The following is a 57671-nucleotide window of genomic DNA, read 5'->3' as shown; positions in this document are numbered from 1 at the left end:
GCCTCAGCTGCCGCCGGTGTGCACCTGGAAGGCGGCCCTGCGGACCGCCTTGGCGAGGGCCGGGTCGGGGTGTGCGGCGGCGAGGGCCACCAGCACCTGCACGGTGCGCGGGTGCCCCACGGCGCGTACCTCGTCCAGGAGCCTCGGGACGGTCGGCTGCACCGCCGACTCCAGGTGGCGCACCAGCAGCGGCGCCTCACCGTGGTCGGCGACGGCGGCGGCGGTGTCCACCCACAGCCAGGTCGCCTCCTCGCGGGTGAGGACCTCGTGGGCGTCCTCGGGGTCGGCGCCGTCGTGCTCGGCCAGCCACAGCAGCGCGTACGGCCTGAGCGTGGGCTCGTCCAGCACGCCGCGGACGTCCGGCTCGGCGGGGGCGCCGACCACGCGCAGCGCCTCGAAGGCGAGGCCGCGCAGCAGGGCGTCCTCGCCGCGGGCGGCGCCGAGCAGTTCGGTGACGGCGCTGCCGACCGGGCGGGCGGCGAGCCAGGCGCGGTACTCGGCGCGGGCCGCGTTCGGGCGCAGCTGGGCGCAGCCGCGGAGCATGTCGTCGGCGGCCTGCTCGATGTTCCCGGCGGGGCTCTGCGCGGCGACGCAGATCTGCTCCAGCTTGACCCAGACGGCCCAGCTGCCGAGAGGGGTGAGGGTGGCCTGGCCGTCGCCGTAGGTGAGGGCGCCGACGGAGGCGAGGGCGCGCAGGGCCCAGTCGAGCAGCGGGGCGAGCGGGGCGTCGGTGGGCTCCGGTTCGGCCGACGGCTCGGGCTGGGGGCCGTAGGGGATCTCGCAGCGTGCGGTGCGCAGCTCGGTGACGCGCTGCTCCAGCAGGTCCAGGAGCTGCTCCACGGGTACGGGCCCGGCGGACAGCTGGAGGAAGGAGAGCGCCTGCGGCATGGCCGAGACGACCTCGGCGACGGCGGCGGGCTCGTGCTCCGCGGGCTCCGGGTGGGCGAGCGACCAGGCGTCGAAGAGTGCGACCCAGCCGCGCAGCACGGCACTGTCGTCGCGGTCCCAGGCGCGCAGCCGCCAGCCGGGGCGGGCGCTGTCGCCGTGCACCTCGACGAGGCCGGCCAGGCGGGCGGTGTCCCAGTCGGCTCTGACCTGAGCCGGGGTCAGGCCCAATTCGCGGGCTGCCCGTTCGGCGGTCGCGTCGGAGAGGGTGGCTTTGCCGTCGTCGGTGGCGCTGTCCCGGCCGGGGCCGAGCGCGGCGTCCGCCCAGCGGGCGACGCGGGCCGCGTCGGCAAGACCTGAGCGAGCCATTCTGGCCAGCTCCGCCGGTGCCGGGGTGCCCTCCGGGGGGCGCGGCGCGGGGCGGCGCGAGCGCCGCTGGTTCATCACGGGAGGGGCGGCGGCCAGGGGTCGCGGGCGGACGAGTCGAAGCCTGGAGTCGCGCGGGATACGGGACGTCACGGGGGCAGTCTTCCGGTTGACGGTCCGAAAACCCAAACGGAATGTCACGGCGGGCGACGGGGATGGCCAACGCACCGGCTCGCGAGAGTGGTCGAGGGCCGTGAACCGGCCAGTGGTACGACGCTAAACGGAATCAGGCCGACCGGTCCGCGAGAAGCGGGAGGAGACGTGGTTGCGGCGGGGCGAAGGGGGCGTGAACGGGGGGTGTGTGAGAGGCCGCCGGAAGACGCGCGGCGGCGGGTGGACCGGAGGGCGCTCACATCAGGGGCGTCAGGAAGCGCCGCAGCGCCTCCTCGTAGCCGTCCGGGTCGGCGTTCCACATGGCGCCGTGGGGAGCGTCGGCGACGGTGCGGAGGGCGACCAGGTCGGGGCGGGCCTCGGCGAGCCGGCGCGACGGCTGCCAGGGGGCGACGGTGTCGCCCGGCCCGTGGACGACGAGCGCCGGGACGCGCAGCCCGTCGGACGGGGCCGTGCCCGCGACGCGGTCGCCGGTCAGGCCGGTGCGGCCCTGGGCGGCGCGGACCGCGAGGGGCAGCAGCGCGCCCGGCGTGCGGCGGGCCGAGGCGAGGGCGCGCAGGGTGGTCTCCCAGCTGAGCACCGGGGAGTCCAGGACGAGCCCGCACACGCGGTCACGCAGCCCCGAGTGCGCGGCGGCGTGCAGGGCCATGGTGGCGCCGGTGGACCAGCCGTGCAGGACGACCTGCCGGGCCCCGTGGCGCACGGCATGGCGGATCGCCGCGTCGACGTCGCGCCACTCGGTCTCACCGAGGTGGTTCAGGCCGTCGGGCGGGCGCGGCGCGCCCAGGTCGCCGCGGTAGGCGAGGGCGAGCACCGGGAAGTGGCCGCGGTGCAGGAATCCCATGATGTTCAGGGCGAGTTCCCGGGTGGTGCCCAGGCCGTGCACGGCGATCACCCAGGTGCTCCGCTTGCCCGGCACGAACCACGCGGGCAGGGCGCCGAGTTCGCCGGGGACGTCGACGTCGGCGTGTGCGAGTCCGAGGGCGGTGCCGGGATCGCCGACGTACACGTTCGGCGTGAGCCACACCTTGTCCCCGGATTTCAGCGTGCCGTGCGTGACGCTCTCCAGGCGGCGCACGACGGTGTCGGCGGGGGTCTGGGCGCCGGTCAGGACGGGGCCGACGACGGCGTGGGAGCCGTCGCCGGAGAGGCCGTAGCGGCCGGGGCGCAGGGCGGCGAGGTCACGGGTGAGGCGGATCTGCCCGGCGGCGGTGCCGTGCACGGTGAGCCGGGGTTCGGTGGGCAGGGGCCTGCCGGGGGGCGCCTTGAGCGCGGCGTCGCTGGCGAGCCGGCCGGCGGCCACCGCGGCGGCACCGGCCCCGATCACGGCGGTGACGGCAGCGGCCGTCGCTCTGGCAGTGCGCACGGCTCCAGTGTCCCGGCGGACGGCGCGGGCGACCAGTGGGAGGGAGCCGGGGAGTGAGGTCCGCGGCGGGCGCGGGAACGGCTCAGCCGCGCTGGCCGTAACCGCGCAGGCGCTCCCCCGCCTCCGTCAGCTGCTCCGGGGACAGCAGGCTCGGGGCCAGGCCGGGCACCGAGGAGGCGGTGAGCCACAGGCGGCACATCCACTCCAGCTGGGCGGTGCGGTCGTAGGCCTGGGCGAGGGTGCCGGCGTGGGTGAGGGTGCCGTGGTTCCGGAGGAGGCACCCGGAACGGCCGGCGAGGGCCCGGAGCATGTTCTCGGCCAACTCGTCGCTGCCGTACGGGGCGTACGGGGCGACCCGGACGGGGCCGCCGAGCGCGGCGGTCATGTAGTGGATCGGCGGAAGCTCGGTCACGAGTGTCGAGACGGCCGTGGCGTGCACGGCGTGGGTGTGGACGACGGCCAGCGCGTCGGTCGTGCGGTAGACGGCGAGGTGCATGGGCAGCTCGCTGGTCGGGACGAGGGTGCCGAGGACCTGCCGGCCGTCGAGGTCGACGCCGGTCACGTCCTCCGGCGTCAGCCGGTCGTAGGGGACGCCGGAGGGCGTGACCAGGACGGTGTCCCCGACGCGCACCGAGACGTTGCCGGACGTACCGACGACGAGTCCGTCCGTGACCGTCCGGCGGGCCGTCGTGACGAGGTCGTCCCAGGCGCGGGCCTCCTCGGGGCGCGCGGCCCCCCGGTGCGGCTCCCCCGCACTCGCCCGCACATCCGCCGCGCTCCCCCGCACGTCCGCCGTGCGCCGTTCGTCGCCTCGCTGCTCAGCCATGCCGCGATCCTGCCAGGCGGCGCTTCGAAGCGCCGCGGAAGCGGGGACTTCGTACACAACGGCGGCGGCACCCCGACGTGTGACCGGAACCTCTCCGACGGGCCACTCGAACGACTGAAGCGGTCCGCCCGCGGTGGCCGGTCCGCGGGGCCCCGGGAGGCCGTTCCGTGGCGGAATGCCGACCCCCTATTGCGGTCACCCCTGCGCCCCTCCCAGTTCATCTTCCGTTCACCCAGGTTCCCTACGTTCATCGAGCCAACAACCTCGAACGATTGCCTGGGTAAATGGAAAGCTTCTCGCTGATCCTCGCGATTGTGGTGGTAACCGCACTCGCGTTCGATTTCACGAACGGTTTCCACGACACCGCGAACGCGATGGCCACCACCATTTCCACGGGCGCCATGCGGCCCAAGGTTGCGGTGGCCATGTCCGCGGTCCTCAACCTGGTCGGCGCCTTCCTGTCCGTCGAAGTCGCCAACACGATCTCCAAAGGCCTCGTCGACGAGGCCGGCATCCGTCCCGAGGTCATCTTCGCCGCCCTGGTCGGCGCGATCCTCTGGAACCTGCTGACCTGGCTGGTCGGTCTGCCCTCCAGCTCCTCCCACGCCCTCATGGGCGGTCTGATCGGCGCCACGATCGCCTCGGCGGGCGTCGGCGCGGTGCACGGGGACGTGCTGGTCACCAAGGTGCTGATCCCGGCGATCGCCGCCCCGCTGGTCGCGGGCATCGCGGCGATGCTCGCCACGCGGCTGACCTACTCCCTCGGCAGCAAGGCCGACGGCAACGCGTCCAAGAAGGGCTACCGGGCCGGCCAGATCGCCTCCGCGGGCCTGGTCTCCCTGGCCCACGGCACCAACGACGCGCAGAAGACGATGGGTGTCATCACCCTCGCCCTGGTCGCCGGCGGCGCCGTCGCCCCCGACTCCGACCCGCCCATGTGGGTCATCCTCTCGGCGGGTCTCGCCATCGCGCTCGGCACCTACCTGGGCGGCTGGCGCATCATCCGCACCATGGGCAAGGGACTGACCGACCTCCAGCCGCAGCAGGGCTTCGCCGCCCAGACCTCCGCGGCCACGGTCATCCTGGCCTCCTCGCACCTCGGTTTCTCCCTCTCCACGACGCACTCCGTGTCCGGCTCGGTGATGGGTGCCGGGCTCGGCCGCAGGGGCGGTGTGGTCCGCTGGTCCACCGCGACGCGGATGTTCGTCGCCTGGGGTCTGACGCTGCCGGCCGCGGCCCTGGTGGGTGCTCTCGCCGAGTACGTCACCGGCTTCGGCAGCTGGGGCACCGCCGTGGTGGCCGTCTTCCTCGTCGCCTCCAGCGCGGCGATCTGGAAGCTCTCGCGGCGTGAGGTCGTCGACCACACCAACGTCTGCGACACCGAGGACACCGTCGAGGCGGAGCCGGCCGGTGTGGTGACCACGGCGATCGCCGCGGTGACGCCGCCGCCGGCGGGTGGCACGGCCGCCGCGCCGGAGGACCCGGTCCCCTCGTTCCCGTCGCAGGCCACCGCCGAGCGCACGCCGACCACGACCACCACGGTCTGACCCGCCACCGGTTACAAGGAAGAGTCTCCGATATGAAGATCGACTGGGCGGCCCTCGGCTCCGTCTTCGGTGTCAGCCTCGTGGTCACCGTGGCCCTCGTCGGCCTGTTCACCCTCGGCATCACCGGCCTGTCGCGCCGCGAGCGGGCGGCGGCGCAGGGCGGCTCCGCGGGGCTCGCCGTCACCGGCGCGTACGCGTGCTTCGCGGCGTGTGCGGCGGCCGTGGGGTACGGGATCTATCTGATCGTGGCCTGAGGGCCCGACCGACCGCACGTCGTGTCCACCGGGCGGCACGGGACTTCGGTCCCGTGCCGCCCGGTCGTCGTGCGAGGGCAGGGGCGATGTGGGGTTCTCCACACTCTCCCCGCGCAGGTCAACGGCAAGTTGACGGCGGTTCCCGGCCATGGTGGACTGCCGAGGCCAGTTACGGCGGCAGGAGAGGAAGCCGGTGCGAGTCCGGCGCGGTCCCGCCACTGTCACCGGGGTAGCAATCCCCGGGAGCCAGGAACTCTCACCGCCGGTCTCGTCGAACCAGGGCGTGGACACCCTGAGTGAGGACACATATCGCCATGCGCGGCTGCCGATCGAGGTTCAGCACCCCACCCCTGCCCGCCCTCCTGGCCGGTTGAGCCCATGGGTGCCGGTCGCGTCTTCGCGTACGGCGCCGCCGCCGGTCTGATCGGTGACCTGCTGCTCGGTGATCCTCGCCGGGGGCATCCGGTCGCCGCGTTCGGACGGGCCGCGGGTGCCGTGGAACGGGTGTTGTGGCGGGACCACCGCGGGTGGGGCGCGCTGCACACCGCCGCGTGTGCCGGAGGGGCCGTCGCCCTCGGGTCCGTCGCCGCGCGTGCCGTGCGGACGTCCCCCGTCGCGTCCGTCGCGCTGACCGCAGCCGCCACCTGGGCCGTCGTCGGGGGGACTTCACTCGCCCGGGAGGCGCGGACCATCGGGCGTGCCCTGGAGGCCGGGGACGTCGAGGCGGCCCGGGCGCGGCTGCCGCACCTGTGCGGCCGGGATCCACAGGCCCTCGACGCCGACGGCATGGCCCGCGCCGTGGTCGAGTCGGTCGCCGAGAACACCTCCGACGCGGTGGTGGGGGCGCTGGTGTGGGGCGCCGTCGGCGGGGTGCCGGGGCTGCTCGGGTTCCGGGCCGTCAACACCCTGGACGCCATGGTCGGGCACAAGTCGGCCCGCTACCGCCGCTACGGGTGGGCCTCCGCGCGTCTGGACGACCTCGCCGGGTGGCCGGGGGCGCGGCTGACCGCCGTGCTCGCCGCCCTGGCCGGGCCGGATCCGCGGGGGGCCGTGCGGGCCTGGCGGGCCGATGCGGCCGAGCATCCGAGTCCCAACGCCGGGCCCGTGGAGGCCTCGTTCGCGGGGGCGCTCCGGGTGCGGCTCGGCGGGACGCTCTCGTACGGCGGACGGGTGGAGCACCGGCCCGTGCTGAACACGCGGGGGCGGGCCGTCGGCACACACGACGTCGAACGGGCCGTGCGGCTGTCGCAGCGCGTCACGTGGCTCGCGCTCGGGGTGTGCGCCGGTGCGCGGTTGCTGATGAGCGCGCGGTCAACGAAAAGGGGGAACTGACATGAGCGGTGGGCTTCTTGTCGCCGGGACGACCAGCGACGCCGGCAAGAGCGTCGTGACCGCCGGGATCTGCCGGTGGCTGGTGCGCCAAGGCGTCAAGGTCGCGCCCTTCAAGGCGCAGAACATGTCCCTGAACTCCTTCGTGACGACGGAGGGGGCCGAGATCGGGCGGGCACAGGCCATGCAGGCGCAGGCCTGCCGCGTCGAGCCGACCGCGCTGATGAACCCCGTCCTGCTCAAGCCCGGTGGCGAGCAGAGCAGCCAGGTCGTGCTGCTGGGCAAGCCGGTCGGGGAGATGAGTGCGCGCGGCTACCACGGCGGCCGGCAACAGCGGCTGCTCGGGACGGTGCTGGACTGCCTGGAGCAGTTGCGGGGCACGTATGACGCGGTGATCTGTGAGGGGGCCGGTTCTCCCGCCGAGATCAATCTGCGGCGGACGGACATCGTGAACATGGGGATCGCCCGTAACGCCGGGCTGCCCGTGCTCGTCGTCGGCGACATCGACCGGGGCGGTGTGTTCGCCTCGTTCTTCGGGACGGTGGCCCTGCTGTCGCCCGAGGACCAGGCCTGTGTCGCCGGGTTCCTCGTCAACAAGTTCCGCGGGGACGTCTCCCTGCTGGAGCCGGGTCTGGAGATGCTGCACGGGCTCACGGGTCGGCGGACCTACGGTGTGCTGCCGTTCCGGCACGGGCTCGGGATCGACGAGGAGGACGGCCTCAGGGTCTCGCTGCGCGGGACCGTGCGGGAGTCCGTCGTCGCCCCGCCCGTGGGCGAGGACGTGCTGCGCGTCGCGGTCTGTGCCGTGCCGCTCATGTCGAACTTCACCGACGTGGACGCGCTGGCCGCCGAACCGGGCGTCGTGGTGCGGTTCGTGGACCGGCCGGAGGAACTGTCCGACGCCGACCTCGTCGTCGTGCCGGGCACCCGCGGGACGGTCCGGGCGCTGGAGTGGCTGCGTGAGCGGGGCCTCGCCGAGGCGCTGGTCCGCAGGGCCGCCGAGCAGCGGCCCGTGCTCGGCATCTGCGGCGGCTTCCAGATCCTCGGCGAGCGCATCGAGGACGACGTGGAGAGCCGCAGGGGTCGCGTCGACGGGCTCGGGATCCTGCCCGTGCGGGTGCGGTTCGCCCGCGAGAAGACCCTCACCCGGCCGCAGGGCGAGGCCCTCGGCGAGCGGGTCGAGGGTTACGAGATCCACCACGGGGTCGCCGACGTCATCGGCGGAGAACCCTTCCTGGACGGCTGCCGGGTCGGCCAGACCTGGGGCACGCACTGGCACGGCTCACTGGAGTCGGACGGCTTCCGGCGGGCCTTTCTGCGCGAGGTGGCGGCCGCCGCGGGCCGCCGTTTCGTGCCCGCGCCGGACACCTCGTTCGCCGCGCTGCGCGAGGAGCAGCTCGACCGGCTCGGCGACCTGATCGAACAGCACGCGGACACCGACGCGCTGTGGCGGCTCATCGAGTCCGGCGCGCCGCAAGGACTGCCCTTCATTCCACCGGGAGCACCCGCATGAGCACTGTGTTGTTGTTGTCGACCGCCGACACGGACCTGCTGGCGGCCCGGGCCGCCTCCGGTGCCGACTACCGGATCGGCAACCCGACCCGCGTGGACGTCCGGGAGGAGCTGCCGGCGCTGCTGGACGGGGCGTCCGTCGCCGTCGTCCGGCTGCTCGGCGGCAAGCGGGCCTGGGAGGACGGTCTCGCCGCGCTGAAGGCCTCCGGCGTCCCCACCGTGCTGCTCGGCGGCGAGGCCGTGCCGGACGCGGAGCTGATGGCCGAGTCGTCCGTCCCGGCCGGTGTCGTGGCCGAGGCGCTGAAGTACCTCGTGGAGGGCGGGCCGGAGAACCTCACCGAACTCGCCCGCTTCCTCTCGGACACCGTGCTGCTGACGGGCGAGGGGTTCGTCGAGCCGCGGAAGATGCCGGAGTACGGAGTCCACGGCGAGCGCGCCCGGGTGGAGGGCCGTCCGACCGTCGGCGTGCTCTTCTACCGGGCCCACGAACTGAGCGGCAACACCGCCTTCGTCGACACCCTGTGCGACGCCATCGAGGCGCGCGGCGCCAACGCGCTGCCCGTGTACTGCGGTTCGCTGCGCGGCGCGGACGCGGGACTGTACGAGATCCTCGGACAGGCGGACGCCCTGGTCGCGACCGTCCTCGCCGCGGGCGGCACCCACGCCTCGCAGGCCTCGGCGGGCGGTGACGAGGAGGCCTGGGACATCGGCGCCCTCGCCGAGCTGGACATCCCCGTGCTGCAGGGCCTGTGCCTGACGTCCTCGCGGCAGGCCTGGGCGGACTCGGACGCCGCCCTCTCCCCCATGGACGCCGCGATGCAGGTGGCGATCCCGGAGTTCGACGGGCGGCTCATCACCGTGCCGTTCTCCTTCAAGGAGCGGGTCGACGACGATATGGCCGACGTGCCCGTCTACGTCGCCGACCCGGAGCGTGCGGGACGCGTCGCCGGCATCGCCGTACGGCACGCGCGGCTGAGGCACAAGGACAACGCCGAGAAGAAGCTCGCGCTGGTCTTCACCGCCTACCCGACCAAGCACTCGCGGGTCGGCAACGCGGTCGGGCTCGACACCCCGGCCTCGGCGGTGCGGGTGCTGGACGCGCTGCGGGACGCCGGGTACGTCGTCGAGGGGCATCCGGACGAGGGTGACGAGCTGATCCACCGGCTCATCAACGCCGGCGGGCACGACGTGGAGTGGCTGACGGAGGAGCAGCTGGCCGCCGCGCCCGCGCGGGTGCCGCTGGCGGACTACCGGGCCTGGTTCGAGAAGCTCGACCCGGAGCTGAAGGACGCCATGACCGAAGCGTGGGGCGAGCCGCCGGGCAGCCTCTACGTCGACGGGGACGACATCGTGCTGGCGTCCCTGCAGTTCGGGAACGTCGTCGTGATGATCCAGCCGCCGCGCGGCTTCGGCGAGAACCCGATCGCGATCTACCACGACCCGGACATGCCGCCGTCCCACCACTACATGGCGGCCTACCGGTGGCTGGAGAACAGTTTCGGCGCCGACGCCATCGTCCACATGGGCAAGCACGGCACGATGGAGTGGCTGCCGGGCAAGGGGCTCGGGCTCGGCGGGGGCTGCGCCCCGGACGCGGTCCTCGGGGACCTGCCGCTGGTCTACCCGTTCATCGTCAACGACCCGGGCGAGGGCACCCAGGCCAAGCGGCGCGGGCACGCCACGGTCGTCGACCACCTCGTGCCGCCGATGGCCCGCGCCGACACCTACGGCGACCTGGCCAAGCTGGAGCAGCTCCTCGACGAGTACGCGCTCGTCTCCGACCTGGACCCGACGAAGGCCCCGACCGTGCGCGCCCAGATCTGGACGCTGGTCAAGGCCGCCGAACTCCACCACGACCTGCACGTCGACGAACAGCCGGACGACGCGGAGTTCGACGAGTTCGTCATGCACATCGACGGCTACCTGTGCGAGATCAAGGACGTGCAGATCCGCGACGGCCTGCACATCCTGGGCGGCGGTCCGGTCGGCGAGCCGCGCGTCAACCTCGTGCTGGCCGTGCTGCGCGCCTCGCAGGTGTGGGGCGGACAGGCCAACGCGCTGCCGGGCCTCAGGGCGTCGCTGGCGCGGCACTTCGGGCTGGTGGAGAAGGAGCTGCTGGCCGAGCCGGGCGCTCCGGTGAAGGTGCCCGTGGAGCTGACGGACCTGGTGGACGGCCCGGCACGCAGCGCCGCCGACGCGATCGACCTGCTGGAGCAGCTGTGCCGGCGGATCGCGGAGGGCATGGAGGAGCGCGGCTGGGCGGTCGCCGAGAGCGCGCCCCTGGTCCGGGAGGTCCTCGGCACCGAACTGCCCGAGGCGGTCGCGGTGCTGGAGTTCGCCTGTTCCGAGGTCGTGCCCCGGCTGGAGAAGACCACCGACGAGATCGGGCACATCCTGCGGGCCCTGAACGGCGGTTACGTCCCGGCCGGTCCGTCCGGCTCGCCGACCCGCGGGCTCGTCAACGTCCTGCCGACGGGCCGCAACTTCTACTCCGTCGACCCCAAGGCCATCCCGTCCCGGCTGAGCTGGGAGGTCGGGCAGTCGCTCGCGAACTCGCTGGTGCAGCGGTATCTGCAGGACACCGGTGAGTACCCGAAGTCCGTCGGCCTGACCGTGTGGGGCACCTCGGCGATGCGCACCCAGGGCGACGACATCGCCGAGATCCTGGCGCTGCTGGGCTGCCGGCCGGTGTGGGACGACGCCTCGCGGCGCGTGACCGGTTTCGAGGTGATCCCCCCGGCGGAGCTCGGCCGGCCGCGCATCGACGTGACGGTCCGCATCTCGGGCTTCTTCCGGGACGCGTTCCCGCACGTGGTGGGACTGATCGACGACGCGGTCCGCACGGTCGCCGAACTGGACGAGCCGGCCGAGTCCAACTACGTCCGGGCCCACGCCGACCAGGACACCGCCGAGCACGGCGACCGCCGCCGGGCCACGGCCCGCATCTTCGGCTCCAAGCCGGGGGCGTACGGGGCCGGTCTGCTGCCGCTGATCGACGCCCGCAACTGGCGCTCGGACGCGGACCTCGCCGAGGTGTACGCGGTGTGGGGCGGCTACGCCTACGGGCGGGGACTCGACGGGCGAGCCGCGCGCGGGGACATGGAGACGGCGTTCAAGCGGATCGCGGTGGCCGCGAAGAACGTCGACACCCGTGAGCACGACCTGGTCGACGCCGACGACTACTTCCAGTACCACGGCGGCATGGTCGCCATGGTGCGGCACCTGACGGGCGAGAGCCCCGAGGCGTACGTCGGCGACTCGGCCACCCCCGACCAGGTGAAGACCCGCACGCTCGGCGAGGAGACGCACCGCGTGTTCCGCGCCCGGGTGGTCAACCCGCGCTGGATGGCGGCCATGCGGCGGCACGGCTACAAGGGCGCCTTCGAGATGGCGGCGACGGTGGACTACCTGTTCGGGTACGACGCCACGGCCGGGGTCGTGGACGACTGGATGTACGAGAAGCTCAGCGCCGAGTACGTCTTCGACCCGGAGAACCGGGACTTCATGAAGAAGTCCAACCCCTGGGCTCTGCGCGGCATCACCGAGCGGCTGCTGGAGGCCGCAGAGCGCGGACTGTGGGCCGAGCCCGACGCGGAGACGCTGGAACGGCTGCGCGCCACCTATCTGGAACTCGAAGGCGACCTGGAGGGCGACGAGAAGTGAGCACCCCCTTTCCGTTCACGGCCGTCGTCGGCCAGGACGACTTGCGGCTCGCGCTGCTGCTGAACGCGGTGTCACCGGCGGTCGGCGGTGTGCTGGTGCGCGGCGAGAAGGGCACGGCCAAGTCGACGGCGGTGCGAGCGCTGTCGGCGCTCATGCCCACGCTGGACGTCGTCTCCGGCTGCCGGTTCTCCTGCGACCCCGGCTCCCCCGACACCGGCTGCCCCGACGGGCCGCACGAGCCGGGGGCGTTCGAGACCCGGGCCGCGCGCATGGTCGAACTGCCCGTCGGCGCCTCCGAGGACCGGCTGGTCGGCGCACTGGACATCGAGCGGGCGCTCTCCGAGGGCGTGAAGGCCTTCGAGCCGGGCCTGCTGGCCGACGCGCACCGCGGGATCCTCTACGTCGACGAGGTCAACCTGCTCCACGACCACCTGGTCGACCTGCTGCTGGACGCCGCCGCGATGGGCGCCTCGTACGTCGAGCGCGAGGGCGTCTCGGTGCGGCACGCGGCGCGGTTCCTGCTCGTCGGCACCATGAACCCCGAGGAGGGCGAGCTGCGGCCGCAGCTGCTCGACCGGTTCGGGCTGACCGTGGAGGTCGCGGCCTCCCGGGAGCCGGACCAGCGGGTCGAGGTCGTCAGGCGGCGACTGGCCTACGACGACGACCCGGCCGCCTTCGCCGCGCGCTGGGCCGAGGAGGAGGCCGCCGTACGGGCCCGGATCGTCGCCGCCCGGGAGCTGCTGCCGTCCGTGCGGCTGGGCGACGGGGCGCTGCGGCAGATCGCGGCGACCTGCGCGGCCTTCGAGGTGGACGGCATGCGCGCCGACATCGTGATGGCACGGACCGCCACCGCGCTGGCGGCCTGGGCCGGCCGCACGGACGTGCTCGCGGAGGACGTCCGGCAGGCGGCGCTGCTCGCACTGCCGCACCGGCGGCGGCGCAACCCCTTCGACGCGCCGGGTCTCGACGAGGACAAGCTCGACGAGACCCTGGAGGAGTTCGGCGGTTCGGACGACGACGATCCCGACCCGGACCCCGGGCCGGACGGGCCCGGCGGGGGCGGCGGGCAGCCGGACCCCGACGACGCGCCCCAGGGCGACGGCGACACCGCGGCCCGGCCCGAGGCCGGCGAGGGCGGGCAGCCGCAGCCCTCGGGCGCCGGCGAGCAGCCGGCCGCACGCGCCTCCGAGCCGTTCCGCACCAAAGTGCTGAGCGTGCCCGGGATCGGCGAGGGTGCCGCCGGGCGGCGCTCGCGGGCACGGACCGAGCATGGGCGGACGACCGGGGCCCGGCGGCCCCGGGGCGCGCTCACCAAGCTGCACCTGGCGGCGACCGTGCAGGCCGCGGCGCCGCACCAGCGGGCACGGGGGCGGTCCGGACCGGGACTGGTGGTGCGCCGTGACGATCTGCGGCAGGCCACCCGCGAGGGACGCGAGGGCAATCTCGTGCTGTTCGTCGTGGACGCCTCCGGGTCGATGGCGGCCCGGCAGCGGATGAGTGCCGTCAAGGGCGCCGTGCTGTCGCTGCTGCTGGACGCCTACCAGCGGCGCGACAAGGTAGGTCTGGTGACCTTCCGCGGCACGGACGCGGACGTCGCGCTGCCGCCGACCTCGTCGGTGGACGCGGCGGCTGCCCGGCTGGAGACGCTGCCTACCGGCGGGCGCACGCCGCTCGCCACGGGGCTGCTGCGTGCCCACGACGTGCTGCGCGTGGAGCGGCTGCGCGATCCCGTGCGGCGGCCGCTGGTCGTGGTGGTGACGGACGGACGGGCCACCGGTGGCCCCGAGCCGGTCGCCCTGGCCGGGCGTGCGGCCCGGCTGTTCGCGGCCGACGGGGTCGCCTCCGTCGTCGTGGACTGCGAGTCGGGGCCGGTACGGCTCGGGCTCGCCGGGCAGCTCGCGGGTGAACTGGGCGGTACGGCCGTGACATTGGACGAGCTGCGGGCGGACAGCATCGCCGGGCTCGTGAAGGACGTGCAGAGGAGGGCCGCGTAATGCCGCAGGGACAGCCGAGTGTGGTGCCGGACGACGGACTGACGACACGGCAGCGGCGGAACCGGCCGCTGGTCGTGGTGCACACGGGCATCGGCAAGGGCAAGTCCACCGCCGCCTTCGGGCTCGCGCTGCGGGCCTGGAACCAGGGGTGGCCGATCGGGGTGTTCCAGTTCGTCAAGTCGGCGAAGTGGAAGGTCGGCGAGGAGAACGCGCTGCGGGTGCTCGGCGCCTCCGGCGAGGGCGGGTCCGTCGACTGGCACAAGATGGGCGAGGGCTGGTCCTGGGTGCAGCGCGACGCCCAGATGGACAACGAGGAGAAGGCCCGGGAGGGCTGGGAGCAGGTCAAGCGGGACCTGGCCGCCGAGACGTACAAGCTGTACGTGCTCGACGAGTTCGCCTACCCGATGCACTGGGGGTGGGTGGACACGGACGAGGTGATCTCCGTGCTGCGGGAGCGGCCGGGGACGCAGCACGTCGTCATCACCGGGCGGAACGCGCCGGAGAAGCTCGTGGACTTCGCCGATCTCGTGACCGACATGTCCAAGGTCAAGCACCCCATGGACGCGGGCCAGAAAGGCCAGAGGGGCATCGAGTGGTGAGTGCTTCCGTCCCACGGCTGGTCATCGCCGCGCCCTCGTCGGGCAGCGGCAAGACCACCGTCGCCACGGGGCTGATGGCCGCGTTCGCCGCGCGGGGGCTCGCCGTGTCCCCGCACAAGGTCGGGCCGGATTACATCGACCCCGGGTACCACGCGCTCGCGACCGGGCGAGTGGGACGGAACCTCGACGCGTACCTGTGCGGGCCCGAGCTGGTCGGGCCGCTGTTCCTGCACGGGGCACAGGGGTGTGACATCGCCGTCGTCGAGGGTGTGATGGGGCTGTACGACGGTGCCGCGGGTGAGGGTGAGCTCGCCTCCACGGCGCATGTCGCGAAGCTGCTGGGGGCGCCGGTGGTGTTGGTCGTGGACGCGTCGTCGCAGTCCCGGTCGGTGGCGGCGCTGGTGCACGGGTTCGCCTCCTGGGATCCGGAGGTGCGGGTCGGGGGCGTGATCCTGAACAAGGTCGCCTCGGACCGGCACGAGGAGTTGCTGCGGGAGGCGTTGGAGCAGGCGGGGGTGCCTGTGCTGGGGGTGTTGCGGCGGGCTGCTCAGGTGGCGACGCCGTCACGGCATCTCGGGCTGGTTCCTGTGGCCGAGCGGCAGGGTGCGGCGGTCGAGGCGGTCGCTGCGATGGCTGCGCAGGTCTTGGACGGGTGTGACCTGGGGGCGTTGGAGGCGCTGGCACGTGCTGCCGGTGCCGTACCAGGGGGCTCCGCCCCCTGGACCCCCGCCTCGCCCACCCACCACCCGCCGCGGCCGGATGAGAGACGAGAGTCCCCCGCAGGCCCGCGATCGCCCGTAGTCGCCGTCGCCGGTGGGCCCGCCTTCACCTTCTCCTACGCCGAACACACCGAGCTGCTCACCGCCGCCGGAGCCGAGGTCGTCACCTTCGACCCCCTGCGGGACGAGGAACTGCCCGAGGGGGCCGCCGGGTTGGTGATCGGGGGCGGGTTTCCCGAGGTGTACGCCGCCGAGCTGTCCGCCAACGAACCCCTGCGCAAGGCCGTTGCCGAGCTGGCGGCGGGCGGCGCTCCCGTGGCCGCCGAGTGTGCCGGGCTGCTGTATCTGTGCCGGGAGCTGGACGGGCTGCCGATGTGCGGGGTGCTGGACGCCCGCGCGCGGATGACCGAGCGGCTCACGCTGGGCTACCGGGACGCCGTGGCCGTGGGCGACAGTGCCCTCGCCGTGGCCGGAACGCGGATGCGGGGGCACGAGTTCCACCGGACCGTCGTGGAGCCCGGCGCGGGGGCGGAGCCCGCCTGGGGAGTCCGCAACCCCCGGCCGCGGGTCGAAGGTTTTGTACAGCGCGGTGTGCACGCGAGCTATCTGCACACGCACTGGGCGTCCGAGCCCGGTGTCGCCCATCGGTTCGTGGAGAGGTGCCGGACGTCATGAGCAGCAGGCTGATCGGAGTCGGGGTCGGGCCCGGGGATCCGGAACTGGTGACCGTCAAGGGCGTCAACGCCCTGCGGGAAGCCGAGGTCGTGGTGGTGCCCGTGATGGCCGCGCCCGACGGGACGGACGGCGGGGAGCGCGGCCGGGCCGAGGCGACCGTGCTGCACTACGTGCCCGAGGAGAAGGTCGTCCGGGTCGTGTTCGCGCTGAACGAGCGCAGCGACCGGGAGCGGCGCGAGGCCGCCTGGGACGCGGCCGGCGAGCGGGTCGCCGAGTTGCTGCGGCGGCACCCGTCGGTGGCCTTCGCGACCATCGGGGACCCCAACGTGTACTCGACCTTCACCTACCTCGCGCAGACCATCGCCGAGCTCGTGCCGGGGACCGTCGTCGAGACGGTGCCCGGTATCACCGCCATGCAGGATCTCGCCGCCCGGTCGGGTGCGGTGCTGACCGAGGGGACCGAGCCGCTCACGCTCGTGCCCGTCACCGCCGGGTCGGCCGTGCTGAAGGACGCGCTGGCCGGGCCCGGGACCGTGGTCGCCTACAAGTTCGGGCGGCAGGCGCACGAGGTCGCCGAGGCGCTGCGGGAGACCGGGCGGCTCGGGGACGCCGTGTGGGGCTCGGCGCTCGGCCTGCCGGAGGAGTCCGTGCGCCGGGCCGCCGAGCTCGACGACACGCCCCTGCCCTATCTGTCGACGCTCATCGCACCCGCCCGGCGTGACGGCGGGCGCGGCGGAAAGCTCTGACCCCTCCCGCCCGTCTTCCCCCGTTCCATCCCCTGTACGAGAGGATCCATCCCATGGCCGACGCCCCCGCCGGCAAAGTGACCTTCGTCGGTGCCGGCCCCGGCGCCGCCGACCTGCTGACGTTCCGCGCCGCGCGCGCCATCGCCGAGGCGGACGTCGTGATCTGGGCGGCCAGCCTGGTCCAGGAGGAGGTCCTGGAGCACGCCCGCGAGGACGCGGAGATCCTCGACTCGGCGACCATGTCCCTGGAGGACGTCGTCGCCGTGTACGAGCGGGCACGCGGCGAGGGGCTGAAGGTGGCCAGGATCCATTCCGGCGACCCGGCCCTGTGGGGCGGCACGCAGGAGCAGGTCGACCGTTGCGCCGAGATCGGCATCGCGACCGAGATCGTGCCCGGGGTGTCCTCCTTCTCGGCCGTCGCGGCGCTCGCGCAGCGCGAGCTGACCATCCCGGAGGTCGCGCAGTCGGTCGTGCTGACCCGGCTCGGCGGCGGCAAGACGCCCATGCCGCCCGGCGAGGAGGTCCGGGAGTTCGCCAAGCACGGCACCACCATGGCGGTGTTCCTCTCCGCCGCCCGCAGCGGGCAGCTCGTGCGGGAGCTGCTGGAGGGCGGTTACCCGACGACGACCCCGGTCGTGGTGGCGTACCAGGCGACCTGGCCGGAGGAGCTGGTCGTGAGGTGCACGATCGGCACGCTGGAGGAGACGGTCAAGGAGCACAAGCTCTGGAAGCACACCCTCTTCCTGGTCGGCCCGGCGCTCGACGCGCACGGCACGCGCTCGCACCTGTACCACCCCGGTCACTTCCACGGCTACCGCAAGGCCGACCCGCAGGCGCGCCGGGCGCTGCGCGAGCGGGGGGCGAGTACGTGATCACGGTGGTCGGCACGGGGACGGGGACGGCGCCTTCCGACGACGTCCTCGCCGGTGCCGGGCTGGTGGTGGGCGGGCGGCGGCACCTCGATGCCGTACGGCTGCCGGAGACGGCGGAGCGGGTCGTGCTCGGGCCTCTCACGCCGGCCCTCGACACCATCGGCGCGTACGTCGCGAAGGACCGTCCCGTCGTGGTGCTGGCCTCCGGCGACCCCGGGTTCTTCGGGATCGTGCGGGTGCTGGCGGAGCGGTTCGGGCCGGAGCGGCTGGACGTGCGGCCCGGGGTGTCGTCGGTGGCCGCCGCGTTCGCGCGGATCGGGCTGCCGTGGGACGACGCCGTGGTGGTGAGTGCCCATGGGCGGGAGCTGCGGACGGCCGTCAACGTGTGCCGGACGCAGGCCAAGACGGCAGTGCTGACCGGCCCTGGCGCCGGTCCGGCGGAGCTGGGTGCCGCGTTGCGGGGCGTGGCACGGGTGCTGGTCGTCGCCTCCGGGCTCGGCTCGCGGGCGGAGCGCGTGGAGCGGGTGACGCCCGCCGAGGCCGCCGCCCGGGACTGGGGTACGGCGGTGAACGTGGTGCTGTGCCTGGACGAGGCGCGGGCGCTCGGCCCCGTACGGACGGTCGCGGGCCCGGGTGAGCGGCCCGCCGGCTGGGCTCTGGACGAGGCGGAGTTCGCCCACCGGGACTCGATGATCACCAAGTTCGAGGTGCGGGCGCTGGCCCTGGCCCGGCTGGGGCCGCGCCCGGGCGACCTGGTGTGGGACGTGGGCGCGGGCTCGGGGTCCGTGGCCGTGGAGTGCGCGCGGCTCGGTGCGGCCGTGACCGCCGTGGAGAAGACCGCGGACGGGGTGGAGCGGGTCCGCGCCAACGCCGCCGCGCACGGTGTGGACGTGCGGGTGGTGCGGGGCGCGGCGCCGGAGGCGCTGGCGGAGCTCGCCGAGGAACCCGACGCCGTGTTCGTGGGGGGTGGCGGGCGCGAACTGCCCGTGATCGTCGCCGCGTGCGCGCGACGCGTCCGGCGCACGGTGGTCGTCGCCATGGCGGCGCTCGACCGGGTGCCGGCCGCGCGCGAGGCCCTGACGAGCGCCGGTCTCACCTGCGACGGCGTGCTCCTTCAGGCGTCGCGGCTCGCGCCGCTGCCCGGGGACGTGACCCGGCTCGCGGCGACCAACCCCGTTTTCCTGCTGTGGGGCGTCCGGCCCCCGGCAGCCATCGAAGAAGGAGTCACCCAGTGATCGGCCTCATTTCCGCCACGGCGGCGGGAGCGGCTGCCCGGGACCGGCTGGCCGCCGCGTGGCCGGACCGCACCCGTGTCTACGAAGGTCCCGTCGGGGACGCTGTACGGACCGCGTTCGCGCAGTGCGAGCAGCTCGTGTGCTTCCTGGCGACGGGCGCGGTGGTGCGGCTGGTGGCACCGCTGCTGTCCGGCAAGACCGAGGACCCGGGCGTGGTGTGCGTCGACGAGGGCGGGCGGTTCGCCGTGTCCCTGCTGGGCGGGCACGCGGGCGGCGCCAACGAACTGGCCCGCGAGGTGGGCGAGGTGCTGGGTGCCGAGCCGGTGGTGACGACGGCCACGGACGCCGTGGACCTGCCGGGCCTGGACACCCTCGGCCTGCCCGTGGAGGGCGATGTCGCCGGGGTGTCGCGGGCGCTGCTGGACGGCGAGGCGGTGGCGCTGCGGGCCGAGGTGGCCTGGCCGCTGCCCCCGCTGCCGGTGGCGGAGGAGGGGCCGTACACGATCCGGCTCACCGACCGGCTCGTGGCGGCGGCCGAGCGCGAGGCCGTGCTGCGTCCGCCGACCCTGGTCGTCGGGGTCGGGGCGTCCAAGGGCGCCCCCGTGGCGGAGGTCCTCGGGCTGGTCGAGGAGGCCCTGCGGGAGGCCGGGCTGTCGGTGGCGTCCGTCGCCGGACTCGCCACCGTGGACGCCAAGGCCGGGGAGGCCGGCATCGTCGAGGCCGCGCGGCGGCTCGGGGTGCCGCTGGTGACGTACTCCGCCGAGGAGCTGGCCGGGGTCGACGTGCCCAACCCGTCCGACGCGCCGCTCGCGGCCGTGGGCACCCCGTCCGTGGCGGAGGCCGCCGCGCTCGTCGGCGGGGGCGAACTCCTCGTCCCCAAGCGGAAGTCGGCCGCGAGCCCGGCGATGGCGACCTGTGCCGTCGTACGGCGGCCGGGGCGCGGGCGGCTCGCGGTGGTGGGGCTCGGGCCCGGCGCGCGGGATCTGCTGACACTGCGTGCGCAGGCCGAACTGCGGCGGGCCTCCGTGCTCGTGGGACTCGACCAGTACGTCGACCAGATCCGTGATCTGCTGCGGCCCGGCACCCGGATCCTGGAGTCGGGGCTGGGGGCCGAGGAGGAGCGGGCGCGCACGGCGGTCGAGGAGGCCCGCAAGGGGCAGGCCGTCGCGCTGATCGGCAGCGGCGACGCGGGCGTCTACGCCATGGCCTCCCCGGCGCTGGCCGAGGCCTCCGACGACATCGACGTGGTGGGTGTGCCCGGCGTGACGGCGGCGCTCGCCGCCGGTGCGATCCTGGGCGCCCCGCTGGGCCACGACCACGTGTCGATCAGCCTGTCCGACCTGCACACGCCGTGGGAGGTCATCGAACGGCGGGTGCGGGCGGCGGCCGAGGCGGACATCGTGGTCACCTTCTACAACCCGCGTTCGCGCGGCCGTGACTGGCAGCTTCCCAAGGCGCTGGGCATCCTCGCCGAGCACCGGACACCGCAGACGCCGGTGGGTGTGGTGCGCAACGCCTCGCGTCCGGACGAGTCCAGCCGGCTCACCACCCTGGGCTCCCTCGACCCGGCGACGGTCGACATGATGACGGTCGTGACCGTGGGCAACACGGCGACCCGGGACATCGCGGGGCGCATGGTGACGCCGCGCGGCTACCGCTGGCAGTCGGCGCAGGAGGGCTCCGAGTGAACCGAGTCGTTCATCCCATCGAGGAAGAGTCCTACCGGCGCATGCGGGCCCGGCTGGACACCTCGCACTTCCCGCCGCTGACCCGGGCGGTCGTGGAGCGGGTCGTCCACTCCGCCGCCGACCTCGACTACGCCACCGACCTCGTCATGGACGAGGCGGACCTCGAGAAGGCGCACGCGGCGCTGCACGCCGGGGCGCCCGTGGTCGTGGACGTGGCGATGGTCGGCGCCGGCATCACCCGGCGCGAGACCGTCTGCCGCCTCGGGGACGCCCAGGCCGGTCCCGGGCTGACCAGGTCCGCGCACGCGATCCGGCTCGCCCACGAGCAGGTCGGGCCCGGCGCCCTCTGGGTGATCGGCAACGCGCCGACCGCGCTGGAGGAGCTGCTGACGCTCGACGCCGACCCCGCGCTCGTCATCGGACTGCCCGTCGGTTTCGTCGGAGCCGTCGAATCGAAGGCCGCGCTGCGCGAGAGCGGGCTGCCCGCCGTGAGCAACGTGTCCGAGAAGGGCGGGTCGGCGGTCGCCGCCGCCGCGCTCAACGCCCTGCTGTACCACCCCACTTCCGCCGAGGAGAAACTGTGACCACCCCGCCCGCCCTGCTCATCGCCGGCCACGGCACCCGGGACGACGCCGGAGCCGAGGCGTTCCGCGACTTCGTACGGCAGCTGGGAGCCCGGCACCCCGAACTGCCCGTAGCCGGCGGCTTCATCGAGCTGTCCCCGCCTCCGCTGGGCGAGGCCGTCACCGAGCTGGTGGAGCAGGGCGTGCGGCGGTTCGCCGCCGTTCCGCTGATGCTGGTGTCCGCCGGGCACGCCAAGGGCGACATCCCGGCGGCCCTGGCCCGCGAGAAGGAGCGGCACCCGGGTATCTCGTACACGTACGGGCGTCCGCTCGGCCCGCACCCGGCGCTGCTGAACGTGCTGGAGCGGCGGCTGGACGAGGCCCTGGGGTCGGCGGGCCGCACGCCCGGCGACCGGGCCGATGTGACGGTCCTGCTGGTGGGGCGCGGGTCCACCGATCCGGACGCCAACGCCGAGGTGCACAAGGCGGCCCGGCTGCTGTGGGAGGGGCGCGGCTACGCGGGCGTCGAGACGGCGTTCGTGTCGCTGGCGGCGCCTGACGTGCCGAGCGGGCTGGACCGCTGTGTGCGGCTGGGCGCGCGCCGGATCGTGGTCCTGCCCTACTTCCTGTTCACGGGCATCCTGCCGGACCGGGTGCGGCACCAGACGGAGGGCTGGGCGGCCGCGCACCCGGAGGTGGAGGTGCTGTCGGCCGACGTCATCGGGCCGGAGCCGGAGCTGCTGGACCTGGTGTGGGAGCGGTACGAGGAGGCCGTCAAGGGCGATCTGCGGATGAACTGCGACTCGTGCGTGTACCGCGTCGCGCTGCCGGGCTTCGAGGACAAGGTGGGCCTGCCGCAGCAGCCGCACTTCCACCCGGACGACGACGACCACCACCACGGGCACGGGCATCACCACGGCGCTCACTCGCATGCGCACTGAGAGCGGGCACGATCTGCGCCACCACGGGGACGCGGAGGTCCGGGACGACGGCGGTTCGCTCGTGGACCTCGCCGTGAACGTCCGCGCCGACACGCCCCCGGTGTGGCTGCGGGAGCACATCGCCGCGTCGCTCGGCGGGCTCGCGGCCTACCCGGACGGGCGGGCCGCGCGGGCGGCGGTGGCCGCGCGGCACGGGCTGCCGGTGGAGCGGGTGCTGCTGACGGCGGGCGCGGCGGAGGCGTTCGTGCTGCTGGCGCGGGCGCTGAAGGTGCGGCGGCCGGTCGTCGTGCATCCCCAGTTCACGGAGCCGGAGGCGGCGCTGCGGGACGCGGGGCACACGGTCGGGCGGGTGCTCCTGCGGGAGACGGCCGGCTTCCGGCTGGACCCGGCGGCCGTCCCCGAGGACGCGGACCTGGTGGTCATCGGCAACCCGACGAACCCGACCTCGGTGCTGCATTCTGCGGACACGATCGCCGGGCTCGCCCGGCCCGGGCGGGTGCTGGTGGTGGACGAGGCGTTCATGGACGCGGTGCCGGGCGAACGTGAGGCCCTGGCCGGGCGGGTCGACGTGCCCGGCCTCGTGGTGCTGCGCAGCCTGACCAAGACGTGGGGGCTGGCCGGGCTGCGGATCGGGTACGTGCTGGCGGCGCCGGAGACCGTCGAGGACCTCCAGCGGGCCCAGCCCCTGTGGCCGGTGTCGACCCCGGCGCTGGCCGCGGCCGAGGCGTGCGTGGGGCCCCGGGCGGTGGCGGAGGCGGCCCACGCGGCGCACCGCATCGCCGCGGACCGCGCCCATCTGCTGACCGGCCTCGCCCGTCTCGCCCCGGCCGGGCTACGGGTGGCCGGGCCCGCCGAGGGCCCCTTCGTGCTGATCCGCCTGCCCCGGGCGTCCACCGTCCGCCGGCGTCTGCGCGACCTCGGCTGGGCCGTGCGCCGCGGGGACACCTTCCCCGGGCTGGACGAGGAGTGGCTGCGACTGGCGGTACGCGACCGCAGGACGACCGACGGGTTCCTGGAGGCACTGGAGCGGGCGCTGGAGGACTGAGGGCACCTCCGGCGCTCCCTGCCTGCGGGGGTCATCCCCGTCGGCGGGCCAGGGCCACTGCTCCCCCGCCCGCCGCGAGCAGGGCGATCGCGGCTGCCATCAGGTACGGCGTGGTCGAGCTGCCGCCCGTCTCGGCCAGGCCCGTTTCGACGGGTTCCCCCTGGGGCTTCAGTTCGGCCGGCGCGGCGGACGGCCCGGACGGGGGCTGTGCGGCGGGCTCGGCCTTTGGTGTCCGGCAGGTCGCCTCGGCCAGGGTGAGCGTTCCGTTCACCTCGGCCACGTTCAGCTTCGACGGGTTGACGGACACCTTCAGGTCGAGGGCGGTGGCGGCGGCCGTCCGGGCCGTGACCCGCGTGCTCGAGAGGTCCAGGCGCACCTCGCCGACGCCCGGCACCTCGACCTCCGTGGGGCCACCGGCGGTCAGGGCCACGCGCTTGCCGAGCACGGTCACCGAGCCGGGGAGGCCGGTCGTGGCGACCGGCTTCTTCCCCACCGCGCAGGTGGCCCTGGCCGTGACCTGCTCGACCTCGATCAGCGACAGCAGCGGCAGGCCGGGGACGTGGAGGCGGGCGTGGGCCAGGGTGGTGCTGCCCTCGGCCTCGGTGGCGGTCGCCGTGGCTCTCGCCTCGGCCACCTCGGCGCTCAGCACGTTGAAGGGCCGGCCGCCGTCCACCGCGTCGAGGGATGCCTTCAGCGTGGTCCTCTCGGCGCTTCGCGGGGCCCGGACGTCGTTGAGGGAGACGGCGAGGGGGACGCTCACCGACTGGTTCAGCAGGGAGACGTCCAGGCCGGTACTCAGCACTACGGCGCTCGCGCCGCCGTGGTCGCCGGTGGCGTGCGCCGGGCTCACGCCGGTCAGTGCCACGGGCCCGGCGGCGAGGGCCGTGGCGGTCGCGACGGTCGCCAGACGGCGGGCGGGCACGCGGAAGGAAGGGCTGTTCACGGTGGGGACTCCAGGGGAGACAGGCTCGGGACCCGGAAAGAATCGCCGCACCGCGCACACGGCGTCAGCGATCTGACGCCGCTTCACTCCAACGTGGCGGGACCGTGGATCCATTCGATTTCCACGGCACAGGCGTTCCCCTCCGCCACCCTCGGGGGTCGGCACCGCGATCGCCGCGCGGGCCCGGCCCTACCCGACCACGCGCCCGTTCAGCACCACCCGGCGCGGCGACGTCAGCACCCGTACGTCGGCCCGCGGGTCCTCGTCGTAGACCACGAGGTCGGCCGGGGCGCCCTCGTCCAGGCCGGGGCGGCCGAGCCAGGTGCGGGCGGTCCAGGTGCCCGCGGCGAGGGCCTCGACGGGCGGGATGCCGGCGGTGACGAGTTCGCCCACCTCGGCCGCGGCCAGACCGTGGGCGAGGCCACCGCCGGCGTCGGTGCCGACGAAGACGGGGATGCCGGCGTCGTAGGCGTTGCGCACGGTGTCGTAGCGGTTCTCGTGGAGCCGGCGCATGTGGGCCGACCAGCGGGGGAACTTGCTCTCGCCGCCGTCGGCGAGCTGCGGGAAGGTGGCGATGTTGACCAGGGTCGGGACGATGGCGACGCCCCGTTCGGCGAACAGCGGGATGAGGTCCTCGGTCAGGCCCGTCGCGTGTTCGATGCAGTCGATGCCCGCCTCGACGAGGTCCTGGAGGGAGTCCTCCGAGAAGCAGTGGGCGGTCACGCGCGCGCCGAGGCGGTGGGCCTCGGCGATGGCCGCCTCGACGGCTCCGCGGGGCCAGCAGGCCGAGAGGTCGCCGAGGTCGCGGTCGATCCAGTCACCGACCAGCTTGACCCAGCCGTCGCCGCGGCGGGCCTCCCGGGCGACATAGGCGACCAGGTCCTCCGGCTCGATCTCCCAGGCGTAGTTGCGGATGTAGCGGCGGGTCCGGGCGATGTGCCGCCCGGCGCGGATGATCTTCGGCAGGTCCTCCCGGTCGTCGATCCAGCGGGTGTCGGAGGGCGAGCCGGCGTCGCGGATGAGCAGGGTGCCCGCGTCCCGGTCGGTCAGGGCCTGCTTCTCGGCGACGTCCTCGGGGACCGGGCCGTGCCGGTCGAGTCCGACGTGGCAGTGCGCGTCGACGAGGCCGGGCAGGGCCCAGCCGACGACCGTGCGGACGTCGCGGGCGCCGGCGGGACGGTCGTAGGTGACGCGGCCGTCGACCACCCACAGGTCGTCCCGGACGTCCTCGGGTCCGACGAGCACCCGCCCCTTCACGTGCAGCACCACCTGATCGCTCATGCACCGCACCTTAATCAGCCGGCCGCGCCGCATCGACGGGGGCCGGTGTCCGCGGGACGCGCCGGGCGGGCGGCCGGGGAGCGCCGGTTACCCTCGATGCGGCCGAACCTGCCGTGAGTGAAGAGAGCATTGCCGTGACGCATCCGTTTCTGGACCTGGCCCCGCTCGGCGCGGACCGCTTCGCCGCGATCGAGGACCGTGTGGCGCGGCTGCTGAGCACCGGGCAGGACGTCGTGATCATGCAGGGCGAGGCGCTGCTGCCGCTGGAGGGCGCGATCCGCGCCACGGCCGGTCCGGGCACGACGGCTTTGAACGTCATCACGGGGCCGTACGGCCAGACCTTCGGTGACTGGCTGCGGGACTGCGGGGCCACGGTGATCGACCTGGCGGTGCCCTTCCACACGGCGGTCACGGCCGAGCAGATCCGGCAGGCCTTCGCCGAGCACCCGGAGATCGACTTCGTGTCCCTGGTGCACGCGGAGGCGGCGACCGGCAACACCAACCCGGTCGCGGAGATCGGCGAGGTCGTACGGGCGCACGGGGCGCTGTTCTACCTGGACGCCGTGGCGTCGATCGGGGCCGAGCCGGTGCTGCCGGACGCGTGGGGCGTGGACCTGTGCGTGATCGGGGCGCAGAAGGCGATGGGCGGCCCGGCCGGGGTGTCGGCGGTGTCGGTGAGCGAGCGGGCCTGGGCTCGGATGGCCGCCAACCCGAGGGCGCCGCGCCGGTCGTACCTGTCGCTGCTCGACTGGAAGGAGCGGTGGATCGACGGCGGCCGCAGGGCGCTGCTGCACGCGCCGGCCCAGCTGGAGATGCTGGCGCTGGAGGCCTGCGTGGAGCGGATCGAGGCGGCGGGTCTCGACGCCGTGATGGCCCGGCACGCGTCCGCCGCGGCGGCCACCCGGGCCGGGGCGGTCGCACTCGGCGGCGGTCTGGAGCCGTACGTGTACGAGGCGCGGGACGCCGCGCCCGTCGCCACGACGCTGCGGGCACCGTCCCAGACGGTGGCGTCGGAGCTGGTCCGGCGGGCGCTGGAGGCGGATCCGGTGGTGCCGCTCGCCGCCGGCGGGGGTGCGCTGGCCAAGGAGATGATCCGGGTCAACCACTACGGCGCCGACGCGACGCCGGGGGCGGTGCGGGCCGGCCTGGCGGCTCTGGGCGCGGCACTCTCCGAGCAGGGACTGCCGGTGGACGTGGAGGGCGCGCTGCGGGCCGCCGAGGGGGCGTGGCGGTAGCCCTCGGCACGAGGTCGCCCGCGCTGCCTGTGGCGGCGAGCGCACGAGGGAGTTCGCGGGGCTGATCGCGCCGGCCGGAGTGACCGGGGCACCGTTGTCGGTGCCCCGTGCCATGCTCCCCGTATGACCGCCGACACATCCCCTGACATCCCGGTCCTCCCCGACGGCCGCCCCGTGCCCCGCCTCACGGGCGACGAGCGGGCCATGCTCGAGAGCTGGCTGGACTTCCACCGGGCCACGCTGGAGCTGAAGTGCGCGGGGCTGGACGACGCGCAGGTGCGGATCGCCGCGGCCGAGCCTTCGTCGCTGACCCTGCTCGGGCTGGTGCAGCACCTCGCCGAGGTCGAGCGGAACTGGTTCCAGCGGGTGGCCTGCGGGCTCGACGTGCCGCCGGTGTTCGAGGACGCGACCGGCTATGCGCTGGACCCGGCGCGCGGGCCGGACGAGGCGCTCGCGATCTGGCGGCGGGAGATCGCGCGGGGACGGAAGCTGTGCGCCGGGCTGCCGCTGGACCACATCGGGCGGGTCGCCGAGGGGCCGGTGCCCGGGATGGAGGTCAGCCTGCGCTGGGTGCTCATCCACATGATCGAGGAGTACGCGCGGCACAACGGTCACGCCGATCTCCTGCGGGAACGCATCGACGGAGTGACCGGGGCCTGAATTGCACATGCATTCCGCGACATCCCACATGTAAGCTGGCACACAATTGCGAATTCCCTCAAGAAAAGCTTCCCGTATTCTTCTGCCCGCTTTTCCCGGTCCTAAACGCGCAGATTTTGAGGACACTCGGAGGGGAAATTCTGGCAGGTTTCGCGCGGCTTACATGGTTGTGACGCGTTACACACCGTGACCCCTTTGCCCGGTATTACCCGGACAATATCGGGCATTCCATCACCCAGGTACATGATCCCTCGCGCTCGCGTGATAACACAGACGAGGTTCATATGTAACCCCGGTCGGCGATGCAATTTTGAATTTCGCTGGGTAAGTTCAATTTGCATGACCGCCGTACAAGCAGATCCGCAAATCGACCGCCCCACCGTGGCCGACGGAGCCGCACTCTGGCGGATGGCGAAGGACTCGAAGGTTCTCGACCTGAACTCGTCCTACAGCTATCTGCTGTGGTGCCGGGACTTCGCCGCCACCTCGGCCGTCGCCCGCGACGAGCAGGGTGAGCCGATGGGTTTCATCACCGGGTACGTGCGGCCGGACAGCCCGCGCACCCTGCTGGTCTGGCAGGTGGCGGTGGACGAGGCCCACCGCGGGCGCGGACTGGCCGCCGCGCTGCTCGACGGTCTGGTCGCGCGGACCGTGGCCGACCTGGGGGTGACGACCGTGGAGACCACCATCACCCCGGGTAACACCGCCTCGGAGCGCCTGTTCACGTCGTTCGCCGAGCGTCACGGCGCCCGGCTGGAGCGCGAGGTGCTCTTCGACACGGCCGTGTTCCCCGACGGGCCGCACGACCCCGAGGCCCTGTACCGCATCGGCCCGCTGCCCCACTGAGACTTCCCTCCCCACCCCACACCCGCAGACTTCCCCCACGTACCGAGGAGCGATTCGTCGTGACCATCACCCAGCCCGACCTGAGCGTCTTCGAGACCGTCGAGTCCGAGGTGCGCAGCTACTGCCGCGGCTGGCCCACCGTCTTCGACCGTGCGGTGGGCAGCCGCATGTACGACGAGGACGGCCATGAGTACCTCGACTTCTTCGCCGGAGCCGGGTCACTGAACTACGGGCACAACAACCCGGTCCTGAAACGCGCCCTGATCGACTACCTGGAGCGGGACGGCGTCACGCACGGGCTCGACATGTCGACCACGGCCAAGCGCACGTTCCTGGAGGCCTTCCAGAACCTGCTGCTGCGCCCGCGCGACCTGCCGTACAAGGTCATGTTCCCCGGCCCGACCGGCACCAACGCCGTGGAGGCCGCGCTGAAGCTGGCGCGGAAGGTGAAGGGGCGCGAGTCGATCGTGTCGTTCACCAACGCCTTCCACGGCATGTCGCTGGGCTCGCTGGCCGTGACCGGCAACGCCTTCAAGCGGGCCGGCGCCGGTATCCCGCTGGTGCACGGCACGCCCATGCCGTTCGACAACTACTTCGACGGCACGGTCGAGGACTTCCTGTGGTTCGAACGGCTGCTGGAGGACCAGGGCTCGGGCCTCAACAAGCCCGCCGCCGTGATCGTCGAGACCGTGCAGGGCGAGGGCGGCATCAACGTGGCCCGGCCCGAGTGGCTGCGCGCCCTGTCCGAGCTGTGCGAGCGGCAGGACATGCTGCTGATCGTCGACGACATCCAGATGGGCTGCGGCCGTACCGGCGCGTTCTTCTCCTTCGAGGAGGCGGGCATCACGCCGGACATCGTCACCGTCTCCAAGTCGATCAGCGGCTACGGCCTGCCCATGTCGCTGTGCCTGTTCAAGCCGGAGCTCGACGTCTGGGAGCCCGGCGAGCACAACGGCACCTTCCGCGGCAACAACCCCGCGTTCGTCACGGCCACCGCGACCCTGGAGACCTACTGGGCCGACGGTTCCGCGATGGAGAAGCAGACCCGCAAGCGCGGCGAGCAGGTCGAGCAGGCGCTGATCTCCATCACCGAGGAGAACCTGGCCGACGTGAAGGAGTACCGGGGCCGCGGCCTGGTGTGGGGCCTGGAGTTCCACGACAAGGAGCGTGCGAACAAGGTCGCCAAGCGCGCCTTCGAGCTCGGACTGCTCATCGAGACGTCCGGCCCCGAGAGCGAGGTCGTCAAGATGCTCCCCGCGCTCACCATCACGCCCGAGGAACTGGACGAGGGCCTGAGCACACTGGCCCGTGCCGTCCGCGAGACCGCCTGACACCGAACCGAGAGCACCACTCACCTAGGAGGCATCGCAGCACCGTGATTGTCCGTTCGTTCAAGGAGATCGAAGGTACCGACCGGCACGTGAAGGCGGCGTCCGGTACGTGGGAGAGCAAGCGCATCGTCCTCGCCAAGGAGAAAGTGGGCTTCTCCCTGCACGAGACGGTTCTCTACGCGGGTACGGAGACGTCGATGTGGTACGCGAACCACATCGAGGCCGTCGTCTGCACGGAGGGCGAGGCCGAGCTGACCGACCACGAGACCGGGCTGACGCACACCATCACGCCCGGCACGATGTACCTCCTGGACGGGCACGAGAGGCACACGCTGCGGGTCAAGCAGGACTTCCGCTGCCTCTGCGTGTTCAACCCGCCCGTGACCGGACGGGAGGACCACGACGAGAACGGCGTCTACCCGCTGCTCACCGAGGAGGTGTGACGTTTCCATGACCGCCACCACCGACACCACCACCGGTATCCCGGACCTCTACCCCAGTCGCGGTGCCGTCGAGGCGCTGACCCCGCGTCAGGATCCGGTTGTCTGGGGCGCACCCGACGCCCCGGGCCCGGTCGCCCCGGCCGACCTGCTGTCCTTCGAGCGCGACGGCTTCCTGGCCATCGACGAGCTCATCAGCGATGACGAGGTCGCCGTCTACCGGAACGAACTGAACCGGCTGGTGAACGACCCGGACATGCGTGCCGACGAGCGGTCGATCGTCGAGCCGCAGTCCAAGGAGATCCGCACGGTCTTCGAGGTGCACAAGATCAGCGAGGTGTTCGCCCGGCTGGTCCGCGACGAGCGGGTCGTCGGACGGGCGCGGCAGATCCTCGGCTCGGACGTGTACGTCCACCAGTCGCGGATCAACGTCAAGCCGGGGTTCGGTGCCAGTGGCTTCTACTGGCACTCGGACTTCGAGACGTGGCACGCCGAGGACGGTCTGCCGCGGATGCGCACGGTGTCGGTCTCGATCGCGCTGACCGAGAACTACGACACCAACGGCGGTCTCATGATCATGCCGGGGTCGCACAAGACGTTCCTCGGGTGTGCGGGTGAGACGCCGAAGGACAACTACAAGAAGTCGCTGCAGATGCAGGATGCCGGGACACCGTCGGACGAGGCGCTGACCCAGATGGCCACGCAGCACGGCATCAAGCTGTTCACGGGCAAGGCCGGTTCGGCGACCTGGTTCGACTGCAACGCCATGCACGGTTCCGGTGACAACATCACGCCGTTCCCGCGCAGCAACGTGTTCATCGTGTTCAACAGCGTGGAGAACACGGCGGTGGAACCGTTCGCGGCCCCTGTCCGGCGCCCGGAGTTCATCGGGGCGCGGGACTTCACGCCGGTGCGGTGACCGCCCTCCCCCTGCCGGGGGTCCGGGGGTCGCCCCCGGAGAAACACAGCATCGGGGCGCGGGACTTCACGCCGGTGCGGTGACCGCCGTCGGCGGTGAGCGGTGAACCGACCGTGTGACAGAGCTGCCGGGTGGGGCCTCCTCGTGTGGGACGGGAGGCCCCACCCGGTTCTGTCATGCCGCGAGCACCTTCAGGAGCCGGTCCACGTCCGCGGGCGTGTTGTAGAGGTGGAACGCGGCCCGCAGGTTCCCGGACCGGTCGGACACCTCGATGCCCTGCCGGCTCAGTTCGCCCTGCCGGTGGCCGAGCCCCGGCACCGACACGATCGCCGAGCCGGGCGCGGCGACCGGCTCGTGGCCCAGCTCCGCGAGCCCGGCACGGAAGCGGTCCGCGAGGCCGACGTCGTGGGCGTGCACGACATCGACGCCGATCTCCTCCAGCAGTTCCAGGGACGCTCGCAGTCCCGCGTAGGTGAAGAGGGCGGGGCTGACGTCGAACCGCCGCGCGGAGTGGGCGAGTTCCTCGACGGGGCCGTAGCAGCTGTCCCACGGGCGTTCCCCGGCGACCCAGCCGGCGAGCAGCGGTGTGAGGCCGCCGAAGTCCAGCGGGGCGACGAAGAACGCGGCTCCGTGCGGGCCCATGAGCCACTTGAATCCGACGGCGGCGACGAAGTCGTCGGCGTCGGCCTCCATCGGCAGCCAGCCCGCCGACTGGGAGGCGTCGACGTAGGTGCGGGCGCCGTGCGCCCGGGCCGCCTCGCGCACCGCGGGCAGGTCGGCGAGGCGGCCGTCGGCGGACTGGGCGGCGCTGACCGCGACGAGCGCGGTGCCGGGACGGACGGACTCGGCGATCCGCTCCAGGGGCACGGCACGCACCTTGAGGTCGCCGCGCGCGTGGAACGGGTTCACCAGCGAGGAGAAGTCGGCCTCCGCCGTGAGGACTTCGGCGCCGGCGGGCAGCGAGGCGGCGATCAGCCCGCCGTACTCGGCGACCGAGGCACCGGTCGCGACCCGTTCGGCCGGAACGCCGGCCAGGCGGGCGAAGGACGCGCGGGCGGTCTCCACGTCCTCGTACAGGGGACCCAGGGGCGTGCCCTCGGCACGCATCCGCACCGCCTGCTGTACGGCGCTGACGGTACGGGCGGGCAGGAGCCCGTTGCTCGCGGTGTTGAGGTAGGTGTGCTTCGGGGTGAACTCGGCACGGACGAGGTTCTCGAAGGTCTCCATGGGACCACTCTGCGTCCCCCGGAACTCCCCGTCCATTGCCGATGTCTGCGTGGTGCCGCTAAGGAGCGCTTATGGATGCGCTCCGAGCTGGGCGTTTCAGTGCTGGGGCACGGCACAGCCGTCCAGTCCGCAGGCGTCCGCGTCCTGGCCGCCGTCGACGATCTTCAGGGGCGCGTGCTCGCCGTACGCCTGGGTCAGGGCCTGGGTGAAGACCTCGGCGGGCTGGGCGCCGGAGACGCCGTACTTCCGGTCGAGCACGAAGAACGGCACACCGTTCGCCCCGAGCTGCGCGGCCTCGCGCTCGTCGGCTCGGACCTCGTCGGCGTACGCGTCCGGGTCGGCGAGCACCGCGCGCACGGCCTCGGTGTCGAGGCCCGCGGCCGCGGCGAGCTCCACCAGCCGCTCGTCGTCGTTGAAGACGGAGCGCTCCTCGGCGAAGTTGGCCCGGTAGAGCAGGTCGAGCAGCCGGTCCTGGCGTCCCTGTTCCTTGGCGAGGTGCAGCAGCCGGTGCATGTCGAAGGTGCTGCCGTGGTCGCGGTCGCGGGTGCGGTAGTCGAGGCCTTCGGCGGCGGCCTGGGCCCCGAGGTTGTCCTCGCCCGCCTCGGCCTGCGCGGCGCTCATCCCGTACTTCTTGGTGAGCATCGTGATCACGGGCTGGATGTCGTCCTTCGCGCGGCCCGGGTCCAGCTCGAAGGAGCGGTGCACCACCTCGACGTCGTCGCGGTACGGGAAGTCCCGCAGCGCCTTCTCGAAGCGGGCCTTGCCCACGTAGCACCAGGGGCAGGCGATGTCGCTCCAGATCTCGACGCGCATGTCTCGGCTCTCTCCAGGTCGTACGGGTTACGGAGACTCCCTCCGCCAGGTGCATGAACGTTCAAGCAGCACGCTTCATTCCCCGGGCAGGGCGAACCGCATCCGCAGATGGTGATCCCCCGGCTCGGCCGGCTCGGGGACCCATCCCTGCCGCCGGTAGAACCCCTGGGCCCGGGCATTGTCGACGTGCACGTCGAGCACGGCCGTACGCCTGCCGTCGGCCCGCCACTCCTCCACACAGGCCGCGTGCAGCGCGCTGCCGGCTCCATGACGCCAGTGGTCGGGGTCGACGTGGAACTGGAAGAGCTTCACCGTGTCCGCCGGGGCCCCCTCGGGGGTGCGGAAGGAGGCCAGGCCGATGATGCGTCCCGACTCCACGACGCACAGCACCCGCCCGTCCGGCCGGGTGAGGGCTCCGCGCCAGGCCTCGGTCCAGTCCGTACCGTCCTGCGGCACCCCGCCGGGGTAGTACGTCGCCCGGGCCCGCGCGTGCAGCCCCACGACGTCTTCCAGCTCGGCGGGCAGGACGGTGCGGATCACACGGCCTGGGGTCACTCGGTCCTTGATCATGGAACCGATGACGTGCCCGTGCCCGGGGACGGTTCCCGGCACGGCTCAGCTGCCGTCCCGCAGGTCGTCGGGCCAGGACGGCCTGAACTCGATGTGGTCGTACGTCACCACGCAGCCCTCACCCATCGGGGACTGGGCCATGAAGCCGACCAGGGCCGCGTCCGTCTCCTTCTCGTCGCCGAGGGTGAACAGGCGGATGAAGGTCCAGCGTTCGCCGTCGCGGGAGGCGTGGAAGGCGAAGGCGCGGCCGGTGCGGCTCACCCGGAGCCAGACGGAACTGCCGTCCACGGTGAAGGAGTTTGCGTCGTCGGAGTGCCCCCGGGTGACCACCGTGCAGACGGTGGGGACGTCCGGGGAGTACTCCAGGCAGAGCTTGGCCCAGGCCCGCTCCCCCACGTGGACGTAGAGCACCCCGGCGTCGAAGGCCGCGCCGAACCCGACGGTGACCTTGGCGATCAGCTGGAAGTCGCCCTCCGGCGCCCCGAGCAGCCGGGGCGCGTCGGAAGCGGGGTCCAGCCCCTCACCGGTGGGCGGCACGAACCGATCCTGCCGCGCACCGGCCCACCCCGTGAGCACGCCGTCCTCGTAGGACCAGTGGGCTTCGGGCCCATACGTGCGCAGGGGGAAAGGAAGTTCGGAAATCTCGAGATCCATTCGACCGAGTCTCCCAGGTCCAACCTCAAGGGGCGCGGGGAACTGCGCGATCAACCACGAACGACCCGCAGCCGGCAGCTCACCACGCCCCCACGGCGCTAACGCTCCAAACGCCCGTTGAACCGCCGCGGCAGCCCCAGCGGATTCTCGTCCCGCAACTCGGCGGGGAGCAGCGCGGACGGCGCGTTCTGATACGCAACCGGCCGCATCCACCGCTCGATCGCCGTCCCGCCCACCGACGTGGACGTCGACGTCGTGGCCGGGTACGGCCCGCCGTGATGCTGCGCCGGCGCGACGGCGACACCCGTAGGCCAGCCGTTCACCAGCACGCGCCCCGCCAGCGGCGTCAGCTCCGCGAGGATCTCGGCGCCGCGGCCCTCGCCGGCCGCCTCTTCCTCGGACAGCTGCACCGTCGCCGTGAGGTTGCCGGGCAGCCGCGACAGCACCGCCTTCACCTCGGTCTGGTCCTCGTAGCGGGCCACCACGGTGACCGGCCCGAAGCACTCCTCCAGGAGCAGGTCGTGCTCGCCCTCGGCGGCCAGCCTGCTCGCCGGCACCGTGAGGAAGCCCGCGCTGACGGTGTGCTCGCCGCCCGCGCCCGGGGTGACCGGGGAGTCGACGTCGGGGAGCCCGGCCCGCTCGGCGACACCGGCGACGAAGTTGTCGCGCATGCGGTGGTCGAGCAGGACCCCGGCGTCGGTGTCGCTGACGGCGTCCGTCAGCGACTTCAGCAGCGCGTCGCCCGCGGCGCCGGCCGGCGCGAGGACGAGGCCCGGCTTCACACAGAACTGGCCGACGCCCAGCGTCATGGAACCGGCGAGACCGGCGCCGATCGCCTCGGCCCGCTCGGTGGCCGCGGCCTCGGTGACGACGACCGGGTTCAGGGAGCCCAGCTCACCGTGGAAGGGGATCGGGACCGGACGGGCCGCCGCCGCGTCGAAGAGCGCCCGGCCACCGCGCACGGAGCCGGTGAACCCGGCCGCCGCGACCAGCGGGTGCTTGATCAGCTCGACGCCCGCCTCGAAGCCGTGGACCAGGCCCACGACGCCCGCGGGGATGTCGTGCCGGGCGGCGGCGCGGCGCAGCACCGCGGCGACGTACTCGGACAGGGCCGGGTGGTCGGGGTGGGACTTGACGACGACCGGGCAGCCGGCCGCGAGGGCGCTCGCGGTGTCGCCGCCCGCCACCGAGAAGGCGAAGGGGAAGTTCGACGCCGAGTAGACGGCGACGACGCCCAGCGGCACCTTGTAGCGGCGCAGGTCCGGGATCGGCGGGGTCGCGGTGTCGTCGGGGTGGTTGATGACGACGTCGAGGAAGGCTCCCTCGTCGACGATGTCGGCGAAGGCACGCAGCTGGTAGCAGGTGCGGGCGAGCTCGCCGGTCAGCCGGACCGGGCCGAGCGCGGTCTCTGCGTCGGCGGTCTCGACGAGGGAGTCCTTGGCCGCCTGGAGCTCGTCGGCGGCGGTGCGCAGGAAGGCCGCGCGGACGGCCCGGTCGGCCAGGGCGCCGCGCGCCTCGTGCGCGGCACGGACGGCGGCGTCCACCTCCTGGGCTGTGGCCTCCACCGCAACCTGTTCACGCTGCTTCCCGGTTCGGGGGTCGACACTCCAGACTGGTGCTGCTGCCACCGCGGGTCCCTCCACACATGTAATGCCGCAGTACTGGGTCATCCACCAGGGGCGTTCGATATACTGAACGCTGTCTCTGATGATGAATATGCTGTGGAGACTATTTCCCGTCCAACGAAGGGGTCAAGGGCGATGTCGGCTGGCGAGACGGGCGGCGGGGCGCAGGTCAAGTCCGCGGTGCGAACGGTTGAACTGCTCGAATACTTCGCCGGACGCCCCGGCATGCACTCCCTCGCGGCGGTCCAGGAGGCCGTCGGATACCCCAAGTCCAGCCTCTACATGCTGTTGCGCACCCTGGTCGAGCTGGGCTGGGTGGAGACCGACGCGACGGGCACGCGGTACGGCATCGGGGTGCGGGCCCTGCTCGTGGGCACGTCGTACATCGACGGCGACGAGGTCGTCGCCGCGGCCCGCCCGACGCTGGACCGGCTCTCGGACGACACGACCGAGACGATCCACCTCGCCCGTCTCGACGGCACCAACGTCGTCTACCTGGCCACCCGCCAGTCGCAGCACTACCTGCGCCCCTTCACCCGGGTCGGCCGCCGGCTGCCGGCCCACTCCACGTCCCTCGGCAAGGCGCTGCTGAGCACGTACTCCGACGAGCAGGTCCGCAAGATGCTCCCGGAGACGCTGCCCGCGCTGACCGAGCACACGATCACCGACCGGGAGAAGCTCATCGAGGAGCTGCGCCAGGTGCGGGAGCAGGGTTTCGCCGTGGACCGCGAGGAGAACACGCTGGGGCTGCGCTGCTTCGGCGTGGCGATCCCGTACCGCACCCCGGCGCGGGACGCGATCAGCTGCTCGGTGCCGGTTGCGCGGCTCACCCCGGCGCACGAGCAGCTGGTGAAGGACGCCCTCTTCGACGCGAGGGACCGGCTGACACTGGCCACCCGTAGGCTCTGAGACATGAACGTCGAGCTGCGCGCGGTCCACGACAGCGATCTGCCGGTCTTCTTCCGGCAGATGAACGACCCCGAGTCGCTGACCATGGCGGCCTTCACCCCGGAGGATCCGGCCGACCGGGCCGCCTTCGACACCCGCTGGTCCCGGATGCGCTCCTCGCCCGACGTCGTCGTCCGTACGGTCCTGGCCGACGGGGACGTGGTCGGCAGCGCGGGGGTGTACGGGGTGCCGGGCGAGCGCGAGGTGACGTACTGGGTCGACCGCGCCTACTGGGGCAAGGGCATCGCCACCCAGGCGCTGCGGGCGCTGCTCGCCGAGGTGCCCGAGCGCCCGCTGTACGCGCGGGCGGCGTCGGACAACGCGGGGTCGCTGCGCGTGCTGGAGAAGTGCGGGTTCCGGGTGGTCGCGGCGGCCCGGGGGTACGCCCCGGCCCGGGGTGCCGAGATCGACGAGACGGTACTCATCCTGGAGGGCTGAGGCGCTCACCGCCCCTCCCCCGCCCGGCGGAGGCGGATCGTCGCCGGGCAGGAGGCGCCGTCGGCCTCCCCCGCGGGAGCCTGCTCGCATGACGCAGTCGCCCGTTCCCCGCACCGCACCCCTCCCCCCGCCGGCGGTCCCGGCCGCACCCGGCGGATCCTCCGTGCCGTCGCCGTCGTCTCCTGTGTGCCGTACCTCGCTCTCAAGGCCGCCTGGATCGCGGGGAGTCGGCTCGGGATTCCCGAGGAGAGCCCGCTGCTCGACGACCGTCTCGCCATGGCCGTGGTCAACGGCCTGTCGATGTCGCTGGACAGCGCGGTGATCGTGCTGGCGCTGCTGCTGACCCGGCCGTGGGGGCTGCGGGTGCCCGCCTGGCTGCTCGCCTTCCCCGTGTGGGTCGCGACCGGGCTGCTCGCGCCGATCATGACCGGGTTCCCGGCGCAGCTGGTGGTGAGGGCGTTCGGCGCGGGCGGCGCCTCGTCCGCGGGGCGCGAGGCCTTCCTGGACGAGTGGGTCTTCGCCCTCGTATACACGGGGTTCATCGCCCAAGGGCTCGCTCTGGGCGGCCTGTTCGTGCTCTACGCGCGGGGCCGCTGGGGGCACCTGTGGCGCGGGCGGGTGTGGGACCTGCCCGTCGGCGCCGTCGGTCCGGCCCACCGGGCGCTCGCCGTGGCCGCGGCGGTGCTCGCGCTGCTGCCGCTCACGCTGCACACCCTCTGGGCGGCCGGCGTCTCCGGGGGCCTCGGTGAGGGCCGCGTCACGGACCGGGGCGGTGAGTTCCGCGTCCTGGAGGCCCTGTTCGTCGTGTTCCTGCTCGCGGCGGTGAGCGGTGCCGTGCTGCTGTCCTTCCGGCGGGGCCGGGCCCTGCCCGCGTCCGTGCCGCTCGGTCTCGCCTGGGTCGGCTCCGCAGCCGTGGCGTGCTGGGGCGGGTGGCTGTCGCTGGCCTCCGTCGCGGGCACGGCGGACCTCGCCGACCGCCCCACGCCGCTGATGCACCTCGCCTACGCTGGCCAGATGCTCGTCGGTCTGCTCGTCGCCGCCATCGGCGCCTACCACTTCGCGGAGCGCTCGGCCGGGGCCGCGCGGCGTTCGGCGTGAGCGACGTCGCCCGGCTGCTGTTCGGCCGGCGGGCGCGGCTGCGCTGGATCCATCTGATCCTCGGCGGTGCGCTGGCCATGCCCTACGTCCTGGTCGGCTCGGTGGTCGTCGGCCCGGTGATCGGTGCCGACGACGTCTTCGGCTCCTTACCCCTTCAACTCGGCTCGTTCGGCCTGGGTCTGCCGCTCGCGGCCGTCACCTCGCTGTTCCCGCTGACCCGGCCCCTGGAGTCGGCCGCCGTGCGCTGGCTGTGCGGTGTGGACGCGGACCGGCTCGCCCCCGGGCCCGCGCGCACGCGGGGCGAGAAGGGCCGTACGGCCGCCTGGTTCACCCTGCATCTCGGGTTCGGCGGGATCATCGCGGGGATGTCGCTGGCGCTGCCGCCGTTCGCCGTCACGCTGATCCTGCTGCCGGTCCTCGCCTCGGTGCGCGGCGACCTGCTCGGTCTGCCCGACGTCCTCGACCACGCCTGGGCCCTGGCGCTCGCCCCCGTCGCGGGCGCGGTGTCGCTCGTCGCCCTCGCCGGCTGCGCGGCCGGCTGCGGAGCGCTGCTGGCCCGCTGGGCGCCCCCGCTGCTCGGCCCCACGCCCCGGGAACGGCTCGCCGCCGCCGAGGCACGGGCGGCCGACCTCGCCGTGCGCAACCGGCTGGCTCGGGAGCTGCACGACTCCGTCGGCCATGCCCTGAGCGCGGTCACCCTGCAGGCGAGCGCCGCCCGCCGGGTCCTCGACTCCGACCCGGAGTTCGTCCGGGAGGCCCTCGCCGCGATCGAGGACACGACCCGGCGGACGGTCGGTGAACTCGACGCCGTGCTGGGCGTGTTGCGCGAGGGCGACGCGCCCGGCACAGCCGCCGCACCGACCCTCGCCACCGACCTGGACGGGCTGCTGCGGCGCACCCGGGCGGGCGGACAGCGGGTGAGCGCCACCGTCGACACCGACCCGGAGGCGCTGCCCCCGCTGCTGTCCCGTGAGGCCTACCGCATCGTGCAGGAGGGGCTGAGCAACGCCCTCAAGCACGCCGGTGAGCGGGCCGCCGTGGAGGTGCGGATCGCGGTGACGGGCGGGGACCTGGAGATCACCGTGGAGAATCCGGTGACCGGCCCGGCCCCCTCCCGCACCGGCGGCGGCCACGGGCTGCGGGGCATCGCCGACCGGGCCAGGCTGCTGGGCGGGACCGCGACGGCGGGAGGGACCCCGGCGCGGACCTGGCGGCTGCACGCACGACTGCCGATGACCCGACTGCCGACGAGAGGACCCGCATGACCCGCCCGGCCCCGATCCGTGTCGTCCTCGCCGACGACGAGCGCTTGGTGCGCACCGCGCTGCGCGCCATCCTCTCCGCCGAGCCGGACCTGGCGGTGGTGGGCGAGGCCGCCACGGGCGCGGAGGCGGTGTCGGTCGTACGGGAGCTGCGTCCGGACGTCGTCCTCATGGACGTCCGGATGCCGCAGACCGACGGGATCCGCGCCACCGAGCAGATCCTCGCCACGCTGGACGAGCCGCCCCGGATCGTCGTCGTGACGACCTTCGAGAACGACTCCTACGTGTACGACGCGCTGCGCGCCGGAGCCGCGGGGTTCCTGCTGAAACGGGCGGACGCCGACGCCCTGGTGCAGGCGGTCCGGCTGGTGGCACGCAGCGACAGCCTGCTGTTCCCGGCGGCCGTGCGCACCCTGGCCGCCGAGCACGCCCGCGCGCACCCGGCGCCGCCCGCCTGGGTGGCGAAGCTCACGGGACGCGAGGGGGAGGTGCTGCGGCACATGGCGCGGGGCCTGACCAACGCGGAGATCGCCCGCCGGATGGAGGTCGGCCCGGCCACGGTGAAATCCCATGTCGCGGCGGTCCTGGCCAAGACCGGCGCCCGCGACCGCACGCAGGCGGTGATCGCCGCGTACGAGGCCGGGATTCTGAACGCCGGATGAGAAAACCGGCCCGTCGGATGAGAAACCAGGACGGACGGGAACGTTCCGCCCGGCGTGGCTCGTCCTCCTGTTCGCGATGAACAAGACGATCAGGCGCGCTTCGGCCTTCTCGCTGCTCCTGGTGTTGGCTCTGCTGGTCAGGGCGACCTGGGTGCAGTTCTACGAGGGCCAGGCGCTGGCAGACGACAAGGACAACCGGCGGAACGCGATCGAGACGTACTCGGCGCCGCTCGGGAACATCATCGTGGGCGGCCGGTCGGTCACCGGCTCGACGCCGACGAAGACGGGCGACCTGAAGTACAAGCGGACGTACACGGACGGCCCGCTGTACGCGGCGGTGACGGGTTACGCGTCGCAGGCGTACGCCCCGACCCAGCTGGAGGGCATCTACACCGACCTGCTCAACGGCACGGACAGCCGGCTCAAGTCCGTGATGGACACGCTCACCAACCAGCGGGCCGAACCGGGCAACGTGGTCACGACCATCGACCCGGACGTGCAGAAGGCCGCCTACGACGCGCTCGGCGACAAGAAGGGCGGTGCCGTCGCCGTCGATCCGAAGACCGGGAAGCTCCTCGCGGTCGTGTCGACGCCGTCCTACGACCCCTCCTCGCTGACCGACGCCAACACCGCGGGGACGGCCTGGAAGAAGCTCACGACGGACCCGGAGAAGCCGCTGGTCAACCGTGCGCTGCGGCAGCCGCTGCCGCCCGGTTCGACGTTCAAGCTGGTGGTGGCGGCGGCCGCGCTGGAGGACGGGTTGTACTCGTCGGTGGACGAGCGGACGGACAGCCCGGACCCGTACACGCTGCCGGGCACCAGCCGGGACCTGACGAACGAGAACCCGAACGCGCCCTGCACGAACGCGACCATCCGTACGGCGCTGGAGTACTCCTGCAACAACGTCTTCGCCAAGATGGCCGTGAAGCTCGGCCAGGACAAGGTGAAGGCGATGGCCGACAGGTTCGGCTTCAACGACGACAAGCTGGATGTGCCGGTCCGGGCCTACACGAGTGTGTACCCGTCGGACATGTACCCGTCGCAGACGGCCCTGACGGGCATCGGCCAGTTCGACGTCACGGCCACCCCGCTGCAGATGGCCATGGTGTCGGCGGCGATCGCCAACGGCGGCAAACTGGTGTCGCCGCACATGGTCTCGCAGATCACCGACAGCGGTGGCGATGTGCTGCAGGACTACGACGACGACGCCGGCACGAAGGAGATCGTCAGTTCCTCGACCGCCCGGCAATTGCAGTCGGCGATGGAGACGGTCGTGAACAAGGGCACGGGCACGAACGCCCGGGTCCCGGGCGCGACCGTCGGCGGCAAGACCGGTACGGCCCAGCACGGCGAGAACAACAGCCAGGTGCCGTACGCCTGGTTCACCTCGTACGGCAAGTCCGCCTCCTCGGGCAAGGAGGTCGCCGTGGCGGTGGTCGTGGAGCAGTCGAACGCGGCCCGCTCGGAGGTCAGCGGCAACGGGCTCGCGGCGCCGGTCGCCAAGGCGATGATGCAAGCGGCGCTCAAGGACTGAACCTCGGCCGCCGATACGCCGTCTGTACGGATGAGACGGGCCGCCCCCTTCCCCCCGGGGGCGGCCCGTCCTCATGTCAGCGGGGGTCCGGTGTCACTTCGCTCCCAGGAGCTGCTCGATCGGGTCGATGGCGAAGTACACGAGGAACAGCGCCGAGGTCCCCCACAGCAGCCAGTGCACCTCCTTGGCCTTGCCGAGTACGGTCTTGATGACGACGTAGGCGAGGAAACCGGCGCCGATGCCGTTGGTGATGGAGTAGGTGAACGGCATCACCGCGATGGTGAGGAACGCCGGGATGGCGATGTCGTAGCGGTCCCAGTCGATGTGCTTGACCTGGGTCATCATCAGGAAGCCGACGGCGACCAGGGCCGGGGCGGCCGCCTGGAGCGGGACGATGGTGAGCAGTGGGGTCAGGAACAGCGCGAGGCCGAACAGGCCGCCGGTGACCAGGTTGGAGAAGCCGGTGCGCGAGCCCTCGCCGACCCCGGCGGCGGACTCGATGTAGGAGGTCGCCGAGGAGGCGGAGGCCGCGCCGCCCGCGACCGCGGCCGCGCCGTCGATGAGCAGCACCCGGCCGAGGTTCGGGACCTTGCCCTCCTCGTCGAGCAGGCCCGCCTCGGCGCTGATGCCGACGACCGTGCCCATGGTGTCGAAGAAGTCGGACAGGATCAGCGTGAAGATCAGCAGGACGACGGTGATGACGCCGACGCCCGGGGCGCTGAAGGCACCGAGCAGGTCGAAGTGGCCGATGAGCCCGAAGTCGGGGGCGTCGACGAGCTGGTCCGGCCAGGCGGGGGTGGTCAGGCCCCAGGACTTGATGTCGGCGAGGGAGTTGATGACCACCGCCAGCGCGGTCATGGTGACGATGCTGATCAGGATGGCGCCCTTGACCTTGCGGGCGAGCAGTCCGATCGTCAGCAGCACGCCGAGGCAGAAGACCAGCATCGGCCAGCCGGCGAGGGTGCCGGTGCCGCCCAGCTGAACGGGCACGGTGGTGTTCGCGGCGTCCGGGATGCGGCTGACGAACCCGGCGTCGACGAAGCCGATGAAGGCGATGAACAGGCCGATGCCGACGCTGATCGCCTGCTTGAGCGGCTGGGGTATCGCGTGCATGACGGCCTCGCGCAGTCCGGTCACCACCAGCACGCAGATCAGCAGGCCTTCGAGGACGATCAGGCCCATCGCGTCGTCCCAGCTCATCAGCGGGGCGATCTGGAAGGCGACCACGGCGTTCAGACCGAGTCCGGCGGCGAGCGCGAGGGGCAGGTTGCCGCCGACGCCCATGACGATCGTCATGACGGCGGCCACCAGGGCGGTGGCGGTGGTGAGTTGGACGGCGTCCAGCTGGTGCCCGAACTTGTCCTTCGCGCTGCCCAGGATGATGGGATTCAGGACAAGGATGTAGGCCATCGTGAAGAAGGTGGCGAAGCCGCCGCGGATCTCCCGGCCGAAGGTGGAGCCCCGCTCGGAGATCTTGAAGAACCGGTCGACGCTGTTCGACGGCGGTGCCGTGGCGGGTGGCCGGTCGGTGACCTGCTGGGGTTCGGACATGGCGCGTGCTCCTCGGTGCCTGGGTGATCGGTGTGCGGATGCTGGCCGGATTGTGCCCGGGTCGAACCCTGTTCAGGTTTTCGCCGTGTTACGGAATCAGAGTCCGGCCCGCCATACGCTGTTCGAAGCCCCGTACGAACTGTTCGACGATCGCTGCTACGCTTCCCGATCTCGTCCGGGCCTCCCCCGGATGATCACATGGCATCTACATGACACCCACAGGGTGCCCCGTCCGGGAGCGCCCGTAGCCGCTGGGAGGAGAGGTCGCCCGTGGGCACGGTCGTCGACGACGCCGCCTCCGTGGAGTTCCACGCCTTCTTCGAGCGTCACTACGCCGAACTGTCCCGCCTCGCCCACCTGCTGACCGGCGAGTCGGACACCGCCGACGACCTGGCGGCGGACGCGTTGCTGGCGCTGTGGCACCGCTGGGACCGGGTGCGCGCGGCCGACCACCCGGCGGCGTACGCGCGCGGGGTGGTCGCCAACCTGGCCCGTACCCGCATCCGCAGCGCGGTGCGCGAGCGGCGGCGCATCGCCCTGTTCTGGTCGCAGCGCGAGGAGAACACCGAGAACCCGGACGTCGCGGGCGTGGTCGATGTGCAGGAGGCGTTGCGCCGGCTGCCGTTCCGCAAACGGGCCTGTGTGGTGCTGCGGCACGCGTTCGACCTGTCGGAGAAGGACACCGCCCTGGCACTCGGTGTGTCGGTGGGTACGGTGAAGAGCCAGACCTCGAAGGGAATGGCCGAACTCCAGCGGCTGCTGGGGACGCAGGGCGTACCGCAGCGGATGCACGCGACACTGGGCGCCCCCCGCTGCTCGCCGGCTGTGGAGGGCGTGCGCACCGGTGAGGGCGGAGGGAGGGACCGATGAGCATGCGGCGGGACGTGCACGAGGAGGTGCGCGCCCGGTTGCACGAGGCGGCCGGGGCGCACGAGCCCGACCGGGAGCGCATGCTGGCCCGGGTCGAACGCGGTATGGCCGGTCCGGCCGGTTCCGGCCATCGGGCGACGCGTCCGCCGGTGTTCGGCTGGATGCGGGTGGCGGGGGCGACCGCCGCGGTCGCCGGCGTCCTGGCGGTGGGCGGCTATGCGGTGGCGTCCGCGGTGAAGGAGGAGACCGCCCCGCGGCAGCGGGAAGTGGCGACGTCTCCGACCCCGGCGCCCAGGCCGTCCCCGGAGACGACGAGCCGGGCCCCCCAACCCCCGGTACCGGTGAAGCCGGCACCGAGCCGGCCGTCCGAGCGCCGTGAGTCCGGGCCGCCGCCGTCGGGGACACCGAGCGCCCCGGCCACCGAGCGGCCGAGCACCGCGGCCGAGGACGGTCCGCTGTGGTCGGACGGCTCGGTCGACCCGCACAGCAACGACTTCTGGGCGCAGAGCAACATCACGCTCAGGACCCGCGAGCGACTGACCGCACTGACCGTGCGGTTGGAGGTCGCCCAGACCGGCGGGGTCTCCGACGCGGGTGCCTGGCGCTCCCTGCCCGAGGGCGATTTCACCCTCGCGGTCGCCGAGCGGGACGGCTTCCTCGTGTACACCTGGACCCTCAAGGAGGGCCGCACCGTCCCGGTGGGCGAGTGGGTGTTCGCCGGCCAGTTCGGCCACGCGCGCGGCGGCCGCGACGCGGGCGAGGACCGCTACGCGGTGACGGCGACGGCCGGTTCGCGGCAGCTGTCGGCGGGCGGTGGTTTCGCCGCCGTGGACGACGGCGACGGCGACTCGTGAAAATTCGTGAAGAGGCGGCAACCCTTTCCTCACCCGTGGCGACCACTACGCGCAAGGCCACCCCCCACCTGAGGAATTGGTACATGACTGCACCAGCAGAACAGCGCGTCCGCCACCGCCGCACCGTCACGAAGCGGCGGGCGGTGATCGCCGCGGTGTCGGCCTTCGGCATCACGGGTGCGGCGATCGTCACCACGTCGATGCTGTCGACGGCGGGCGCGGCGTCCTCCTGGCCCACGGACAAGGGAAAGACCCCCGTCCCCCGGACCATCGAGGTCTCCGGTGTGCGCGACGGCGGGATGAAGATGTTCTACGGCACCGGCGCGCTCGGCCAGGACAACCAGGACGAGGGCCAGGACCCGATCTTCGAGCTGGCCGACGGAGCCGTCCTCAAGAACGTCATCATCGGCACCCCGGCGGCGGACGGTGTGCACTGCAAGGGCAGTTGCACGCTGCAGAACGTGTGGTGGACGGACGTCGGCGAGGACGCGGCCAGCTTCAAGGGCAAGTCCTCGTCCGCGGTGTACAAGGTGATCGGCGGCGGCGCGAAGAACGCCGAGGACAAGGTGCTGCAGTTCAACGGCGCCGGCACGCTGAACGTCTCGGGCTTCCAGGTACAGAACGCCGGCAAGCTGGTCCGCTCCTGCGGCAACTGCAAGACGCAGCACAAGCGCACGATCGTGCTCAGCGACATCGACGTGACGGCGCCGATGAACTCCATCGTCGGGGTGAACGCCAACTACGGCGACACGGCGACCCTGTCGAAGGTCCGCATCCACGGTGACGGCAAGAAGAAGATCAAGACGTGTGTGCGGTTCGAGGGCAACAACACCGGCAAGGAGCCCAAGGAGCTGACGCCGCCCGGCCCGGACGGCAAGAGCTGCACGTTCAAGGCCTCCGACATCAGCTACCAGTAGGTCCTTGCCCCCAGTGACTCCGGTCGGCCCTCGTCCCCCCTTGGGCCGACCGGGACGCCGGGTGTCCGGCCCCCCAGCCGGACGTCCGGCACCTCGGCCCTCCGGAGCCCCCCTCCGGACGGCCGGACGGTACCGGTCGAGCCCCCCTCGGCCGGTCGGCAGGACGCCCCCGTCGCTTCGCACCGACGGGGGCGTCGCTGTGTCCGCGACGACGAGGGCCGCCTAGTCCATCGTCGCGCCGAGGCTCGAGGAGCCGGTCGTCAGGAACGCCGTCGCGGGCAGGGAGCCGTCCGCCCGCCGGGCTCCGTACGCACCGGCCGGGTCCGTCGACCTGAAGGGCGGGGTGGCGATGCCGCCGTCCCAGTTGTTTCCCGCGGAGACCGTCGACGGACCGAGTCTCGCCGCTCCGCCCTTGTCGCCGACGGCGAGGTTCTTTCCGAGGTGAGCCGTGCCGGCCGCGAAGAAGAAGCCGCTCCCGCCGTTGGCGTAGGCGGTGTTGCGGTTCAGTGCGAGGGCGCCGGTGCCGGAGTTCTCGGTGAAGCCGTGCAGGGTGTTGTTCCAGGCCGCGTTGTCGTGGACGACGTGGGCGGCGGACGCTCCCCCGCCGCCCAGCTCGAAACCGTTGCCGTTGCCCTCGAAGGCCGTGTCGTTCCAGCGGTTCTCGCCGTTGCCGAAGGCCCAGGAGTGCTCGATGGTGACCGGCGAGGAGAACTGCCACAGGTCGACGCCGTCGTCGGAGTTGCCGTACAGCCGGGCTCCGGTGATCCTGTTCCCGCTCCCGGAGCCGAACTTGACCGCGATGCCGTCGGCGTTCCGGCCGTGGCCGGCCGGGTCGTAGTTGCCGTGGCTGTCCAGGTTCTGCACGAGATTGCCGGTGGTGCCGTCGCCGCGCAGGGTGAAGCCGGAGTCGCCGTTGCCGGCGGTGACCAGGTTCCTGAAGACCCCGCCCACCGAGGACGTGACGACCAGCCCCTGGGCCGGGGAGTTGACGAAGGCCAGGTCCTGGACGGTCCAGTGGTCGCCGCGGATCGCGGCCAGCCAGGAGCCGGCCGGCAGCTTCGAGCCGTCGATCCGCACCTTCTCACCGCCGTACGGCCGCAGGGTGATGGGCGCTGAAGCGGTGCCGTTCGCCGTGGACTCGAGGGTGGCCACCGGGTGGTAGGTGCCGCCGCGGAGCTGGATCACGGTGCCGGCGGTGGCGTTCCGCACGGCTTCTTCGAGCTGGGCCGTGGTGGAGACGGTGACCCTCGTCGCGGTGGCCCGCGCGCCGCCGGTCGACAGCCCGAGGTAGACGCCGCCGGCCCCCGCGGCACAGGCCACGGCCGCGGCGATGGAGAGCGTACGGGTCCTGCGGTGGCGTCCGGTGCTCGGCAGCACGGAGCGTTCCTTTCGTAGGGATCGGGGACGGAAACGGCTCGGAGGGGCCCGCTCCGGCTCGCTGTCCGTCCAGCAGTCGCCGCCACCCCGGAAAGGGTTGCCGCCGTCACGTGCGTCGGACCCCAGGTGGTCCGAAAGTTTCGGAAACGCCTGCCTCACGCACACCCGTTGACGCCCCGCGTCCCTCCAGTGAAACTCCGAAGGCTGTTATCCAACAGAATCCCCCACACTCCGACAGGAAGTGTCATGCGCCCCCGCATCGCCCGCACGCTCCTGCTCCCCTTCCTGGCCCTGACGGGCCTTCTTCTGACCCTCCTCGCGGCGCCGCCCAGTACCGCAGACCCCGGAGCCCCACCCGTGAAGCACAGCACCTACGCCGGCTACCTCTTCGCCTACTTCACCGGTGAGGGCACCGCCGACGGCGAACAGATCCGCTACGCCCTCAGTCGCGGCAACGACCCGCTGCACTGGCGTGAGCTGAACGCCGGCAAGCCGGTGCTGACGTCCACGACCGGCGAGAAGGGCCTGCGCGACCCGTTCGTCATCCGTTCCCCCAAGGGCGACAAGTTCTATCTGATCGCCACCGACCTGCGGATGTACCAGAACTCCAGCGGCAGCTGGGACGACGTCCAGCGGCACGGCAGCAAGTCGATCATGGTCTGGGAGTCCACGGACCTCGTCCACTGGACCGACCAGCGCCTGGTGAAGGTCTCGCCCGACAGCGCGGGCAACACCTGGGCCCCGGAGGCCTACTGGGACGACGAGCTGGGTGCGTACGTCGTCTTCTGGGCGTCGAAGCTGTACGCCGACGACGACCCGGACCACAAGGGCGACACGTACAACAAGATGCTGTACGCGACCACGAAGGACTTCCGCACCTTCAGCGAGCCGAAGATCTGGAACGACCCGGGCTACTCGGTGATCGACTCCACGGTCGTGAAGTACGAGGACGAGTACTACCGCTACACCAAGGACGAGCGGGACCCCGGCTCCTCCAGCCCCTGCTCGAAGTTCATCACCGGCGAGAAGTCGACCTCCCTGACGTCGACGAAGTACGACTTCGTGGCCGACTGCATCGGCAAGGGCGCGATGGACCGCGGTGAGGGCCCGACGGTGTTCAAGTCGAACACCGAGAAGAAGTGGTACCTGTTCATCGACGAGTACGGCGGCCGCGGCTACGTGCCCTTCGAGACCACCGACCTCGCCTCCGGCAAGTGGACCCCGTCGACGGACTACCAGCTCCCGGCGAGCCCCCGGCACGGCACGGTCCTGCCGGTGACACAGCAGGAGTACGACCGTCTGCTGGCCGCCTACCCGTCCACCTCCACGTCGGTCGTGGACGCGACGGCGAAGCACCAGAAGGGCTACGCGATCGTCACGGACAGCGCCGCGAAGGTCGTCCTGCCGATGAAGCCGGACGCCGACCTGCGGGGTCTCGCCCCGAAGCTGTGGGTCGGCGAGGGCGCGAAGCTCAGCCCGAGGTCAGGGACCCGGCGGGACTTCCGCACGCCGCAGAAGTACACGGTCACGGCCGCCGACGGCACGAAGCGCACCTGGACGGTCGAGGCGGTGCCCACCCGCAGCCCCCTGCTGCCCGGCCTGAACGCCGACCCCGACGTGCACTACCTGAACGGCCGGTACTGGATCTACCCCACGACGGACGGCTTCCAGGGCTGGAGCGGCACCAGGTTCAAGGCGTACTCGTCGAAGGACCTGGTGAACTGGAAGGACCACGGCGTCATTCTCGACCTCGGTCCCGACGTGAGCTGGGCCGACAAGAACGCCTGGGCACCCGCGATCGCCGAGCGGAACGGCAAGTACTACTACTACTTCTGCGCCGAGCAGCAGATCGGCGTGGCGGTGGCCGACTCCCCCGCGGGCCCCTTCAAGGACGCGCTCGGCAAGCCCCTGGTCGCCAAGGGCGGTGCGCTCAAGGGCCAGATGATCGACCCGGCGGTCTTCACGGACGACGACGGCCAGGCCTACCTGTACTGGGGCAACGGCCACGGGTACGTCGTGCCGCTCAATGACGACATGGTGTCCTTCGACACCTCGAAGGTGAAGGACATCACCCCGGACAACTTCCGCGAGGGCTCCTTCGTCATCAAGCGGAAGGGCACGTACTACTTCATGTGGTCGGAGGACGACACCCGCAGCGAGAACTACCACGTGGCGTACGCGACGGGACCGTCCCCGCTCGGCCCGTGGACCAAGCGCGGGACGATCCTCGAGAAGCGGCCCGAGTACGGCATCCTCGGCACCGGCCATCACTCGGTGGTCAACACCCCCGGCACCGACGACTGGTACATGGTCTACCACCGCTTCGCCCTCAACGGCCCCGGCCTGCCGGGCGGCGACGGCATGCACCGTGAGACGACCGTCGACCGCATGGAGTTCGCGGCCGACGGCGGCATCAAGCCGGTGGTACCGACGCTGGGGGGCATCAAGCCGGTACGGCGGTGAGCCTCACAGGACGTCGTCGAGCCAGCTGACGACCTCGTCCTGCATCACGTCGGTGAAGACGTGGCCGAGCTCCGGCCACGTCTTCGTCCGTATCCGCTCCTCGGCGTGGTGCGAGCGCCAGACGGCACGCAGCTTGTCGTAGGCCACCCGTACGCCCTCGTCGGGGAAGAGCGGGTCGAGCCCGCCGTTCATGAACAGCATCGGCCGGGGAGCGGCGATGCTGGCCACGTCGGGGATGTCGAGGTGCCGGGCGAGGCCCGGGTGGAGCATGTAGTAGGCCGACTGCCCGCGCAGTGTGTTGTTGCCGGGCACCATCATCTCCTTCAGGCCGGTCATCCAGCACACGCTCGCGGCGGCCGCGACGTGGTCGCTGAGGGCGGCGGTCTGCCAGGCGCGGTAGGCGCCCATGGAGAACCCGACGGCCGCGACCCGCCGGGCGTCCACCCGGCCGAGCCCGGCCAGGAAGGCGGCGGCCCGCTGGTCCTCCCGGGCCATCAGCCCGGCCAGCGAGGAACCGAGGTTGTAGAAGTTGGAGGCCAGAGCCTGCTGCTGCTCGTAGGCGAGGGGGCCGCGGTCGCCCCAGCCGAGCGCGTCCAGGCAGAGCACCACGTAGCCGCGCCGGGCCAGTTCGTCGCCGGCGAACCGTCCGCTGAAGTACTTGTCGGCCCACACCTGGGCGGACGCGAGCCGCGCGTCGTCGTACCAGGGCCGGACGAGCTTCTCCTTGCCGATGTCGAACCTGGCACCGTGGTCGTGCAGGAGCAGCACCGCCGGGAAGGGCCCGCGGCCGTGCGGGGTGAGCAGGGCGCCGCGCACCCGCTCGTAGCGGGTGAGGGAGACGGTCACCAGCTCGCGGGTGTACTCCCCGGTCCGGGAACGGCCGGTGAACTGCGGTGCGTACGGTGTCCCGTCCTGCCGCTCGACGAGGAGGTGCTCCTCGACGGTGGCGCGGGCCGCACGCCGCCAGGCGCGGACGTCGCGGATCGGGGACCTCCCCCAGGCGCGCGGGAAGGTCAGTGCGTCCTTCAGCGCCGGGTGGAAGTCCGGCAGCGGCCCGTCCACGACCGCGGCCTCCGCCCCGCCCACCGCTCCCCCGCCCAGCAGCGCGGCCCCCGCCCCGGCCACGAACGTCCGCCGTCCCAGGGCCTCATGGGCGTCCATACGGCCTCCCCGCTCCGGCGTGCCGCAGCACGTACCGCTCGATGGCCGCCGGGGAGGTCAGGGCACGGTGGTCGTACACGTCGGCGGGGTCCCAGCCGACGTCGCCGCCGAGGCCGACAGCGCTCGCCACGTCGTTCAGGCGGGCGGGCCGGCCGTTGAACCAGGAGCCGGTGTCGTGGAACCGCGTGCCCCCGTAGTCCGCGACGGCGAGCGACGGCCGGCCCCCGGGGTAGCGGAAGACGTTGCGCTCCGAGAAGATCGCGGACTCCACACCGACGCCCAGGGCGTAGAGCGGTGCCCGCCCCCGGTGGACGTTGTTGACGACGTGCACCTGCCCGAAGCGGACCCGCGGGGCGCGCTGCACGATGCCGGTGAACAGGTTGCGGGCGAAGGTCACCTTGAGGTGCCCGCGGTCGCGGTCGCCGCGTCCGTCGCCCGACCCGACGAGGATCGCCTTGTCGTGGTTCTCGAACCGGCTGTGGGAGACGGTGATCAGGTCGGAGCCGTCCTCGATGTCCAGGAGCCCGTCGTGCCGCTGTACGCGCTCACCGTGGAAACCGAGGGGGGCGGCGCCGTCCGGGAAGCGGCCGTCGGTGAACGTGCAGTGGTCGACCCGGATGTTCCGGCCGGTGATCACGGTCAGTGCGTCGAAGCGGGCGTTCCAGCTGCCTCGGGCGCCGTCGCCCGGGGACCAGCTGGTGAAGTGGTCGACGGGTGCCTCCAGGTGCAGGTCGCGGAGGACGATGTTGCTGCCGGTGTCGACGGTCAGGAACACCCCGAGCAGCCGGGCGTCACGTCCGGCGCCGACGAGCGTGGTGTTGCTGGGCACGGTGAGCTGGATCTGCGCCTTCTCGTTGTTCGACCCGGTCTGGCGCAGCTGCCGCTGCTGCCTGCAGTACGCGAAGCGGGTGTCGGACCAGGCGGAGCCGTCCTCGCCGAAGCAGGACATGTACTTGGCGAGGTCGTATCCGGGTGCGTAGTCCTGCTCGCCGAGCAGGGAACCGTCCTCCCTCTCATGGCCGTCGACGTCACCGACGACCCGGATCACCTTGGGCGCGGTGGGCGCGCCGTCGTTGGCGAGGGCGGCCTTGAGCTCGGCGCGTGTGTCCACCGTCCAGGTCCGGCCGCCCGCCCCGCCGGTCGTGCCGGGGCCGGTCGAGGCCCAGCCGGTGGGGGCGTGTTCGGCGGCGGAGGCCGGTGCGGCCGGCCAGAGCAGGCAGAGACCGAGGAGGAGCACGGCGGCCCTACGCATACGGCCGCCAGTCACCGAGGTAGGTCTGCCTGGTGTGCGACCGGGCCTGGGCGAGGGTGAGCCGGGGGCGGTTGGCGGGGACCGTGATGGCGGCGCCCGGGCCGGTGTTGCGGTACTCGGCGAAGCGCTGGGCCTGCCACGGGTGGGAGTCGGACATGTTGGCGTAGGGCGCGACCGCGTCGATGCCCGGGCCGAGCCGGGTGTCCCGGACGGTGAGCATGGGGCGGGCGGTGGTATCGGAGCTGGGCACCCAGGGCCGGGCCAGCTTGTAGTGGCCGTCGGGGGCCTCACTGCTGACGCGGCTCCTGGTCACCAGGTAGCCGAGGGGGTTGGCACCGGCCGTGGACGGGGCGAAGACGAAGCCGTACGGGGCGGCCGGCAGGTCGGTGCGGTTCAGGGTCCGGAAGTGGCAGCGCTCGAAGACCGCGGTCGCCCGTCCGAAGACGAAGTCGACGTCGCCCTCGGCGTAGCAGTGGCTGAAGTACTGGCGGGCGAAGGTGCCCAGCGCCATGGAGTCGGCGTACAGAGTGTCCTGGTGGCCGAGGAACCGGCAGTGGTGGAAGGCGGACCGGTCACCCTGGACCTTGAGGGCGACGGCCTGGGTGCCGGTGATCTCGGGGTGGTCGGCGCGCAGCCAGTCGTTGGCGAAGGTGATCCAGCGGGCCGTGAAACCGTCGGCCTGCACGGTGGTGGCGGCCGAGCCGGTGGTGCCGTACGTGCCGCCGCCGGGCTTGGGGGTCCCGGCCGCGTTGTCGTACACGATGACGACGTCACGGGGGTTCTCGCTCGCCCCGATCCAGGTCATCTCCGTGCGGGTGCGGTCGACGGCGATCGTTTCCCGGTAGGCGCCGGGGGCGAGGACCAGCGTCCAGCCGCTGCCGGGGGCGGCGGCGACGGCGGCACGGACGGAGGTGTGGTCACCCCGGCCGCGCGCATCGACGTACAGCGTCCTGGGGTCGAGACGGGCGGCCGGTGAACCGTACCGGCCGAACGGGCGCTGCCGCCCGGTGGCTCGCGCGGGGGCCGGGGCGAGGGCGAGTGCGGTGCCCGCCCCGGCGCTCGCGACGAGGAATCCCCTGCGGGAGAGGGAGCGATGAACGTGCGAGGACATGCGGCTGTCCCTTCGCGGTGCGGCTCATGCGGGGTGAGGGGCGGAGGAGGGGCCGGGCCGGGCGCGCCTCGTGGTGTGCGCCCGGCCCGGCCGGCTCTCGGGGGTGTCAGCAGATGCGGCCGGCGCCCGCGCGGTGGTCGACGATGCCGGGGAGGGCCTTCGCCGAATCGACCTTGGTGCGCAGGGTCGGCTCCCAGCCGGCGTCCGGCTGGAGGGTCTCCTCGGGGATCTCCGCGTTGTGCACGGCGATCAGGTCGGTCTTCTTGCCGTTGACGTAGTTGTCCGCGGCGGTGACCGGGGCCTCCATCCACTTCTTCAGGATCTTCGCCGGGCTGACGCCCTTCGCCAGCGTGAAGGCGTTGTGCTCGGCGACGAGCCGGGACTCCTTGCCGATGCCGAAGCTGTAGACGTAGTCCTGGCCGGCCACGAAGTGGTTGTTGTACGAGTCGACCTGCCCGAAGCGGACGCGGGGAGCGCGTTCGATGACGTTGCGGAACAGATTGTGGTGCAGCGTCACCTTGAGCTTGCCCCGGTCGCCGACGGCCGTCGACTCGCTGTCGCTGTTGCCGATCATGAGTGTCTTGTCGTGGTCGGCGAAGATGTTCCAGGAGGCGGTGACGTAGTTGGATCCCCGGACGATGTCCAGCTCGCCGTCGTGCTGCTGGTACAGCGCGCCGAAGTACGTCGGTGCCTCGCTGTCGGGGTGGCTGCCGTCGGTGAAGGTGTTGTGGTCCATCCAGACGTGGGTGGAGCCGTAGACGACGGCGGTGTCGTACTCGGAGTTCCAGGCGCCCGTGGAGGTGTCGGTGGGGTCCCACTGCGGGAAGCAGTCGAGAGGGCTCTCGAAGGTGAGGTTGCGGACGATGACGTTGTCCACGCCCTTGATCTGGAGGCTGGCGCCCTTGAAGCCCGCGTTCTTCCCGACCCCGATGACGGTGGTGTTGGCGGGCACGTTGGCCTTGATGGCCTGGTCCTGGTTGTCGGCGGAGGCGCGGCGCAGGCCCTCGGGGCTGTCGGCCGGCTCTCCGCTCAGGTCCTTGTCCAGCCCCCACGTCTCGGGGGCGTACTTCTTCAGATAGGCGTCGAAGTCGTAACCGGGCGCGGCGAAGGCGTCGCACCCCTCGGCCACCGCGTCGACGGTCCCCTTCACCTTGATGATCTTCGGTGCGCTGCCGCCCGCGGCGAGGGCGGCCTTGAACTCGGCCCAGGTGGTCACGGTGTACACGTGCTCGGCGGTGGCGGCGGAACCGCCGGTGGTCCCGGTGCCGTGCGACCCCCACCCGTCCTTCGACCCGAGCGTCTGCCGGGTGAGATCGCGGGAGTCGGCCTGGGCGGTGGCGGTGCCGGTGCCGGTGAGGGACAGCGCCAGTGCGGTGCAGCCGGCGAGGGCGGCGACCCTTCGAACAGTGGCATGCTCATGCCATCCACGTGGATGCATGGTGCGGATCTCCTTTTCAGAGCGGGGGAGTATTACGCGGCGGCCTTCGGCCAGGTGATCCAGGACTCGGGGATCCTCTCGTCCAGCCGGCGCACCTCGTCCGGTGCGAGCACCCTGGTACGCAGCAGCTCCCGCGCGACGAGCCGCGCCACGGCGATCGCACCGGGCGGGTTGAAGTGTGTGTTGTCCTGCTCGGTCGCCGTCCAGTTGAAGTACTTCTTCGTCTCCTCGGCCCCCAGCCTCTGCCACAGCGCGATCGACAGCGCCTGGACGTCGAGCAGCGTGACCTGCTCCTCCTTGGCCAGCGCCCGCATCGCAGCCGGGTACTCGCCGTGCGTCGGCAGAGCCTTGCCGGCCGCGTCGAACTTGCGCCGCTCGACGGACGTGGCCAGCACGGGCCGCGCCCCGCGTGCCCGGGCCCCGTCGATGTACATCCGCAGGTGGTCCTGGTAAGTCGTCCAGGGCTCGGTGTACCGGGTGGGGTCGTTCACCTTCTCGTCGTTGTGGCCGAACTGGATGAGCAGGAAGTCGCCCGGCTGGATCTGCCGGAGAATGACGCCGAGCCGCCCCTCGTCGACGAAGCTCTTGGAACTTCGGCCGTTGACCGCGTGATTGGAGACCGTCCGGTCCTTGTGGAGGAAGAACGGAAGGGCCATCCCCCACCCGGTCTCGGGCGCCGCGTCGGCGTACTTCTGGGCTGCGGTGGAATCACCGGCGATGTAGAGGGTCCGGGAGCGGCGGCCGGTGGCTTGCGCTGTACCGGTCACGGCGAAGGCGAGAGGAACGGCGGCAACAGCGGCCGCGGTGACTTGTCTACGGCTCAGTGACACGACAAACCCTTCTTTCAGCGGGCTCTGGAGGGCGTGGGGGTGGCTCCGTACGTGGTTCCGCCGCGGGTACGCGAACGGCCCGGGCCGGCCTGCGGCCCGCACGCCGCAGGCCGTCCCAGGGCGGAACGGGGCGGGGTCAGCCCTTCTGCTGCTTCCACTCCGCCTGAGCCTCGTTCAGCTGGTCGGCCATCTTGTCCAGGAAGTCCTTGGCGCTCAGGTCGCCGAGCAGGACCTTCTGGAAGCTGGGCTCGTTGTCGGCCTTGGAGACGGTGTTCCAGTCCGGCAGGTAGTACGGCAGCTGGACGATGGTGGTGGAGCCGTCGTTGAGGGCGTCTGCGGCGAGCTTGGTCGGCTCGGCCTTGAGGATCCAGGCGTCCTTGGCGGCGTCCGTGTTCGACGGGATGGCGCCGGCCGACTCGTTCCACTTGGAGTTCGATTCGTGCGAGGCGGCGAACTCGATGAACTTCCAGGCGGCCTCCTTGTTCTTGGAGCTCTTGAACAGACCGAGACCGTCGACCGGGTTGGAGACCTGGACGCGCCTGCCGCCGGGGCCGGTGGGCTGTGGGATGCCGCGGAACTTGCCGGTGCCGAGCGCCTTGACGTGGTCCTGGTAGGAGCCCAGGTTGTGGTTGAGCATCCCGATCGTGCCGGAGTCCCACTGCGCGACCATCTTGGTGAAGTCGTTGTTGAGGTCGGCGGCCGGAGTGACCTTCTTGTACAGCGCCGCGTACTTCTCCAGTGCCGCCACGTTCTTGGGGTCGTTGACCGTGGTCTTCTCACCACTGGAGTCCCAGAAGGACGTGATGCCTGACTGGCCGTACATCGCGTCCAGCGCCTGGGCGATCGAGCCCGCACCGCCGCGGATGGTGTAGCCGAACTCGTTCTTCTTGGCGTTGGTGAGCTTCTCGGCGGCCTCGTAGAACTTCTCCCAGGTGGTGGGCGCGTCCAGGCCCGCCTTCCGGAACAGGTCGGTGCGGTAGTAGAGGGTGCCGTTGTTCGCGGAGGTCGGCACCGAGTACAGCGCGTCGCCGCCACCGGCGGACTTCAGCGACTCGACCATGCCCTCGTTGAGCTTGCCCTTGAGCGTGGACTTGCCGAGCCGGCCGTCCAGGGGGTCCAGCGCGTTCTGGGCGGCGAACCCGGCGGCCATCGCCGCGCCGACACCGCCGACGTCCGGCAGGCCCCCGCCCTGGATGGCGGTGTCGACCTTGGACTGGTACTCGGTGGCGGAGATACCGACGTACTCGACCTTGACGGACGGGTTCGCCTTCTCGAAGTCGGCGATGATCTGCTTCCAGATGTCCGTGCGGACACCGCCGTTGTTGTCCCAGAAGACGATCTTGCCCTTGCCGCTGCCCTCGGCTCCCTTGTCGCCCCCGGCGCCGCTGCCGTCGTCGCCGCAGGCGGTCGCGGTCAGGGCGAGGACGGAGCCCAGGGCGACGGCCGTGGCGACGCGCCTGCTTCTGCGGATGCTGCTCTTCATCGGTCGGCTCTCTCTTCTGGATCAAACGGGGATGTGAAGTCGTGGGGGGTCAGTGGCGTGCGTGGGGCGCCCAGTCGTCGTGGCCCTTGAGGTAGGCGGTGACGGTGTGCGTCCTCGCGTCCTCGTCGCTCATCTGCGGCCGGTCCTGGGTCTTGGCAGCCCCCGGCCCGTAGTTCCGGTACTCGGTGAAGCGCGCGTCCTTCCATGAGAAGCCGCTCATGTCGGTCCACGGCGAGGACTTGATCGCGGCGGGCAGCCGGGTGTCGCGGATCAGTACCTGGGCCACCGCGTTCGGCTCACCGCCCGGGTGCCAGGGCCTGCCGAGGTGGAAGCTTCCGGCCGGCGCGTCGCTCACGATCTCCGAGCGGGTGATCAGGAACCCGTACGGGTTGCCCGTCCACGTCGAAGCGGCCGTGATGTAGCCGTTGTTGGTCGTGGACCCGCGGCTGAGCGCCTTGATCACGGACCGTTCGATCACGGTCGTCGCCCGCCCGTAGACGAAGTCGACGTCGCCCTCGATGTACGAGTCGCGGACGTACACCCGGCTGATCACGTTCAGCTTGGGGCTGTCGGTCATCAGGGTGTCCTGGTTGCCCAGGAAGGCGGTGTTCTCGAAGACGATCCGGTCGCCGGTCGTCTTCATGGCGAGGGCCTGTTCGCCCTTCAGCTCGACCGAGGCCTCGTCGAAGTCGTTGCTGAAGGTGAGGTTGCGGGCGGTGACGTCGTTCGCGGCGATCCGCACGGTGGCGCTGCCGGTCGAGCCGCCGTACTCGGCGGGCGTGTCGTAGACGATGACGGTGTCGGAACGGTCGTGACCGGTCCCCCGGAGCAGGATCTTCGGCTTGCCGGCCGGGATGAACACCTTCTCCCGGTAGGTGCCCG

The 57671-nt window shown here is 72.4% G+C and carries 50 protein-coding genes and 1 riboswitch (1 of these 51 running past the window's edge); of the genes, 31 read left to right on the top strand and 19 right to left on the bottom strand.

What is annotated here, in order from left to right; genetic code table 11:
- Positions 1-3: 3 nt before the first annotated feature.
- From ABTX60_RS03720 to ABTX60_RS03710, 3 genes are all read right to left on the bottom strand, one after another.
- Positions 4-1404 carry a hypothetical protein gene (locus ABTX60_RS03720; RefSeq protein WP_352095446.1) on the bottom strand — a complete coding sequence of 467 codons (1401 nt, stop codon included), beginning with the start codon at positions 1402-1404 and terminating at the stop codon, positions 4-6.
- 256 nt (positions 1405-1660) lie between these two features.
- On the bottom strand, positions 1661-2788 hold the full coding sequence (locus ABTX60_RS03715) for an alpha/beta hydrolase (RefSeq protein WP_352095445.1): 1128 nt from the start codon (positions 2786-2788) through the stop codon (positions 1661-1663).
- Positions 2789-2870: 82 nt separating this feature from the next.
- Positions 2871-3614, bottom strand: a complete 744-nt coding sequence (locus ABTX60_RS03710) for a class II aldolase/adducin family protein (protein ID WP_352095444.1) — start codon at positions 3612-3614, stop codon at positions 2871-2873.
- A gap of 284 nt (positions 3615-3898) precedes the next feature.
- Between ABTX60_RS03710 and ABTX60_RS03705 the strand changes: the two genes are divergently transcribed.
- The 15 genes from ABTX60_RS03705 (at position 3899) to cobC (ending at position 22996) form a co-directional block, all read left to right on the top strand.
- Positions 3899-5161: an inorganic phosphate transporter gene (locus ABTX60_RS03705; protein ID WP_352095443.1), complete on the top strand. Its 1263-nt coding sequence runs from the start codon at positions 3899-3901 to the stop codon at positions 5159-5161.
- A gap of 32 nt (positions 5162-5193) precedes the next feature.
- Complete coding sequence (locus ABTX60_RS03700) at positions 5194-5415, top strand: hypothetical protein (protein ID WP_352095442.1); 222 nt, start codon at positions 5194-5196, stop codon at positions 5413-5415.
- Positions 5416-5550: 135 nt separating this feature from the next.
- Positions 5551-5693, top strand: a riboswitch (cobalamin riboswitch).
- A gap of 100 nt (positions 5694-5793) precedes the next feature.
- Entirely contained in the window at positions 5794-6747 is a 954-nt protein-coding gene (locus tag ABTX60_RS03695; RefSeq protein ID WP_352095441.1) for a cobalamin biosynthesis protein, read from the top strand.
- Position 6748: 1 nt separating this feature from the next.
- The gene (locus ABTX60_RS03690) at positions 6749-8257 is read left to right on the top strand and encodes a cobyric acid synthase (RefSeq protein ID WP_352095440.1); all 1509 of its coding nucleotides are present in this window, start codon (positions 6749-6751) and stop codon (positions 8255-8257) included.
- Positions 8254-11919: a cobaltochelatase subunit CobN gene (cobN, locus tag ABTX60_RS03685; RefSeq protein WP_352095439.1), complete on the top strand. Its 3666-nt coding sequence runs from the start codon at positions 8254-8256 to the stop codon at positions 11917-11919. The genes ABTX60_RS03690 and cobN overlap by 4 nt, the downstream gene beginning before the upstream one ends.
- Positions 11916-13913 carry a putative cobaltochelatase gene (locus ABTX60_RS03680; protein ID WP_352095438.1) on the top strand — a complete coding sequence of 666 codons (1998 nt, stop codon included), beginning with the start codon at positions 11916-11918 and terminating at the stop codon, positions 13911-13913. Before cobN ends, ABTX60_RS03680 begins: the two co-directional genes overlap by 4 nt.
- Entirely contained in the window at positions 13913-14512 is a 600-nt protein-coding gene (gene cobO, locus ABTX60_RS03675; RefSeq protein ID WP_352095437.1) for a cob(I)yrinic acid a,c-diamide adenosyltransferase, read from the top strand. Before ABTX60_RS03680 ends, cobO begins: the two co-directional genes overlap by 1 nt.
- Positions 14509-15906, top strand: coding sequence for a cobyrinic acid a,c-diamide synthase CobB (locus tag ABTX60_RS03670; protein WP_352095436.1), 1398 nt, complete (start codon positions 14509-14511; stop codon positions 15904-15906). Before cobO ends, ABTX60_RS03670 begins: the two co-directional genes overlap by 4 nt.
- On the top strand, positions 15903-16652 hold the full coding sequence (gene cobI / locus ABTX60_RS03665) for a precorrin-2 C(20)-methyltransferase (RefSeq protein ID WP_352095435.1): 750 nt from the start codon (positions 15903-15905) through the stop codon (positions 16650-16652). The genes ABTX60_RS03670 and cobI overlap by 4 nt, the downstream gene beginning before the upstream one ends.
- Positions 16653-16705: 53 nt before the next feature.
- Positions 16706-17524, top strand: coding sequence for a precorrin-4 C(11)-methyltransferase (gene cobM, locus ABTX60_RS03660; protein ID WP_352095434.1), 819 nt, complete (start codon positions 16706-16708; stop codon positions 17522-17524).
- Positions 17521-18759, top strand: coding sequence for a precorrin-6y C5,15-methyltransferase (decarboxylating) subunit CbiE (gene cbiE / locus ABTX60_RS03655; protein WP_352095433.1), 1239 nt, complete (start codon positions 17521-17523; stop codon positions 18757-18759). Before cobM ends, cbiE begins: the two co-directional genes overlap by 4 nt.
- A complete protein-coding gene (gene cobJ, locus ABTX60_RS03650; protein WP_352095432.1) occupies positions 18756-20447 on the top strand; it encodes a precorrin-3B C(17)-methyltransferase in 1692 nt (563 codons plus the stop codon). The genes cbiE and cobJ overlap by 4 nt, the downstream gene beginning before the upstream one ends.
- A complete protein-coding gene (locus tag ABTX60_RS03645) occupies positions 20444-21031 on the top strand; it encodes a precorrin-8X methylmutase (RefSeq protein ID WP_352095431.1) in 588 nt (195 codons plus the stop codon). Before cobJ ends, ABTX60_RS03645 begins: the two co-directional genes overlap by 4 nt.
- The gene (locus ABTX60_RS03640) at positions 21028-21951 is read left to right on the top strand and encodes a sirohydrochlorin chelatase (protein WP_352095430.1); all 924 of its coding nucleotides are present in this window, start codon (positions 21028-21030) and stop codon (positions 21949-21951) included. The genes ABTX60_RS03645 and ABTX60_RS03640 overlap by 4 nt, the downstream gene beginning before the upstream one ends.
- Positions 21941-22996: an Rv2231c family histidinol phosphate aminotransferase CobC gene (gene cobC, locus ABTX60_RS03635; RefSeq protein WP_352095429.1), complete on the top strand. Its 1056-nt coding sequence runs from the start codon at positions 21941-21943 to the stop codon at positions 22994-22996. The genes ABTX60_RS03640 and cobC overlap by 11 nt, the downstream gene beginning before the upstream one ends.
- Before the next feature lie 31 nt (positions 22997-23027).
- Here cobC and ABTX60_RS03630 read toward each other — a convergent pair whose 3' ends face one another.
- On the bottom strand, positions 23028-23939 hold the full coding sequence (locus ABTX60_RS03630) for an SCO1860 family LAETG-anchored protein (RefSeq protein WP_352095428.1): 912 nt from the start codon (positions 23937-23939) through the stop codon (positions 23028-23030).
- A 189-nt stretch (positions 23940-24128) separates the two neighbouring features.
- Positions 24129-25220 carry an amidohydrolase family protein gene (locus ABTX60_RS03625; RefSeq protein WP_352095427.1) on the bottom strand — a complete coding sequence of 364 codons (1092 nt, stop codon included), beginning with the start codon at positions 25218-25220 and terminating at the stop codon, positions 24129-24131.
- 134 nt (positions 25221-25354) lie between these two features.
- Here ABTX60_RS03625 and ABTX60_RS03620 point away from each other — a divergent pair, with 134 nt between their 5' ends.
- From ABTX60_RS03620 to thpD, 6 genes are all read left to right on the top strand, one after another.
- Positions 25355-26455, top strand: coding sequence for a pyridoxal-phosphate-dependent aminotransferase family protein (locus ABTX60_RS03620; RefSeq protein ID WP_352095426.1), 1101 nt, complete (start codon positions 25355-25357; stop codon positions 26453-26455).
- A 123-nt stretch (positions 26456-26578) separates the two neighbouring features.
- Complete coding sequence (locus ABTX60_RS03615) at positions 26579-27115, top strand: DinB family protein (RefSeq protein WP_352095425.1); 537 nt, start codon at positions 26579-26581, stop codon at positions 27113-27115.
- Positions 27116-27454: 339 nt separating this feature from the next.
- Complete coding sequence (gene ectA, locus ABTX60_RS03610; RefSeq protein WP_352095424.1) at positions 27455-27961, top strand: diaminobutyrate acetyltransferase; 507 nt, start codon at positions 27455-27457, stop codon at positions 27959-27961.
- 59 nt (positions 27962-28020) lie between these two features.
- The gene (gene ectB, locus ABTX60_RS03605) at positions 28021-29292 is read left to right on the top strand and encodes a diaminobutyrate--2-oxoglutarate transaminase (RefSeq protein WP_344456549.1); all 1272 of its coding nucleotides are present in this window, start codon (positions 28021-28023) and stop codon (positions 29290-29292) included.
- 44 nt (positions 29293-29336) lie between these two features.
- Positions 29337-29735, top strand: coding sequence for an ectoine synthase (locus ABTX60_RS03600; protein WP_003989364.1), 399 nt, complete (start codon positions 29337-29339; stop codon positions 29733-29735).
- A 7-nt stretch (positions 29736-29742) separates the two neighbouring features.
- Entirely contained in the window at positions 29743-30651 is a 909-nt protein-coding gene (gene thpD, locus ABTX60_RS03595; RefSeq protein WP_352095423.1) for an ectoine hydroxylase, read from the top strand.
- Between the two features lie 174 nt (positions 30652-30825).
- Here thpD and ABTX60_RS03590 read toward each other — a convergent pair whose 3' ends face one another.
- The 5 genes from ABTX60_RS03590 to ABTX60_RS03570 all read right to left on the bottom strand — a co-directional run bounded on the left by ABTX60_RS03590 (position 30826) and on the right by ABTX60_RS03570 (position 35543).
- The gene (locus tag ABTX60_RS03590; protein WP_352095422.1) at positions 30826-31878 is read right to left on the bottom strand and encodes an aminotransferase class V-fold PLP-dependent enzyme; all 1053 of its coding nucleotides are present in this window, start codon (positions 31876-31878) and stop codon (positions 30826-30828) included.
- A 96-nt stretch (positions 31879-31974) separates the two neighbouring features.
- Positions 31975-32691, bottom strand: a complete 717-nt coding sequence (locus ABTX60_RS03585; RefSeq protein WP_352095421.1) for a DsbA family oxidoreductase — start codon at positions 32689-32691, stop codon at positions 31975-31977.
- 75 nt (positions 32692-32766) lie between these two features.
- Positions 32767-33261, bottom strand: a complete 495-nt coding sequence (locus ABTX60_RS03580; protein WP_352095420.1) for a GNAT family N-acetyltransferase — start codon at positions 33259-33261, stop codon at positions 32767-32769.
- 45 nt (positions 33262-33306) lie between these two features.
- Positions 33307-33915, bottom strand: coding sequence for a DUF1349 domain-containing protein (locus ABTX60_RS03575; RefSeq protein WP_352095419.1), 609 nt, complete (start codon positions 33913-33915; stop codon positions 33307-33309).
- A gap of 98 nt (positions 33916-34013) precedes the next feature.
- Positions 34014-35543 carry an aldehyde dehydrogenase (NADP(+)) gene (locus ABTX60_RS03570; protein ID WP_352095418.1) on the bottom strand — a complete coding sequence of 510 codons (1530 nt, stop codon included), beginning with the start codon at positions 35541-35543 and terminating at the stop codon, positions 34014-34016.
- Positions 35544-35675: 132 nt separating this feature from the next.
- Here ABTX60_RS03570 and ABTX60_RS03565 point away from each other — a divergent pair, with 132 nt between their 5' ends.
- The 6 genes from ABTX60_RS03565 (at position 35676) to ABTX60_RS03540 (ending at position 41482) form a co-directional block, all read left to right on the top strand.
- On the top strand, positions 35676-36449 hold the full coding sequence (locus ABTX60_RS03565) for an IclR family transcriptional regulator (protein ID WP_031109054.1): 774 nt from the start codon (positions 35676-35678) through the stop codon (positions 36447-36449).
- A gap of 3 nt (positions 36450-36452) precedes the next feature.
- A complete protein-coding gene (locus ABTX60_RS03560) occupies positions 36453-36926 on the top strand; it encodes a GNAT family N-acetyltransferase (protein ID WP_352095417.1) in 474 nt (157 codons plus the stop codon).
- Between the two features lie 186 nt (positions 36927-37112).
- Entirely contained in the window at positions 37113-38024 is a 912-nt protein-coding gene (locus ABTX60_RS03555; protein ID WP_352095416.1) for a hypothetical protein, read from the top strand.
- Complete coding sequence (locus ABTX60_RS03550) at positions 38021-39289, top strand: sensor histidine kinase (protein WP_352095415.1); 1269 nt, start codon at positions 38021-38023, stop codon at positions 39287-39289. Before ABTX60_RS03555 ends, ABTX60_RS03550 begins: the two co-directional genes overlap by 4 nt.
- Positions 39286-39948: a response regulator gene (locus ABTX60_RS03545; protein ID WP_352095414.1), complete on the top strand. Its 663-nt coding sequence runs from the start codon at positions 39286-39288 to the stop codon at positions 39946-39948. Before ABTX60_RS03550 ends, ABTX60_RS03545 begins: the two co-directional genes overlap by 4 nt.
- A gap of 76 nt (positions 39949-40024) precedes the next feature.
- Positions 40025-41482: a peptidoglycan D,D-transpeptidase FtsI family protein gene (locus tag ABTX60_RS03540; RefSeq protein ID WP_352095413.1), complete on the top strand. Its 1458-nt coding sequence runs from the start codon at positions 40025-40027 to the stop codon at positions 41480-41482.
- Positions 41483-41575: 93 nt separating this feature from the next.
- On the opposite strand, the gene ABTX60_RS03535 is transcribed toward ABTX60_RS03540, so the two are convergent.
- A complete protein-coding gene (locus tag ABTX60_RS03535; protein WP_352095412.1) occupies positions 41576-43033 on the bottom strand; it encodes an NCS2 family permease in 1458 nt (485 codons plus the stop codon).
- Between the two features lie 270 nt (positions 43034-43303).
- On the opposite strand from ABTX60_RS03535, the gene ABTX60_RS03530 reads away from it, so the two are divergent.
- The 3 genes from ABTX60_RS03530 to ABTX60_RS03520 all read left to right on the top strand — a co-directional run bounded on the left by ABTX60_RS03530 (position 43304) and on the right by ABTX60_RS03520 (position 45674).
- Complete coding sequence (locus ABTX60_RS03530; protein ID WP_104779580.1) at positions 43304-43903, top strand: SigE family RNA polymerase sigma factor; 600 nt, start codon at positions 43304-43306, stop codon at positions 43901-43903.
- Positions 43900-44757, top strand: coding sequence for a hypothetical protein (locus ABTX60_RS03525; protein ID WP_352095411.1), 858 nt, complete (start codon positions 43900-43902; stop codon positions 44755-44757). Before ABTX60_RS03530 ends, ABTX60_RS03525 begins: the two co-directional genes overlap by 4 nt.
- 83 nt (positions 44758-44840) lie before the next feature.
- Positions 44841-45674: a pectate lyase gene (locus tag ABTX60_RS03520; RefSeq protein WP_352095410.1), complete on the top strand. Its 834-nt coding sequence runs from the start codon at positions 44841-44843 to the stop codon at positions 45672-45674.
- A gap of 222 nt (positions 45675-45896) precedes the next feature.
- Here the strand turns inward: ABTX60_RS03520 and ABTX60_RS03515 are convergent, their stop codons facing one another.
- The gene (locus tag ABTX60_RS03515; RefSeq protein ID WP_352095409.1) at positions 45897-47051 is read right to left on the bottom strand and encodes a right-handed parallel beta-helix repeat-containing protein; all 1155 of its coding nucleotides are present in this window, start codon (positions 47049-47051) and stop codon (positions 45897-45899) included.
- A 246-nt stretch (positions 47052-47297) separates the two neighbouring features.
- Between ABTX60_RS03515 and ABTX60_RS03510 the strand changes: the two genes are divergently transcribed.
- Entirely contained in the window at positions 47298-49514 is a 2217-nt protein-coding gene (locus ABTX60_RS03510) for a glycoside hydrolase family 43 protein (RefSeq protein ID WP_352095408.1), read from the top strand.
- A 3-nt stretch (positions 49515-49517) separates the two neighbouring features.
- Here the strand turns inward: ABTX60_RS03510 and ABTX60_RS03505 are convergent, their stop codons facing one another.
- The 7 genes from ABTX60_RS03505 to ABTX60_RS03475 form a co-directional block, all read right to left on the bottom strand.
- The gene (locus ABTX60_RS03505; protein ID WP_352095407.1) at positions 49518-50675 is read right to left on the bottom strand and encodes a dienelactone hydrolase family protein; all 1158 of its coding nucleotides are present in this window, start codon (positions 50673-50675) and stop codon (positions 49518-49520) included.
- A complete protein-coding gene (locus tag ABTX60_RS03500; protein ID WP_352095406.1) occupies positions 50662-51927 on the bottom strand; it encodes a pectate lyase family protein in 1266 nt (421 codons plus the stop codon). The genes ABTX60_RS03505 and ABTX60_RS03500 overlap by 14 nt, the downstream gene beginning before the upstream one ends.
- A complete protein-coding gene (locus ABTX60_RS03495) occupies positions 51920-53038 on the bottom strand; it encodes a pectinesterase family protein (protein ID WP_352095405.1) in 1119 nt (372 codons plus the stop codon). Before ABTX60_RS03495 ends, ABTX60_RS03500 begins: the two co-directional genes overlap by 8 nt.
- A 106-nt stretch (positions 53039-53144) precedes the next feature.
- The gene (locus ABTX60_RS03490; protein WP_352095404.1) at positions 53145-54476 is read right to left on the bottom strand and encodes a pectate lyase family protein; all 1332 of its coding nucleotides are present in this window, start codon (positions 54474-54476) and stop codon (positions 53145-53147) included.
- A gap of 32 nt (positions 54477-54508) precedes the next feature.
- Positions 54509-55306: a rhamnogalacturonan acetylesterase gene (locus ABTX60_RS03485; RefSeq protein ID WP_352095403.1), complete on the bottom strand. Its 798-nt coding sequence runs from the start codon at positions 55304-55306 to the stop codon at positions 54509-54511.
- A gap of 136 nt (positions 55307-55442) precedes the next feature.
- Positions 55443-56789: an ABC transporter substrate-binding protein gene (locus ABTX60_RS03480; protein ID WP_352095402.1), complete on the bottom strand. Its 1347-nt coding sequence runs from the start codon at positions 56787-56789 to the stop codon at positions 55443-55445.
- Between the two features lie 49 nt (positions 56790-56838).
- A protein-coding gene (locus ABTX60_RS03475; protein WP_352095401.1) for a pectinesterase family protein crosses the window boundary here: on the bottom strand, positions 56839-57671 show its 3' end. Its footprint extends 1150 nt past the window's final position; 833 of the gene's 1983 nt are visible here — the last part of the coding sequence; its start codon lies off the right edge, out of view; the stop codon is at positions 56839-56841.

This window comes from Streptomyces sp. NPDC126510 (assembly GCF_040302345.1).
Taxonomy (GTDB): Bacteria; Actinomycetota; Actinomycetes; order Streptomycetales; family Streptomycetaceae; genus Streptomyces.
The sequence above is the reverse complement of the archived record's forward strand: the minus strand, read 5'-3'. Positions and strand labels throughout refer to the sequence as shown.

Bases quoted from the DNA above. Each gene is read 5' to 3' on its own strand.
- ABTX60_RS03495 (WP_352095405.1), bottom strand. From the start codon at position 53,038: ATGTCCTCGCACGTTCATCGCTCCCTCTCCCGCAGGGGATTCCTCGTC.
- ABTX60_RS03545 (WP_352095414.1), top strand. From the start codon at position 39,286: ATGACCCGCCCGGCCCCGATCCGTGTCGTCCTCGCCGACGACGAGCGC.
- ABTX60_RS03615 (WP_352095425.1), top strand. From the start codon at position 26,579: ATGACCGCCGACACATCCCCTGACATCCCGGTCCTCCCCGACGGCCGC.
- ABTX60_RS03690 (WP_352095440.1), top strand. From the start codon at position 6,749: ATGAGCGGTGGGCTTCTTGTCGCCGGGACGACCAGCGACGCCGGCAAG.
- cobN (WP_352095439.1), top strand. From the start codon at position 8,254: ATGAGCACTGTGTTGTTGTTGTCGACCGCCGACACGGACCTGCTGGCG.
- ABTX60_RS03575 (WP_352095419.1), bottom strand. From the start codon at position 33,915: ATGGATCTCGAGATTTCCGAACTTCCTTTCCCCCTGCGCACGTATGGG.
- ABTX60_RS03625 (WP_352095427.1), bottom strand. From the start codon at position 25,220: ATGAGCGATCAGGTGGTGCTGCACGTGAAGGGGCGGGTGCTCGTCGGA.
- ABTX60_RS03695 (WP_352095441.1), top strand. From the start codon at position 5,794: ATGGGTGCCGGTCGCGTCTTCGCGTACGGCGCCGCCGCCGGTCTGATC.
- ABTX60_RS03510 (WP_352095408.1), top strand. From the start codon at position 47,298: ATGCGCCCCCGCATCGCCCGCACGCTCCTGCTCCCCTTCCTGGCCCTG.
- ABTX60_RS03710 (WP_352095444.1), bottom strand. From the start codon at position 3,614: ATGGCTGAGCAGCGAGGCGACGAACGGCGCACGGCGGACGTGCGGGGG.
- ABTX60_RS03580 (WP_352095420.1), bottom strand. From the start codon at position 33,261: ATGATCAAGGACCGAGTGACCCCAGGCCGTGTGATCCGCACCGTCCTG.
- cobM (WP_352095434.1), top strand. From the start codon at position 16,706: ATGGCCGACGCCCCCGCCGGCAAAGTGACCTTCGTCGGTGCCGGCCCC.
- ABTX60_RS03520 (WP_352095410.1), top strand. From the start codon at position 44,841: ATGACTGCACCAGCAGAACAGCGCGTCCGCCACCGCCGCACCGTCACG.
- ABTX60_RS03705 (WP_352095443.1), top strand. From the start codon at position 3,899: ATGGAAAGCTTCTCGCTGATCCTCGCGATTGTGGTGGTAACCGCACTC.
- cobI (WP_352095435.1), top strand. From the start codon at position 15,903: ATGAGCAGCAGGCTGATCGGAGTCGGGGTCGGGCCCGGGGATCCGGAA.
- ABTX60_RS03490 (WP_352095404.1), bottom strand. From the start codon at position 54,476: ATGCATCCACGTGGATGGCATGAGCATGCCACTGTTCGAAGGGTCGCC.
- ABTX60_RS03590 (WP_352095422.1), bottom strand. From the start codon at position 31,878: ATGGAGACCTTCGAGAACCTCGTCCGTGCCGAGTTCACCCCGAAGCAC.
- ABTX60_RS03505 (WP_352095407.1), bottom strand. From the start codon at position 50,675: ATGGACGCCCATGAGGCCCTGGGACGGCGGACGTTCGTGGCCGGGGCG.
- ABTX60_RS03540 (WP_352095413.1), top strand. From the start codon at position 40,025: ATGAACAAGACGATCAGGCGCGCTTCGGCCTTCTCGCTGCTCCTGGTG.
- ABTX60_RS03700 (WP_352095442.1), top strand. From the start codon at position 5,194: ATGAAGATCGACTGGGCGGCCCTCGGCTCCGTCTTCGGTGTCAGCCTC.
- thpD (WP_352095423.1), top strand. From the start codon at position 29,743: ATGACCGCCACCACCGACACCACCACCGGTATCCCGGACCTCTACCCC.
- ABTX60_RS03565 (WP_031109054.1), top strand. From the start codon at position 35,676: ATGTCGGCTGGCGAGACGGGCGGCGGGGCGCAGGTCAAGTCCGCGGTG.
- ectA (WP_352095424.1), top strand. From the start codon at position 27,455: ATGACCGCCGTACAAGCAGATCCGCAAATCGACCGCCCCACCGTGGCC.
- ABTX60_RS03480 (WP_352095402.1), bottom strand. From the start codon at position 56,789: ATGAAGAGCAGCATCCGCAGAAGCAGGCGCGTCGCCACGGCCGTCGCC.
- ABTX60_RS03500 (WP_352095406.1), bottom strand. From the start codon at position 51,927: ATGCGTAGGGCCGCCGTGCTCCTCCTCGGTCTCTGCCTGCTCTGGCCG.
- ABTX60_RS03585 (WP_352095421.1), bottom strand. From the start codon at position 32,691: ATGCGCGTCGAGATCTGGAGCGACATCGCCTGCCCCTGGTGCTACGTG.
- ABTX60_RS03560 (WP_352095417.1), top strand. From the start codon at position 36,453: ATGAACGTCGAGCTGCGCGCGGTCCACGACAGCGATCTGCCGGTCTTC.
- ABTX60_RS03535 (WP_352095412.1), bottom strand. From the start codon at position 43,033: ATGTCCGAACCCCAGCAGGTCACCGACCGGCCACCCGCCACGGCACCG.
- cobC (WP_352095429.1), top strand. From the start codon at position 21,941: ATGCGCACTGAGAGCGGGCACGATCTGCGCCACCACGGGGACGCGGAG.
- cobO (WP_352095437.1), top strand. From the start codon at position 13,913: ATGCCGCAGGGACAGCCGAGTGTGGTGCCGGACGACGGACTGACGACA.
- ABTX60_RS03525 (WP_352095411.1), top strand. From the start codon at position 43,900: ATGAGCATGCGGCGGGACGTGCACGAGGAGGTGCGCGCCCGGTTGCAC.